The organism is Aliiroseovarius conchicola (assembly GCF_041403445.1).
GTDB classification, from domain to species: Bacteria; Pseudomonadota; Alphaproteobacteria; order Rhodobacterales; family Rhodobacteraceae; genus Aliiroseovarius; species Aliiroseovarius conchicola.
In genome coordinates this window covers 286,499-343,802 of the sequence record NZ_JBGEHL010000002.1, presented here as the reverse complement: position 1 = coordinate 343,802, position 57,304 = coordinate 286,499, and the positions used below count along the sequence as shown (strand labels likewise).

General features: G+C 56.7%; 53 protein-coding genes and 1 tRNA gene (2 of these 54 cut by a window edge). 31 read left to right on the top strand and 23 right to left on the bottom strand.

Translation table 11 applies throughout. The features are described from left to right. The 3 genes in view from V6N04_RS04585 to V6N04_RS04575 are tightly spaced (at most 59 nt apart) and all read right to left on the bottom strand, a layout consistent with a single transcriptional unit that may run on beyond the window. Positions 1 to 18: the beginning of a glucokinase gene (locus tag V6N04_RS04585; RefSeq protein ID WP_371168953.1), read on the bottom strand. Its footprint begins 942 nt before the window's first position; the window shows 18 of its 960 coding nt (coding positions 1–18); its start codon is at positions 16 to 18; its stop codon lies beyond the left edge, outside the window. After that, positions 15 to 1,358 (bottom strand): GH1 family beta-glucosidase, encoded by a 1,344-nt coding sequence (locus tag V6N04_RS04580; protein WP_371168952.1) that lies wholly within the window; start codon positions 1,356 to 1,358, stop codon positions 15 to 17. The genes V6N04_RS04585 and V6N04_RS04580 overlap by 4 nt, the downstream gene beginning before the upstream one ends. Before the next feature lie 59 nt (positions 1,359 to 1,417). After that, the gene (locus V6N04_RS04575; RefSeq protein WP_371168951.1) at positions 1,418 to 2,452 is read right to left on the bottom strand and encodes a LacI family DNA-binding transcriptional regulator; all 1,035 of its coding nucleotides are present in this window, start codon (positions 2,450 to 2,452) and stop codon (positions 1,418 to 1,420) included. Positions 2,453 to 2,745: 293 nt separating this feature from the next. Here V6N04_RS04575 and V6N04_RS04570 point away from each other — a divergent pair, with 293 nt between their 5' ends. The 7 genes from V6N04_RS04570 (at position 2,746) to V6N04_RS04540 (ending at position 10,930) form a co-directional block, all read left to right on the top strand. After that, entirely contained in the window at positions 2,746 to 4,104 is a 1,359-nt protein-coding gene (locus tag V6N04_RS04570; protein ID WP_371168950.1) for an ABC transporter substrate-binding protein, read from the top strand. Positions 4,105 to 4,197: 93 nt separating this feature from the next. Further along, complete coding sequence (locus tag V6N04_RS04565; RefSeq protein WP_371168949.1) at positions 4,198 to 5,199, top strand: carbohydrate ABC transporter permease; 1,002 nt, start codon at positions 4,198 to 4,200, stop codon at positions 5,197 to 5,199. A gap of 10 nt (positions 5,200 to 5,209) precedes the next feature. Then, positions 5,210 to 6,352 (top strand): carbohydrate ABC transporter permease, encoded by a 1,143-nt coding sequence (locus V6N04_RS04560; RefSeq protein WP_371168948.1) that lies wholly within the window; start codon positions 5,210 to 5,212, stop codon positions 6,350 to 6,352. 86 nt (positions 6,353 to 6,438) lie between these two features. Further along, positions 6,439 to 8,109 carry an alpha-amylase family glycosyl hydrolase gene (locus V6N04_RS04555; RefSeq protein WP_371168947.1) on the top strand — a complete coding sequence of 557 codons (1,671 nt, stop codon included), beginning with the start codon at positions 6,439 to 6,441 and terminating at the stop codon, positions 8,107 to 8,109. A gap of 1 nt (position 8,110) precedes the next feature. Continuing rightward, the gene (locus tag V6N04_RS04550; RefSeq protein ID WP_371168946.1) at positions 8,111 to 9,220 is read left to right on the top strand and encodes an ABC transporter ATP-binding protein; all 1,110 of its coding nucleotides are present in this window, start codon (positions 8,111 to 8,113) and stop codon (positions 9,218 to 9,220) included. Between the two features lie 89 nt (positions 9,221 to 9,309). Further along, positions 9,310 to 10,437, top strand: a complete 1,128-nt coding sequence (prfB, locus tag V6N04_RS04545; protein ID WP_371168945.1) for a peptide chain release factor 2 — start codon at positions 9,310 to 9,312, stop codon at positions 10,435 to 10,437. Next, positions 10,394 to 10,930, top strand: coding sequence for a GNAT family N-acetyltransferase (locus V6N04_RS04540; RefSeq protein WP_371168944.1), 537 nt, complete (start codon positions 10,394 to 10,396; stop codon positions 10,928 to 10,930). Before prfB ends, V6N04_RS04540 begins: the two co-directional genes overlap by 44 nt. Here V6N04_RS04540 and V6N04_RS04535 read toward each other — a convergent pair. After that, a complete protein-coding gene (locus tag V6N04_RS04535) occupies positions 10,927 to 11,730 on the bottom strand; it encodes a lytic murein transglycosylase (RefSeq protein WP_371168943.1) in 804 nt (267 codons plus the stop codon). The two genes, V6N04_RS04540 and V6N04_RS04535, sit on opposite strands and share 4 nt — an antisense overlap. A 242-nt stretch (positions 11,731 to 11,972) precedes the next feature. Here V6N04_RS04535 and V6N04_RS04530 point away from each other — a divergent pair, with 242 nt between their 5' ends. After that, a complete protein-coding gene (locus tag V6N04_RS04530) occupies positions 11,973 to 12,761 on the top strand; it encodes a DUF2189 domain-containing protein (protein ID WP_371168942.1) in 789 nt (262 codons plus the stop codon). A gap of 73 nt (positions 12,762 to 12,834) precedes the next feature. Here V6N04_RS04530 and V6N04_RS04525 read toward each other — a convergent pair whose 3' ends face one another. The 4 genes from V6N04_RS04525 to bcp all read right to left on the bottom strand — a co-directional run bounded on the left by V6N04_RS04525 (position 12,835) and on the right by bcp (position 16,219). Then, complete coding sequence (locus V6N04_RS04525) at positions 12,835 to 13,356, bottom strand: bactofilin family protein (RefSeq protein WP_371168941.1); 522 nt, start codon at positions 13,354 to 13,356, stop codon at positions 12,835 to 12,837. Beyond that, on the bottom strand, positions 13,346 to 14,665 hold the full coding sequence (locus tag V6N04_RS04520) for a DUF5930 domain-containing protein (RefSeq protein WP_371168940.1): 1,320 nt from the start codon (positions 14,663 to 14,665) through the stop codon (positions 13,346 to 13,348). Before V6N04_RS04520 ends, V6N04_RS04525 begins: the two co-directional genes overlap by 11 nt. A gap of 199 nt (positions 14,666 to 14,864) precedes the next feature. Beyond that, positions 14,865 to 15,740, bottom strand: coding sequence for a ferritin-like domain-containing protein (locus tag V6N04_RS04515; RefSeq protein ID WP_371168939.1), 876 nt, complete (start codon positions 15,738 to 15,740; stop codon positions 14,865 to 14,867). After that, positions 15,737 to 16,219, bottom strand: coding sequence for a thioredoxin-dependent thiol peroxidase (gene bcp / locus V6N04_RS04510; protein ID WP_371168938.1), 483 nt, complete (start codon positions 16,217 to 16,219; stop codon positions 15,737 to 15,739). The genes V6N04_RS04515 and bcp overlap by 4 nt, the downstream gene beginning before the upstream one ends. 114 nt (positions 16,220 to 16,333) lie before the next feature. On the opposite strand from bcp, the gene V6N04_RS04505 reads away from it, so the two are divergent. The 5 genes from V6N04_RS04505 (at position 16,334) to lpdA (ending at position 24,441) form a co-directional block, all read left to right on the top strand. Then, the gene (locus V6N04_RS04505; RefSeq protein ID WP_371168937.1) at positions 16,334 to 19,792 is read left to right on the top strand and encodes an AsmA-like C-terminal region-containing protein; all 3,459 of its coding nucleotides are present in this window, start codon (positions 16,334 to 16,336) and stop codon (positions 19,790 to 19,792) included. A 47-nt stretch (positions 19,793 to 19,839) separates the two neighbouring features. Beyond that, positions 19,840 to 20,901, top strand: coding sequence for a tRNA preQ1(34) S-adenosylmethionine ribosyltransferase-isomerase QueA (queA, locus tag V6N04_RS04500; RefSeq protein ID WP_371168936.1), 1,062 nt, complete (start codon positions 19,840 to 19,842; stop codon positions 20,899 to 20,901). A gap of 97 nt (positions 20,902 to 20,998) precedes the next feature. Then, positions 20,999 to 22,249, top strand: coding sequence for an MFS transporter (locus tag V6N04_RS04495; protein WP_371168935.1), 1,251 nt, complete (start codon positions 20,999 to 21,001; stop codon positions 22,247 to 22,249). Positions 22,250 to 22,302: 53 nt separating this feature from the next. Next, complete coding sequence (locus tag V6N04_RS04490; protein ID WP_371168934.1) at positions 22,303 to 22,899, top strand: DUF924 family protein; 597 nt, start codon at positions 22,303 to 22,305, stop codon at positions 22,897 to 22,899. A gap of 147 nt (positions 22,900 to 23,046) precedes the next feature. Continuing rightward, positions 23,047 to 24,441 (top strand): dihydrolipoyl dehydrogenase, encoded by a 1,395-nt coding sequence (gene lpdA / locus V6N04_RS04485; protein WP_371168933.1) that lies wholly within the window; start codon positions 23,047 to 23,049, stop codon positions 24,439 to 24,441. A gap of 50 nt (positions 24,442 to 24,491) precedes the next feature. Here lpdA and V6N04_RS04480 read toward each other — a convergent pair whose 3' ends face one another. Genes V6N04_RS04480 through V6N04_RS04470 form a run of 3 tightly spaced genes read right to left on the bottom strand, consistent with a single transcriptional unit; the run spans position 24,492 to position 25,637 of the window. Further along, positions 24,492 to 24,863 (bottom strand): DUF1761 family protein, encoded by a 372-nt coding sequence (locus V6N04_RS04480; RefSeq protein WP_371168932.1) that lies wholly within the window; start codon positions 24,861 to 24,863, stop codon positions 24,492 to 24,494. Further along, complete coding sequence (locus V6N04_RS04475) at positions 24,860 to 25,288, bottom strand: SRPBCC family protein (protein ID WP_371168931.1); 429 nt, start codon at positions 25,286 to 25,288, stop codon at positions 24,860 to 24,862. The genes V6N04_RS04480 and V6N04_RS04475 overlap by 4 nt, the downstream gene beginning before the upstream one ends. Continuing rightward, a complete protein-coding gene (locus V6N04_RS04470; RefSeq protein ID WP_371168930.1) occupies positions 25,281 to 25,637 on the bottom strand; it encodes an ArsR/SmtB family transcription factor in 357 nt (118 codons plus the stop codon). Before V6N04_RS04470 ends, V6N04_RS04475 begins: the two co-directional genes overlap by 8 nt. Before the next feature lie 270 nt (positions 25,638 to 25,907). Between V6N04_RS04470 and uvrA the strand changes: the two genes are divergently transcribed. Beyond that, positions 25,908 to 28,763, top strand: a complete 2,856-nt coding sequence (gene uvrA, locus V6N04_RS04465) for an excinuclease ABC subunit UvrA (RefSeq protein ID WP_371168929.1) — start codon at positions 25,908 to 25,910, stop codon at positions 28,761 to 28,763. After that, positions 28,763 to 29,203 carry an NUDIX hydrolase gene (locus V6N04_RS04460; RefSeq protein ID WP_371168928.1) on the top strand — a complete coding sequence of 147 codons (441 nt, stop codon included), beginning with the start codon at positions 28,763 to 28,765 and terminating at the stop codon, positions 29,201 to 29,203. The genes uvrA and V6N04_RS04460 overlap by 1 nt, the downstream gene beginning before the upstream one ends. A 58-nt stretch (positions 29,204 to 29,261) precedes the next feature. Here the strand turns inward: V6N04_RS04460 and V6N04_RS04455 are convergent, their stop codons facing one another. Continuing rightward, on the bottom strand, positions 29,262 to 30,278 hold the full coding sequence (locus V6N04_RS04455; RefSeq protein WP_371169166.1) for a Fe(3+) ABC transporter substrate-binding protein: 1,017 nt from the start codon (positions 30,276 to 30,278) through the stop codon (positions 29,262 to 29,264). Between the two features lie 80 nt (positions 30,279 to 30,358). After that, complete coding sequence (mazG, locus tag V6N04_RS04450) at positions 30,359 to 31,213, bottom strand: nucleoside triphosphate pyrophosphohydrolase (RefSeq protein ID WP_371168927.1); 855 nt, start codon at positions 31,211 to 31,213, stop codon at positions 30,359 to 30,361. 54 nt (positions 31,214 to 31,267) lie between these two features. Here mazG and V6N04_RS04445 point away from each other — a divergent pair, with 54 nt between their 5' ends. From V6N04_RS04445 to V6N04_RS04415, 7 genes are all read left to right on the top strand, one after another. Then, positions 31,268 to 32,431 (top strand): M20 aminoacylase family protein, encoded by a 1,164-nt coding sequence (locus tag V6N04_RS04445; protein WP_371168926.1) that lies wholly within the window; start codon positions 31,268 to 31,270, stop codon positions 32,429 to 32,431. 89 nt (positions 32,432 to 32,520) lie between these two features. Next, positions 32,521 to 33,483, top strand: coding sequence for an agmatinase (gene speB, locus V6N04_RS04440; protein WP_371168925.1), 963 nt, complete (start codon positions 32,521 to 32,523; stop codon positions 33,481 to 33,483). A gap of 204 nt (positions 33,484 to 33,687) precedes the next feature. After that, complete coding sequence (locus tag V6N04_RS04435) at positions 33,688 to 34,137, top strand: DUF1499 domain-containing protein (protein WP_371168924.1); 450 nt, start codon at positions 33,688 to 33,690, stop codon at positions 34,135 to 34,137. Between the two features lie 58 nt (positions 34,138 to 34,195). Continuing rightward, complete coding sequence (locus V6N04_RS04430) at positions 34,196 to 34,459, top strand: hypothetical protein (RefSeq protein WP_371168923.1); 264 nt, start codon at positions 34,196 to 34,198, stop codon at positions 34,457 to 34,459. A 49-nt stretch (positions 34,460 to 34,508) separates the two neighbouring features. Beyond that, positions 34,509 to 35,564 carry a peptide chain release factor 1 gene (gene prfA / locus V6N04_RS04425; protein WP_371168922.1) on the top strand — a complete coding sequence of 352 codons (1,056 nt, stop codon included), beginning with the start codon at positions 34,509 to 34,511 and terminating at the stop codon, positions 35,562 to 35,564. After that, positions 35,561 to 36,409, top strand: a complete 849-nt coding sequence (gene prmC, locus V6N04_RS04420; RefSeq protein ID WP_371168921.1) for a peptide chain release factor N(5)-glutamine methyltransferase — start codon at positions 35,561 to 35,563, stop codon at positions 36,407 to 36,409. The genes prfA and prmC overlap by 4 nt, the downstream gene beginning before the upstream one ends. A 277-nt stretch (positions 36,410 to 36,686) precedes the next feature. Further along, the gene (locus V6N04_RS04415; protein ID WP_371168920.1) at positions 36,687 to 37,247 is read left to right on the top strand and encodes a DUF4167 domain-containing protein; all 561 of its coding nucleotides are present in this window, start codon (positions 36,687 to 36,689) and stop codon (positions 37,245 to 37,247) included. Positions 37,248 to 37,276: 29 nt separating this feature from the next. On the opposite strand, the gene V6N04_RS04410 is transcribed toward V6N04_RS04415, so the two are convergent. The 4 genes from V6N04_RS04410 to fabI form a co-directional block, all read right to left on the bottom strand. Continuing rightward, a complete protein-coding gene (locus tag V6N04_RS04410) occupies positions 37,277 to 38,956 on the bottom strand; it encodes a saccharopine dehydrogenase family protein (protein WP_371168919.1) in 1,680 nt (559 codons plus the stop codon). Further along, positions 38,949 to 39,350, bottom strand: coding sequence for a thiol-disulfide oxidoreductase DCC family protein (locus V6N04_RS04405; RefSeq protein WP_371168918.1), 402 nt, complete (start codon positions 39,348 to 39,350; stop codon positions 38,949 to 38,951). Before V6N04_RS04405 ends, V6N04_RS04410 begins: the two co-directional genes overlap by 8 nt. Positions 39,351 to 39,455: 105 nt before the next feature. After that, positions 39,456 to 39,959, bottom strand: coding sequence for a xanthine phosphoribosyltransferase (gene gpt / locus V6N04_RS04400; RefSeq protein ID WP_371168917.1), 504 nt, complete (start codon positions 39,957 to 39,959; stop codon positions 39,456 to 39,458). Positions 39,960 to 39,970: 11 nt separating this feature from the next. Beyond that, positions 39,971 to 40,789 (bottom strand): enoyl-ACP reductase FabI, encoded by an 819-nt coding sequence (gene fabI / locus V6N04_RS04395; RefSeq protein ID WP_371168916.1) that lies wholly within the window; start codon positions 40,787 to 40,789, stop codon positions 39,971 to 39,973. Positions 40,790 to 40,957: 168 nt separating this feature from the next. On the opposite strand from fabI, the gene pdxH reads away from it, so the two are divergent. The 6 genes from pdxH to V6N04_RS04365 all read left to right on the top strand — a co-directional run bounded on the left by pdxH (position 40,958) and on the right by V6N04_RS04365 (position 48,006). Continuing rightward, positions 40,958 to 41,563 (top strand): pyridoxamine 5'-phosphate oxidase, encoded by a 606-nt coding sequence (gene pdxH, locus V6N04_RS04390; RefSeq protein ID WP_371168915.1) that lies wholly within the window; start codon positions 40,958 to 40,960, stop codon positions 41,561 to 41,563. Positions 41,564 to 41,677: 114 nt separating this feature from the next. After that, entirely contained in the window at positions 41,678 to 42,217 is a 540-nt protein-coding gene (locus V6N04_RS04385; protein ID WP_371168914.1) for a cold-shock protein, read from the top strand. A 50-nt stretch (positions 42,218 to 42,267) separates the two neighbouring features. Beyond that, positions 42,268 to 42,726, top strand: coding sequence for a DUF192 domain-containing protein (locus tag V6N04_RS04380; protein WP_371168913.1), 459 nt, complete (start codon positions 42,268 to 42,270; stop codon positions 42,724 to 42,726). A gap of 80 nt (positions 42,727 to 42,806) precedes the next feature. After that, positions 42,807 to 42,883 (top strand) — tRNA-Pro (locus V6N04_RS04375). Between the two features lie 720 nt (positions 42,884 to 43,603). After that, positions 43,604 to 47,305, top strand: coding sequence for a vitamin B12-dependent ribonucleotide reductase (locus tag V6N04_RS04370; protein WP_371168912.1), 3,702 nt, complete (start codon positions 43,604 to 43,606; stop codon positions 47,303 to 47,305). A gap of 413 nt (positions 47,306 to 47,718) precedes the next feature. After that, positions 47,719 to 48,006 carry a hypothetical protein gene (locus tag V6N04_RS04365; RefSeq protein ID WP_371168911.1) on the top strand — a complete coding sequence of 96 codons (288 nt, stop codon included), beginning with the start codon at positions 47,719 to 47,721 and terminating at the stop codon, positions 48,004 to 48,006. Positions 48,007 to 48,116: 110 nt separating this feature from the next. Here V6N04_RS04365 and ilvN read toward each other — a convergent pair whose 3' ends face one another. The 6 genes from ilvN to V6N04_RS04335 form a co-directional block, all read right to left on the bottom strand. After that, the gene (gene ilvN / locus V6N04_RS04360; RefSeq protein ID WP_371168910.1) at positions 48,117 to 48,683 is read right to left on the bottom strand and encodes an acetolactate synthase small subunit; all 567 of its coding nucleotides are present in this window, start codon (positions 48,681 to 48,683) and stop codon (positions 48,117 to 48,119) included. Positions 48,684 to 48,696: 13 nt separating this feature from the next. Next, positions 48,697 to 50,451 carry an acetolactate synthase 3 large subunit gene (locus V6N04_RS04355; protein WP_371168909.1) on the bottom strand — a complete coding sequence of 585 codons (1,755 nt, stop codon included), beginning with the start codon at positions 50,449 to 50,451 and terminating at the stop codon, positions 48,697 to 48,699. A 391-nt stretch (positions 50,452 to 50,842) separates the two neighbouring features. Further along, on the bottom strand, positions 50,843 to 51,682 hold the full coding sequence (locus tag V6N04_RS04350) for an arginyltransferase (protein ID WP_371168908.1): 840 nt from the start codon (positions 51,680 to 51,682) through the stop codon (positions 50,843 to 50,845). A gap of 145 nt (positions 51,683 to 51,827) precedes the next feature. Then, positions 51,828 to 52,316, bottom strand: a complete 489-nt coding sequence (locus tag V6N04_RS04345) for an RDD family protein (protein ID WP_371168907.1) — start codon at positions 52,314 to 52,316, stop codon at positions 51,828 to 51,830. 90 nt (positions 52,317 to 52,406) lie between these two features. Continuing rightward, complete coding sequence (locus tag V6N04_RS04340; protein WP_371168906.1) at positions 52,407 to 52,934, bottom strand: DUF2852 domain-containing protein; 528 nt, start codon at positions 52,932 to 52,934, stop codon at positions 52,407 to 52,409. 290 nt (positions 52,935 to 53,224) lie between these two features. After that, entirely contained in the window at positions 53,225 to 53,698 is a 474-nt protein-coding gene (locus V6N04_RS04335; RefSeq protein ID WP_371168905.1) for a YbaK/EbsC family protein, read from the bottom strand. Positions 53,699 to 53,828: 130 nt separating this feature from the next. Between V6N04_RS04335 and V6N04_RS04330 the strand changes: the two genes are divergently transcribed. From V6N04_RS04330 to V6N04_RS04320, 3 genes are all read left to right on the top strand, one after another. Continuing rightward, on the top strand, positions 53,829 to 56,630 hold the full coding sequence (locus V6N04_RS04330; protein WP_371168904.1) for a [protein-PII] uridylyltransferase family protein: 2,802 nt from the start codon (positions 53,829 to 53,831) through the stop codon (positions 56,628 to 56,630). 29 nt (positions 56,631 to 56,659) lie between these two features. Next, positions 56,660 to 56,932, top strand: a complete 273-nt coding sequence (locus V6N04_RS04325; RefSeq protein ID WP_371168903.1) for a hypothetical protein — start codon at positions 56,660 to 56,662, stop codon at positions 56,930 to 56,932. A 283-nt stretch (positions 56,933 to 57,215) separates the two neighbouring features. Next, positions 57,216 to 57,304 carry the 5' portion of a hypothetical protein gene (locus tag V6N04_RS04320; protein ID WP_371168902.1) on the top strand. The gene runs 787 nt beyond the window's last position, so only the first 89 of its 876 coding nucleotides appear in the window; the start codon lies at positions 57,216 to 57,218; its stop codon lies off the right edge, out of view.

Here is a 57,304-nt window from a genome sequence, read left to right as displayed (position 1 = left end):
GAGTGAATAAAGGGTCATGGGCGTTGCAGGGCCTTTTTGAGCGCGAGGTATGACGCTTTCGGAGTGCGTTTTAAAGTGTCGAAATCCACATGGACCAGACCAAATCGGGGGGCATACCCCTCGGCCCACTCATAATTGTCCATGAGCGACCAGGTAAAGTAGCCTTTAACAGGCAATCCGTCGCGGATGGTGTTGCGGATCACCTGCATATGCGCGGCCAGATATGCCTCGCGGTCGGGATCAAGATAAGGCTTACCGTCAAGTTCGGTCAGACCGGCCATGCCGTTTTCGGTGATATAGATGGGCAGATCGCCGGTATACTCCTTGGCGACCATGTGCAGAAAATGCTCCAGCCCCTCGGGATAGATTTCCCAGCCCAATGCAGTCTTTGGCAAATCACCGCGATGCCCCGTGGTGCCGGGCCAAGGGGCAGGGGTGCCGTCTGCTGTGATTTCGGGGCCGTACAGCATGCGTGTGTAGTAGTTCACGCCGATCCAATCGATGGGCGCGGTGATCGTCTTGAAATCATCCTGCCAGCCTTGGGGAAGATGTGGTTCCAACCCTTCAAGCACTTCGGCCGGGTATTTCCCTTTCGTAATGCCCGAGATGAAGAACCGGTTGTAGATCGCGTCCTGTACAGCGGCAGCACGCGCGGCCTCGGGCGTGTCATCAACGGGGGCCGCATACTCCATGTTGCACACGGCACCCAGATTGCTCATCCCAAGACCCCGCATCACCTCGGTTGCGCGACCATGCGCCAACAAAACGTGGTGCATGGCGCGCGCGGCGGCGCGAATGTCGCGCAGCCCAGGTGCATGTGCACCCAAGAAATGGCTAAGCCACGCCACGCACCACGGCTCGTTAATTGGCGCTGCAGACCAGACCCGATCGCCGATCCGGCCCATGATGATTTCGGTGTAATCTGCAAACCAATTGGCGATGTCCCGATTTCGCCAACCACCCTGATCCGCCAGTGCGGAGGGCAATTCCCAGTGATACAGCGTTGCAGCAGGTTTGATCCCACGCTCCAGCATTCCATCCACCAACCGGTCATAGAAATCCAACCCCGCTGCATTGGGCGTGCCGCGTCCGTCGGGCAGTACGCGCGCCCACGAGGTCGAGAACCGGTAGACGTCAAAGCCACCATCGCGGATCAGGTCCAGATCCTGTTCCCACCGATCCAGATGACCGCAGGCGATGGCACCATCTTCGGCGCCTGCCACATTGCCCGGCGTTGCGGCAAAATCATCCCAATGGGTGCGCCCTGCGCCACCTTTGGCATGTCCTTCGATCTGATAAGAGGACGTTGCGGTTCCAAACAGGAAGTCTTTAGGAAAGTCAGTGCGGTGTGGCAGCATATGGATCTCGATTTGGTGGTTCTGTTGGGCCATCTGGGCAGAGTTTGACGGGCAGTGCCTTAGGTGACGCGATCGGTGTTGACCGGTCCTGTTGACAGTCCGACAGTCAAGTCGGTCTCCAACAGCACTTCGCGTGGCGCATCGCGGTTTTGAACGATATCGATCAACATTTGCGCAGCGATCTGTCCGGCCTCGCGCACCGATGACCGGGTCGCGGTATAAACGGGAATATCGGTGCCGTTCCGAAAATAGCTGAGTTCATCGTCATGAGTGATCAGCGAGACGTCGCGGCCCAACGTCAGGCCGATCTCTTCTATTCCGCGGCGGACACCGATTGCGCTGATCATCGAACTGACCAGTATGGCGCTTGGCGGGTCGGGTCGGGCCATCAGCGCGCGGGCGACATCGTGGCCTTGTGCCTCGGTCATTTCGCCTGCGAACATCAGATTTGGGTCAGGGGCGACGCCACGCGCCAGAAGGGCAGCCTCATAGCCCTCACGGCGGCGGCGGGCGAAATCCATATGCTCCAGCCCGTTGACCAGTGCGATGCGCGTGTGCCCAAGGTCCAGAAGAAAATCCGTGGCCCGCTGAAAGGATCGCTTGTTGTTGACATCAACCCACGCATAGGGGGCGGTCGCCTCGGAGCTGCGACCATGAACGACATAGGGCAAGCCAAGCGAATTGAGCAGCGGAATGCGGGTATCGCGATGGCGCGGCGCGTGCAGGATGATCCCATCGACATTTTGTTTGGTCAGAAAACTGCGATAGGCGTCTTCTTCCTCGTCGTCAGGCACCACTGACAAGAGCATATCGTAACCGTTGCGCGAATAGGTCTCGCCAGCGCCGGCGATAAAGTCGCCGAAGATCGGGTTTACCATCTCGTGATTGGCGCTGATTGGGATCACATGGCCGATGGCCATCGAACGGCCTGTCGCCAGGGATCGCGCGCGGGTGTTTGGGGCGTATCCGTGCTCTCGCGCCGCTGCGGACACTTTGCGTCGCGTGCTTTCTGCGACCTCGGGGTATCCGTTCAGCGCCCGGCTGACGGTGGTTGGTGATAGGCCAAGCAAATCCGAGAGTTCTTTCAACGTCATGACTATCTTTCAAACCGGTTTGGGTGCAAGCGGACAAGCAGAGGGATGTCCTGATGCCCTATCATTACCTGCACTCTATACGGAAAACCTCAGAAACAGCAAGAAAACTGTTGGCGCTAACGGAATCGTTGACAGGGGGCGGATTATGAGCAAGTTTAGATTATTCAAAGCGCTTTGGAAGCTTGCGATTCTGCAAGCGCAAGCGTTTTGGCACATATAATGGCGCCAAGGCGCCGGGATCGGATAGCCGATTTTGAACCTGGGAGGCCCGACAGGGTCATTGGGAGGAAGACATGAAGAACGTATTTTATGCCAGCGTGGCCACTCTTGCGCTTACCGCAGGCATGGCGCAAGCGGATGGCCATCTGGAATTTGCGCCCGGCGAGGGCCCGTTTAGCTGGGACAGCTACAAAGCGTGGGCAGATAATGCACCCGACCTAAGTGGCCAGACCGTGACCGTGTTCGGCCCTTGGTTGAATCCGGAAGATGGGTTCTTCAACAACATGCTGGCCTATTTTGAAGAAGCAACGGGTGCGGACGCGATCTATACCGGGTCTGACAGCTTTGAACAGCAGATCGTTATTGATGCTGAGGCAGGCGCCGCCCCAAACATCGCGGTGTTCCCGCAACCGGGACTGGCATCCGTGATGGCGTCCAAAGGACAGTTGTCCCCATTGGGTGACGACATGGCGAAATGGGTTGCAGACAACTATGCCGCTGGTCAGTCATGGGTCGACTTGGGCACCTATGCCGATGCTGACGGCAACGATCAGATGTATGGCTTTTTCTATAACGTAAACGTCAAGTCTTTGGTGTGGTACAGCCCTGAAAACTTCGAGGATGCGGGCTATGAAGTCCCGACCACGATGGAAGAGTTGAAAGCGCTGACCGAGCAAATTGTTGCAGATGGCGAAGTGCCGTGGTGCATCGGTCTGGGCTCAGGTGCTGCGACCGGCTGGCCTGCGACCGACTGGGTTGAAGACATGATGCTGCGTACGCAATCACCTGATGTCTACGACCAATGGACCAAGAACGAAATTCCGTTCGATGATCCCCGCGTCGTCGCCGCGATCGAAGAGTTTGGTTGGTTCGCCCGCGATGACGCCAAAGTGTCAGGCGGGGCAGGGGCCGTGGCCTCAACCGACTTCCGCGACAGTCCGAAAGGTCTCTTCACGTCGCCTCCACAGTGCTACATGCACCGTCAGGCGTCCTTCGTGCCCGCATTCTTCCCGGAAGGAACAGAATTCGGCGTGGATACCGACTTCTTCTATCTGCCTGCCTATGCAGATAAGGATCTGGGCAACCCGGTTCTGGGCGGTGGTACGCTGATGGCGATCACGAACCCCTCTCAGGGTGCGACGGCTCTGATGGATTTCCTGAAGCTGCCGCTGGCACACGAGGTCATGATGGCTCAAACCGGCTTCCTGACACCGCATGAACAGGTGAACCTTGACGCCTATAAGGATGACACCTTGCGTGGTTTGGGTGAAATCCTATTGGGTGCAACCACCTTCCGCTTTGATGGCTCTGACCTGATGCCAGGGGGTGTCGGCGCAGGTACCTTCTGGACGGGTATGGTCGACTACACTGGCGGCAAGGATGCGGGGGCTGTTGCCTCGGACATCCAAGCGTCATGGGACGCTCTGAAGTAAGACGACAATCTCACCCCCCGCGTTGCGATATGCGGGGGGTGTCACCGGATCGACAATTGCGATCCATCTTTGCCAAAATAGGGAGAGGTTACCATGCATCCAGCCATCCTGGGGGTTGTCACGATTGCCATCGGCGTCGGCGCGTGCCTGTCCTATTTTTACTTTTCAAATCAGCTTCTTGATAAGGTTCTGTTCCCAGCGAAAGGGCCGAATGCAGGACGGAATATCAACCGGGCAAACATGATCCGCCCTTGGCTTTTTTTGTTTCCGGCACTGTTTGCCCTTTGCCTTTACCTTGCCTATCCGGTGTTCGAGACGATGCGACTTTCGCTGTCAGACACGCGTGGTGACGGTTCCTTTATTGGGTTGAGAAACTACACAAACATGGTGGCAGAGCCCAAGTTCTGGGAGGCCATGCGCAACAACTTCCTTTGGCTTCTTGTTGTGCCTGCGGCCTCGACTGGATTCGGGCTTTTGGTGGCGCAACTGACGGACCGGATCAAGTGGGGTGGCATCGCGAAGTCCCTGATTTTCATGCCGATGGCGATTTCCTTTGTTGGTGCTTCGGTGATCTGGAAACTGATCTATGACGCCCGCCCCGAAGGGTCCGAGCAGATCGGTATTCTGAACGCCGTTTACATGTGGTTCGGAGGCGTTGAATCGCAGACGTGGCTGACGCTCCCATTTTGGAACAACTTCTTCTTGATGATCGTATTGGTGTGGATCCAAACCGGATTTGCCATGGTGATCCTGTCGGCCGCCCTACGCGGTATTCCCGAAGAAACGGTGGAGGCCGCCATCGTTGATGGAGCAGGCCCCTTCAAGATATTCTTCAAGATCAAAGTACCCCAGATCATGGGCACGATTGTGGTGGTCTGGACGACGATCACCATCGCAACCCTGAAGGTCTTTGACATCGTGTTTGCGATGACCAATGGCCAGTGGGAAACGCAGGTATTGGCGAACTATATGTACGACAAAATGCTCCGCGGCTTGGATTGGGGTATGGCTTCGGCTGCGGCAATGATCATCATGCTTATGGTGACGCCGATCCTTGTCTGGAATGTCTATAACGCGCGCAAAGAAATGCGCTGAGGGGACGGTCATGGATAATATTGCTGGCAAAAAATCATCACTGACCTGGGCCGTTCATATCTCGGTTGCTGTCCTTGTCGTTCTGTGGCTTCTGCCGACGATCGGCCTGTTTGTGTCCTCGTTCAGAACCGGGGACCAGATCGCCGCAACCGGTTGGTGGAAATCCCTGACCACGCAGGAGCGTCAGAACCCAGCCATCCGTGTCTCGGGGGCCGAAGCCGAAACTGATGGGCTTTTCGTGATCCAGGGGCAGCTTTTTGATAGCACCAGCGCCGAGGTTCAACGCTGGGGTACCTCGTCACGCCAACCTGACGCCTTTGCGCCGGGCGATGTGGCCGAGCTTAGCAAAGATCGCACCATCACCGTGGACAGCGCCGGAAATTTCCGCTTCACCGCCAAGGAAAGCCAAGAAGGAAAGCGATTGCCGCGTGTCTTCACAACGGCGGTTTCTCCGCCCGAGTTCACAACAGACAACTACCATTCGATGCTGCTGGATGACAGCAACTCCGAAGGCATGGCACGGGCGTTTTTCAACACGCTGACTGTGACGATCCCGGCAACGATCATTCCGATCCTGATCGCGGCCTTTGCGGCTTATGCGCTGGCATGGATGGAGTTTCCGGGCCGCGCGCTGCTGATCGCCTTCGTGGTCGCGCTTCTGGTCGTGCCGCTTCAACTGGCGTTGATCCCGCTGCTAAAACTGCATCTGGCGATTGGCATCGGCAAAGGCTATCTGGGCGTCTGGCTGGCCCATACTGGGTTTGGTCTGCCGCTGGCGATCTATCTGCTGCGCAACTACATGGTCGGGTTGCCGCATGATATTATCGAGAACGCTCGTGTGGACGGCGCGACCGAGTTTCAGATCTTCACCAAGATTATTCTGCCCTTGTCCTTCCCCGCCCTGGCCAGTTTCGCGATCTTCCAGTTCTTGTGGACGTGGAATGATCTGCTTGTGGCGAAAGTGTTCCTGATTGATGCAACCGGGCAAACCACGGTCATGACCAATCAGATCGTCGAACTTCTGGGGACACGAGGTGGTAACTGGGAAATCCTAGCCACGGCGGCCTTCGTTTCGATTGCAGTGCCTCTGGCGGTGTTCTTCGCGATGCAAAAATACCTCGTGCGCGGCCTTCTGGCCGGCTCGGTCAAGTAACATTGCCCGCAAGGGCGGGTCCGAACAATACCGGATCAATATCAGATCACGACCGGGGCGCGACCCCGCGTCTGGAAGGAGAGCAGATGAACATGCAAACCAATGTTTCCAAGGCAAAACAATTGGGCGCTGATGCTGATTGGTGGCGTGGGGCCGTCATTTATCAGGTTTATCCGCGCAGCTTTCAGGACGATAGCGGTGACGGTATCGGGGATTTGCGTGGGATCACCCGACGTCTGCCCCATATCGCGTCGATGGGTGTGGATGCGGTCTGGATTTCGCCGTTCTTCACCTCTCCGATGAAGGATTTCGGTTATGACGTTTCCGACTATTGCGATGTCGATCCAATGTTCGGCACGCTTGCGGATTTCGACGCGTTGGTTGATGCCGCCCATGCACAGGGTCTTCGGGTGATGATTGACCTTGTGCTGAGCCATACATCGGATCAACACCCGTGGTTTGGCGACAGCCGTATTGCCCGCGATGGTGAGAAGTCTGACTGGTATGTCTGGGCGGACCCTAAGCCCGATGGCACCCCACCCAACAATTGGCTGTCGATCTTTGGTGGACCGGCATGGCAATGGGATGGGCAACGCCAGCAATACTATCTGCATAACTTCCTGGCGTCACAGCCTGACCTGAATTTCCATTGCGAGGCTGTGCAAGACGCGCTTTTGGATGTCGCGCGGTTTTGGCTGGAACGTGGCGTTGACGGGTTCCGGCTTGATACAATCAACTTCTATGTCCACGATAAGGAACTGCGCGACAACCCACCTTTGGCGCAGGATCAGCGCAACTCGACCATCGCGCCGCAGGTGAACCCGTATAACCACCAAGAGCATCTATACGACAAGAACCAACCCGAGAACCTCGCGTTTCTGCGCAAACTGCGGACGGTTATGGACCCCTACAATGCGGCGGCCGTTGGTGAAGTGGGCGATGCCCAACGGGGCCTTGAAATTTTGGGCGAGTACACGCAGGGCGATGACCTGATGCAGATGTGCTATGCGTTCGAGTTTCTGGCCAACAACCGACCAACAGCAGGCGAGGTTGCTGGCGTGATGGATCGCGTGGCCGCGGTTGCGGCCGACGGTTGGCCGTGCTGGGCGTTTTCAAACCACGATGTGCTGCGTCATGCCTCGCGCTGGGACTTATCCCGCGACGGGCTGAAAATGGTTGCGACGCTCATGATGTGTTTGCGCGGATCAGCGTGCATCTATCAAGGTGAAGAACTGGGCCTGCGCGAAGCAGATGTCGCATTTGAAGACCTGCAAGACCCCTATGGCATCGAGTTTTGGCCCGAGTTTAAAGGTCGCGATGGCTGCCGCACGCCGATGGTGTGGGAGGCAGACGCCTCACAAGGCGGGTTTTCATCTGCCAACCGGACATGGTTGCCGGTCGAAGAAGAACATCTGGGGACGGCCGTCGACCGCTCTGAGAACGATCCAGACGCTTTGATCCACCACTACCGGCACGTCATCGCGCTGCGCCATGCCCATCCGGCGTTGCAAAAGGGGTCGATGGACGCGCTGGTGGCTGATGGTTCTGGTCTGAGCTTTCACCGGAAGTTGGACGACGAACATCTGTTCTGCGCCTTTAACCTGGGTGATGACGCGGTTTCTATTGCCATACCTGACGGCCGCTGGACCTGCATCGATAGCTCAGCCTCGGGGGTGCCCGCCGAGATAACAGGCGGCGCGTCGTTGGAACTTCAAGCATGGCAATCAGTGATCCTGACCGCCAAGGAGGACGTGTAAAATGGCCGACGTAAAACTGACAGATGTGGTGAAAAGCTACGGCAATGTGAATGTGCTGAATGACATCAATCTAGACATCAAAACCGGTGAACTGGTCGTCTTCGTCGGCCCTTCTGGCTGTGGTAAGTCGACACTTCTGCGCATGATCGCAGGGTTGGAAAAGATCACCGACGGCCAGCTGGAGATCGAGGGGACCGTGGTGAACGACGTGCCCCCCAGTCAGCGCGGCATTGCGATGGTGTTCCAATCTTACGCGCTTTACCCGCATATGACCGTGCGCGACAACATGGCGTTTGCCCTGAACATCGCCAAAAAATCGAAGGCCGAGATTGAGGCCGCAATTGATCGCGCGGCCAAGGCGCTGCAACTGGAGCCCTATCTGGACCGCCTTCCCAAGGCACTGTCGGGCGGGCAACGTCAGCGGGTGGCCATCGGGCGCGCGATTGTGCGTGACCCAAAGGTCTATCTGTTTGACGAGCCGCTCTCAAACCTTGACGCCGCATTGCGGGTGGCCACACGGATCGAGATTGCCCAACTGAAAGAGGCGATGCCAGAAAGCACCATGGTCTATGTGACCCATGATCAGGTCGAGGCGATGACACTGGCCGACCGGATCGTGGTTCTTGCCAACAAAGGCATCGCGCAAGTGGGCAGCCCGCTTGAGCTTTACGAGCGTCCACGCACGGAATTTGTCGCGCAGTTCATCGGTTCGCCCGCGATGAACCTGCTGCCCGGCAAGATCACCGGCACCGGTGCACAGACCGAGGTCACATTGGATGCAGGCGGTAAGGCCATTGCAGCGATCCCAACGACGGACGCCGACATGGGCAAAACCGTTAACCTCGGCGTCCGCCCCGAGGATTTCACCATTGCCGATGGTGATGCGATTTTTGAAGGCAGTGTGGAAATTCTGGAAGCTTTGGGCGAGGTCTCATTGCTCTATATCCCCGCCAACATGTCGGTGGGCGAGGGCGCAGACAGCGCTAACCAGACCCACCTGATCGCGAAATTGCCGGGAATTCATGAAGGACTAAAGGGCCAGACGGTACGCCTGACGGCGGACCCGTCGAAGCTTCAGATATTCCATGACGGTTTGACGATGCAAAGCTAAATTGCACGACGGTCGCTGCGCCTGCGTCTTGCCCATCCGCGCCCCGGTTGTTATTGCGGGGGGCAAGGTTTCGGACAGGGGAATGACCCATGCGGGCAGAGGCTCAGAACAGTGTTGAGGCAATCGGTAAATCTCTGGCGCTATTGCGTCAACGGATCGGTTGGGACACGGCAGAACATCGGTTGGAGGAATTCAACGCGATGACCGAGGACCCTGACCTTTGGAACGACCCCGAACGCGCGCAGAAATTGATGCGCGACCGGCAGGGGCTTTTGGATTCCGTGAACAGTTACAAGTCCATGGCGCAAGATCTTCAGGACAATATTGACCTGATCGAACTTGGCGAAATGGAAGAGGACGAAGAGGTTGTTTCGGACGCCGAGGCGGCGCTGGCCAAGCTTGTCAAGAAGGCGGCGGCGGCTGAGTTGGAGGCGCTTCTGGACGGCGAAGCCGATGGCAATGACACGTTTCTTGAGATCAACTCAGGTGCCGGTGGGACCGAAAGCTGCGATTGGGCGTCGATGCTGGCGCGGATGTATGTTCGTTGGGCCGAAAAGCAGGGCTATAAGGTCGAGCTTCAATCTGAGAGCGCGGGGGAAGAGGCGGGGATCAAGTCGGCCGCCTATAAGATTTCCGGCCACAATGCCTATGGCTGGCTGAAATCTGAATCTGGTGTTCACCGGCTGGTTCGGATTTCACCTTTTGACTCCGCCGCGAAACGCCACACGTCCTTCAGCTCGGTTTGGGTGTATCCTGTGGTCGATGACAATATCGAGATCGAGGTGAACCCCTCAGACATTCGCATCGACACCTACCGGTCGTCAGGGGCAGGTGGTCAGCACGTGAACACGACGGACTCGGCGGTGCGGATCACCCACATCCCGACCGGGATTGTCACGACCAGTTCTGTGAAATCACAACACCAAAACCGAGATATCGCCATGAAGGCCCTGAAGTCGCGTCTTTATCAGATGGAACTTGATCGCCGGAACGAAGCCATCAACGCCGCCCATGAAAACAAGGGCGATGCGGGGTGGGGCAACCAAATCCGGTCTTACGTCTTGCAGCCCTATCAGATGGTCAAAGACCTTCGGACCGGGCACGAGACATCGGACACCAAGGGCGTACTTGACGGTGATTTGGACGCGTTTATGGCCGCGGTGCTGGCGCAGGATGTGGCCGGTAAATCACGGGCCGAGGCCAACGCTGAGGACTGAGCCTTTTGATATCCGTCTGGTTCGCCAGACAACGGCACATGCCGAGGGGTTGTTTGCGGCGCTGTCGGACCCTCGGATTTATCAATATCTGGATGAGTACCCGCCCGCCTCGGTGCAAGCGGTTGAGGACCGTATCAAGCGCTTGATGGTCGGCGGTCCACCTGACAGGTCCGAGGTTTGGCTGAACTGGTCCGTGTTCCTTGGTCCGACGATTATCGGATACACCCAAGCGACCATCGAACATGATCATGAGGCAAGTATCGCCTATGTTTTGTCCCCAGAGGTTTGGGGCACCGGGATCGCCCAGCGGGCCACTGAGCTAATGATCGAGGAACTGCAATCACAGCATAGCATTGCGCAGCTTACGGCCGACACGGATCAAGACAATTTTGCATCACAAGGGCTTCTACTGCGCTTAGCGTTCGCTGAGACGCATCGGGAAGGGCGCGATGTATTTTATCGGCGTGATGTAACGGGTGCAGAGCGCGGCTAGCCATCAATTCGCGCAGCCATAAGGGCGATGGCTTGCTGATAGACCGTTGCGGCGTTCCATTGTTCAATTACTTTGAAGTTGCGTTGACCTTGCTGGTATCCTTTGCCCGGTTTCCATCCCTTCTTACGCAAAAAATTCGCGGTGGAGGCCAGTGCATCAGCCAGATTGTAGAGATCGACGCGCCCATCACCTGATGCATCCACACCGTACTTAAACGCATTGCCGGGTAGGAATTGGGTGTGGCCTAGCTCTCCGTGTTTGGCACCGCGAGTGTTTCCAGAGATGGTGCCACGATCCACAAGTTTTAGCGCGCCAATGGCGTGCGGTTTGAAGAAATTGGACCGCCGGCAATCATATGTCAGCGTGGTAATTGCAGAGACGACCGAGGTGTTGCCCATGAAGCCGCCAAAGCCGGTTTCCATTCCGTGGATTGCAAGCAACACACCCGCAGGAACGCCAAATCGCTTTTCCAGCGCCGTATAGAATTTCGGGTTTTTGGCTTTGCGTTTGCGTCCTTGGGCGATGATGGTTTCAGCTCCCCGGATCTGCATAAACTTCGAGAGGGAATATTTGAATGACTTCTGATTGCGGTCGGCGCTGATCGTTGCGGCTGAATATTTGGCCGACGCCAGCGCCTGCAAGCCGCGTTTACCTACACCTGCCGCCTTTGCCTCTTTCGCGAAACTGGCTTTCCAGGCGTCAAACCCCGCCGCTGAGTTGCCACAACTTGCACCCGCTGCGACCCCGGTACTGAGACTAAGGGCGATACTGGCGGCCAGTAGAGTTTTTGATACGGGCATGGGATGGGTCCTGTTCTGTGGCAAATCGCTTGGTGCGAAGAAATGAGTTTCGCAGTTGGTATTCGGTCAGTTTAGCGTCAGGGCCGTAAAATGCGAAATGATTTGATACTCTGTATGTGGTCCGGGGTTTTGCTCACATGTGTAGCGCATGAGAATTTCCCGCTGTCATGAGGTTGACGGCGCACGCGTCAGTCGCGACACTCCCCATGCGCGCGAATGTTTGCAAGGTGTTGGGAGGACACATGACAGACACAGTACATTTGGAGGCTTCAGCCCCTCCAAATATCGAACCGATTTCGATCGGTGACATATTCGACGCGCTTAAGGCTGGCTTTCGGGATTTCAAACATGCTCCTGCATTTGGTTTGTTCTTTGCGCTTTTCTTTGTGATTGGTGGCATCGTCATCTATCTGGAATTTGGTGTGTTAGAGCAAAGCTACTGGATCATTCCAGTTGGCCTTGGCTTTCCAATCCTGGCGCCATTTCTGGCCGTGGGACTGTACGAGGTCAGTCGCCGGATTGAGCGTGGTGAACCCTTGGACTGGCCAGCGATTTTAGGTGTGGTGGTCAATCAGAAGGACCGACAATTCCCATCAATCGCAATGGTTCTGATTATGGGTTTCATGTTTTGGGTCTTTGTGGCGCACCTGATCTTCACCTTGTTCATGGGGTTGGAGCCGCTAACGAACATCACATCGAACTGGCAAGATGCGCTGATCAATCGAAACGGGTTAACTATGCTGGCGGTGGGGACGGCCGTGGGCGGTGCGATGGCGTTTGTCGCGTTTTCGATCACTGTCTGTAGTTTGCCACTACTTCTCGACCGCGAACTCGATTTTATCACCGCGATGATCTATTCGTTCCAGTCCGTCATACAAAACCTGGTCCCCATGCTGGTCTGGGCGGCGCTGATCACTGTGCTGACATTTCTGGCGATGATCCCGTTTTTCCTGGGCCTTTTCATCGTCCTGCCTGTGCTGGGCCATGGAACTTGGCACCTCTATCGCAAGGTTATGAGCTTTGACGAGTAGTGCAGATCGGCAATGATCACACGCAAAAGGCCGCCCGGTGGGCGGCCTTGTTGTTTCGATCTTTAGATAGGGATTAACCCTTGTCAGCCTTTGCCGGCGCTGCTGTTGCAGCAGCCGTGGCCTGCGGAGAGGACTTGCCGCTAAGCGGATCGTCCTGACGCTGCACGGAGCCTTCGAAATGCGCACCGCTTTCGATGGCGATCGTTTTGTGGATGATGTCACCTTCAACACGCGCCGAGGAGGTCAGGCGAACTTTCAGACCACGCAGACGACCGATGATGCGGCCATTGATGACAACGTCATCTCCAACCACTTCACCGCGTACGGTGGCGCCTTCGCCGATGGTCAGCTGATGGGCGCGGATATCGCCTTCGATCGTGCCTTCGACGATGATGTCGCCGGTTGATTTCACGTCACCTTTGATAACGATGTCGGACGACAAGGTAGATGCGGGCGGCTTCACCTTAGGAGCAGCCGACGAGGGCGCGGGGGGAACAGCCGGAGCCGAGGCGGGCTTATCAGCGGCGGCCTCTGGGTTTGTTTCCTTGTCACCGGCCTTGGGTCCGGGTTCGTTGATCCTGCTTTTAGAGAACATCTTTTGCTGCCTTGATATAGATCATCGGGTTGATGGGCTTGCCGCCGACGCGCACTTCATAATGAAGATGCGGTCCGGTCGACCGCCCGGAGTTTCCAATATCACCAATTCTCTCGCCACGCGAGACCCTTTGTCCCTTTCGTACATTTATGCGCGAAAGATGGGCGTAACGCGTTTCGATACCGAATTCGTGCTGGATCTTGATCAGCCGCCCATAACCCGAGCTCCAGCCCGCGCTGACCACCACGCCATCGGCGGGGGCATAGACGGGGGTGCCAATCGGGGCGGCGAAATCGGTGCCATTGTGCATGCGGCCCCAGCGATAGCCAAAGCCTGACGTATAGCGGAAGCCGGACTTTACAGGCATACCAAAGGGCATTTTCTGAGCTGCAATGCGGTAAAGGTTCATCTTATCCAGCTGGCTCAGAATGTCATTGGCACGCTCGGCGTCTGGATCAGGGCCTTGGCCTCGGGTCGACAGAATCATTGGTGTCAGCGGACCGCCTTGGCCTGAATAGCCGCGGCGCACTTGATCCAAAATGCGGTCAACGGACATGCCGGATTTGGCAAACATTTTATCGAGCGGTTCCAGCGAGATCGATACGGCGTCCTCAAGCTGTCGGAAAATCTGGTCATTGCGTTCGTCACGCAGCCGCGCCTCATACAGCATGTCTTGGGCAAACCGCTCTGCTTCGGCTGCGTTGTTGGCGATCAAGTCACGTTCGGCGGCGGTGCGCGCAAGCTCTTTGGTCATGACATCCAACGTCGCATTCGCCTGAACAGGGGCGGGGGCGGTTGGTCCATTCTCGCTTTCGGACTTGGCTTCGGCCAGCATGCTTTCCAAGCTGTCCTGTGCATCATCCCGTTCGCCAAGGGTGCGACGCAAATTGGATTGAATCACACCAATCCCGGTTTCCAGCTCTTTGCGGCGTTCTTCCGACGCCAACAACTCGCTTTGCATTTCCGAGATTTCGGCCAAAGCCAGATTGAACCGTTCCTGTGCGGCGAAGGCCTCGTTGGTACGGGTATCACGTTCCTCGGACAGGGCTTGCAGTCTGTTCTCATAGAGAATCTTCTCGCGTTGCGCCTGATCGCGCAAATTTCCCGAACCGATCGAATCCATGAGCAACACGGCGGTGGCAATGATTGACCAGGCCAAGAAGGCCGCAGAACCGGTCCAACCCAACGCTTGTGTTAATGGTGTCAGTCGGATGAAGCGGGTGCCGTCTTCGGAACGCAGAAAAAGACGCTGTTCGGGAAACACGCGTTCAAGTCCGTTATTAACCTTGTTGATCAAGCGGTTATGCAAGTCCCAAGCCCCGAATTCTTCCCTTTTGTCCCTGTGCCGCTCGGTGTTTCAGCTTCTCAAGGCGATACCGGCAGACCCGAGGTGATTAACGTGGCGTTGACACTCACGCAAGGAATTTTGAAATTTCCTAACGTTCAGTGTGGTTTCAAGCGAGAAATTGCCGACATGAAGTGCGCACTATTTGCGCCCTGCGCACCTGCTATTTCGGCGTCCCGCGTGCCTGTTTCGGTGTCTCGTCGGCCAATGGCCAATAGAAATCTGGCGGCAGCCCGGCTTCGGCGCGTTTTTCTTCGTTGAACGGGGGTTTCAGCGCGCCGTGGAAATACGTGCGCACAAGGTTGTGGAACGTCTCTTTCGGATCAAGTTCGTGGCGGCCGCACAGGAAATGGAACCATTTCGAGCCATAAGCCACATGCCCCACTTCTTCGGCATAAATGACTTCAAGCGCCGCGACCGTATCGTCCAAGCCTGCCTTACGGAAGACTTCGATCATACCGGGGGTGACATCCAAACCGCGTGCCTCAAGCACCATGGGGACCACGGCAAGACGCCCAAGAAAATCACCTGCTGTATCCTCAGCCGCGCGCCACATACCGGCATGGGCGGGCAGGGCACCATAAAAGCTATCGAGTTGTTCCAGGCAATCGCTGACTAGGTTGAAGTGCTTGGCTTCCTCATCCGCGGCCTTGACCCAGTCGTCATAAAAACCAAGCGGCATCGGTGTGCCAGTAAAGCGCGCGATAATATCCCAGTGCAGATCGACGGCATTAAGCTCGATATGCGCGACTGCGTGCAATAACGCGATCTGACCTTCGCGACTGCCGGGGCGACGACGTGGAACGTCCCGAGGGTTCTTTAACTCGGGCTTATCGGGGCGGGCTGGAAAATCCGGTGGGGTAGCCGTGCCAATCAGTGCGTCGCGGTCTTCAAGCGGGCTGGTGATCGCGCCCGCCGCGCGCGCGGCAAACCACTCCGCCGCAAAATCACGCGCCATGGTCGTTTTTTCACGTCCATCCGCGTGGCGCAGCACCGCGTCCGCCATTTGGGCAAGGGGTCGAGATAGTTGGCCGCTCATCTGTCCGCCAATGCCTTTGTGGCTGCCAGAACCTCTTCTGCGTGGCCTTTAACTTTCACTTTGTTCCAGACTTGCGCGATCTTGCCATTTGATCCGATCAGAAAGGTGGTTCGGGTGATGCCCATATAGGTGCGACCGTAGTTCTTTTTTTCGCCCCAAGTACCGTAATCTTCACAGACTGTTCCGTCAGCATCCGACAACAATGCTACACTCAGATTTTGCTTGGCCCGGAAATTCTCGTGACGTTTCAGGCTATCTTTCGAAATTCCGAAAACGCGCGCACCAAGGGCGTCAAATTCGGGCAGTAGGGCGGTAAAATCCAAGGCTTCTGTGGTGCAACCTGGCGTGCTGTCTTTTGGGTAGAAGTACAAGATTACCGGAGCGGGCGCGAGCTTGGACAATGTCACGGGATCACAGCCATCCTGCGGTAGGGTGAAATCCGGCGCAATATCGCCTGCCTTCAGCATGTTATCGGTCATTGTATTGGCGCGCTCCGTTGCGATGATCTAAGGTATTGCAAGCTTTCCTTCTAGGCCGTTTCACGTCAGGATGAAAGACAAGAGGCGACGTGACGCCGCCGAATAGGGCCACCGATGGACGACAAAGACAGTTCGATTGAAGGGGACGGTGCAGCGGCGCCAGAATCGGCTGCAGACGATGCGCCCGGGGATCCCAAGCCGTCGAAATCTAGATCATTGAAACGCGCCCAAGCGGACGCGCCACCGTCCGAGATACGCGCGCGCCGACGTCGACGTCTAAAATGGCATTTCGGGATTTGGTCGATCGTGATGGTGTTGGCCGCAGCGGTGTTTCTGGCTTTGGTGTCGATGTCGGTCTCGGGGCATCTGTTTGCCCTGCCAGAATGGGCCACCCAGCGGATCGAAACCCGGATTAACGCACAAACCAATCGGGTAAAACTATCCTTATCGCGGGTCGAGTTGGGCGTAACGCGGCTGGGGCTGCCACGGTTACGGCTGGTCGATTTGGGTATTCGTGACGAAAGCGGGCTGGAAATTGGACGCGTGAATGCGCTTGAGGGGGCGTTGTTGGTCGGTCCCATGCTGTCGGGCCGGCTAGAGCCGGATAACCTTGCCCTGACAGGCGCGCAGATCACAATTCGCAGGCAGCGGGACGGGGCATTTGATCTAAGCCTCGGTCAAGGGGTCGGCGCGAGCGGCGATCTGGCGTCGGTCCTTGATCGCATCGACGGGGTGTTCACCACTGGGCTATTGTCGCAAACCGATGCCATTACAGCGCGCAATCTGACGTTGACGCTTGAAGACGCCCGCTCGGGGCGTTTGTGGCAGGTGACGGATGGGGGGCTAAAAATCAGCCAAACGCCTGATGCCGTGGACATGACCGTGTCCTTTGACGTGTTTAACCAGACCGAGGAACTGGCCGAGACCGTGCTGGGATTTCGTTCGTTCAAAGACGGATCCGCCGCGCGTCTAACGGCGACGTTCAGAAATGCGCGTGCCCGTGACATCGCGGCGCAATCGCCCCTTTTGACCTTTCTAGGGTTGGTCGATGCGCCGATTTCGGGTGCGCTCAGGACCGAGATCGATGATACCGGCGCGATTTCGGATTTGGCCGGGACTCTGGAGTTCGGGGCAGGAAGCTTGTCGCCAGATCCAGCCGCGAAACCTGTGATGTTTACCGGCGGAAAAGTATATCTGGACTATGATCCCGAGCGCGAGCGGATGGACCTTGCCCAGATGACGCTTCAATCAGATTGGGGCGAGATACAGGCGGATGGTCACACCTATTTGCGCGGTTGGTCCGGTGGCTGGCCGACCGAGCTTTTGGGGCAGCTTCAGGTAACCCAAGCGCGTATCAGCCCACCCGATATGTTCGAAGATGATCTAGTGCTGGATCATGGTGCCGTCGATTTCCGTCTGCGGCTGGATCCGTTCGCGGTCGATATTGGCCAGTTCAATGTCTCGCAAGACGGTACGATGGCAAAAGGATCGGCGCGTGTCGGGATTGACGATGCGGGGTGGACCGTTGCTATTGACGCCGCCGCCGATCAGGTAACGCCCGAGCAGGTCATTCGGTTTTGGCCTGTTAACAGCAGTCAACGCACCCGTCTTTGGGCGCGTGATAACGTGACAAAGGGTGTGTTCACTGATGTCTCGATGGCCTGGCGTAAGGCGGGTGGGACGCCCGCCCGGTTGGCGCTGACGTCGCAGTTTGAACGAATGAATGTACGCGCGGTGAAGACCATGGTGCCCATCGAAAACAGCGCGGGCCTGTTCTCGATTGAGGGGCGCCGCTTGGTGGTGGATGCCGATCAGGGCGTCTTACGCCCGAAAGACCGAGATGATCGTGTGGCCGGGGTTCTGGATGCGACGGGAACTCAGTTCATTATTCCAAAGATGGCAGGCAAGCCGAAGAACCCGGACGCGCCGCGCCCGCCAGTGCCTGCTATTGTGAATTTGTCTGTTTCAGGCCCGATGCAGGCCGCGCTTCACTTACTGGACGATAAGCCGTTTCGGATTTTCCGCAGCAATCCGGATGGGGCTATCGGACCAGACATGGCAACGGGCCGTGTGTCTGTTGAAGGGCGGATCGACATCGCGATGCAACCCAAAGTCCCGCGAGAGGCCATCCAGTACGACCTAACTGGTGAAATGACAGGCGTTAAGAGTGATGTGATCGTGGCCGGGCGTGCACTTGAGATACCCAAGGCCGCGCTGTCCGTCACGCAAGAGCGTGTTGTCGTGGATGCGCGCGGGACATTATCGGGCGTGCCGGTATCGGGCATGTGGAAACAGAGCCTTCAGGGAGGTGCCGACGCGCGTGTTTCGACTGTTTCAGGGCAAGTGCGCGTCGATCAGGCGTTTCTTGATGCATTTTCAATTGGGCTGCCGCCTAACAGTGTGTCAGGCGCAACAAATGCCACGTATGACATCAATCTAGCGCGTGGAGAAACGCCCCGACTTTCGCTTGATGCGCCGCTTAAGGGGGTTGGCATGCGCATTGCTCCACTTGGTTGGTCGAAGCCAAAAGCTGCGTCCGGATCATTGTCTGTACGCGGCAAGCTGGGCAAAACACCTGTGATTGATGCGATCACCATCAAAGCGCCCGGGCTTGATGCCGACGGCAGCATCATTCTGGCCGAAGGCGGTGGACTGGTGGCCGCACAGTTTGACCGGGTGCGGTTGGGTGGATGGCTTGACGCGCCGGTCACATTGACCGGGCGGGGTCCGGGTAAGCCGGTGGCAGTGACGGTCAAGGGCGGCACATTGGACATGCGGCGCGCGACGCTTGGGGGCGGTGCTTCCGGTGGATCGAACAAGGGAAACGTGCCGATATCGCTGCTTTTGGATAAACTCATCATCTCAAAGGGGATCACCGTCAGCGGGTTTGAGGGCAATTTTAACAGCACGGGAAATGGATTGGACGGCACGTTTCAGGGCCGCATTGGTGGCGGGCCTCGGATCAAGGGCACGGCAGCCCCGCAACCAAAAGGTACCGCATTTCGTCTAACCTCGGGTGATGCGGGGGGCGTTATGTGGGCCGCTGGCGTCTTCAAATCGGCCAGGGGTGGTGATCTGGAGCTGGTGCTGGCTCCGGGTGGCGGCAAAGGCGTATATGACGGGCAACTGGACATCAAGAATGTCGATATCCACAACGCCCCCGCTATGGCCGAGCTGCTTTCGGCGATCTCGGTGGTTGGACTGTTACAGCAATTGGGGGGCAAGGGTATTCCCTTCAACAAAGTCGACGCGCGCTTCCGCCTCGATCCCGAAAAAGCAACCATTTACGAGGGCGCGGCCACCGGTCATTCGATGGGAATTTCGATGGATGGTTATTATTACCTCGGGTCGGGCCAAATGGATGTGCAGGGCGTTATTTCACCTTTCTACCTTGTGAATTCCGCTGGACGCATATTTGCTCGAAAAGGCGAAGGGTTGGTCGGATTCAACTATGCGCTCAAAGGCACGGCGAGTGATCCCAAAGTGTCTGTTAATCCGCTGTCGCTGTTCACACCGGGTTTCTTTCGCAACATCTTCCGTCGTGATCCACCACCCGTTCCAGAAGGGCAGTGAGGTCAAAGCGATTGACGGAGGCGGTCAGGGACCATAAACGCGCGGCCATGAAACTCAGTGATTTTGATTTCGATCTGCCAGACGAGCTGATCGCCACGCGACCCGTCCGCCCGCGCACCGCCAGCCGTCTTCTGGTGGCCGATGACACGGGTATTACCGATGCGCATGTCAGCGATTTGCCAGCGTGGCTGCGTCCGGGTGATCGCCTGGTGTTGAACGATACCAAAGTCATTCCCGGGCGCTTGTTCGGAACCCGTACGCGTCCCGGGCAGGCCCCTGGAGAAGGCGTCGCCCGGATCGAGGTTACACTTTTGTCGCCAGATACGTCAGGCGCGTGGCATGTGATGGCGAAACCCTTGCGTAAGCTGCGGGATGGCGATGTGATTGCGTTCTCGGACGCGCTGACGGCCGAATACATTGGGCGTAACGATGATCAGGCCGTGATCCGTTTTAACTTGGCCGGGGACGCCTTTGACGCCGCGCTTGAGACTGCAGGCAAGATGCCCTTGCCGCCTTACATTGCAGCCAAGCGCGCGGCGGATGATCAGGACAACGAGGATTATCAGACGGTCTTTGCACGAAACTCCGGTGCCGTCGCGGCCCCGACAGCGTCGCTTCATTTCGACGAGGCGCTGCTCGCTCGGGTCGAAGCGATGGGCGTGGGCCTGACCCATGTAACGCTGCATGTGGGCGCAGGTACATTTTTGCCCGTCAAAGTCGATAATATTTCTGAACACAAGATGCACGCGGAATGGGGCCAGGTCAGCGCCGAGGCCGCACAGGAAATTGCAGCAACCAAAGCCGCAGGCGGTCGCGTGATTCCGGTCGGCACCACTGCGTTGCGTCTGATCGAAAGCGCGGCGCGCAACGGCTGGATCGAACCTTGGGTGGGCGAGACCGATATTTTCATCACCCCGGGCTTTCAGTTCAACGTCGCAGATGGGCTTATGACAAATTTCCACCTGCCCAAATCGACCTTGATGATGCTGGTATCTGCCCTGATGGGGACGGACTGCATGCGTGAGGTCTATTCCCATGCGATCGAGAACAAGTATCGGTTTTTCTCATATGGCGACAGCTCGCTTTTGCTGCCGACTGACAAGAAATAACCTCAGGCCGAAACACGACCATAACGTGTCGTGAATTGTCGATCTTAACCGCCCCAAATCCGGTATTTTGAGACTCTGACGCGAACAGGAGGATCCCATGCTTCAGGTTTTGACAAGCTCGTGGGCACTGCTCTTGGGCATGATGCTTTTGATGGTTGGCAACGGCATGCAAGGCACGCTTTTGGGCATCCGTGGCGGTATCGAAGACATGACGACTTTCCAGTTGTCAGTCGTCATGTCCGGTTATTTCGCGGGGTTCTTGATTGGGTCGCGCCTTGCGCCAACCATGATCCGACGGGTCGGCCATGTGCGGGTCTTTGCGGCCCTTGGGTCGTTTATCTCGGCTGTGCTGATCTTGTTTCCAACAATCGCGGATCCATGGGCGTGGACCGCGTTGCGCATCGTGGTCGGGTTCTGTTTCTCGGGCGTGTATGTCACGGCGGAAAGCTGGCTGAACAATGCGGCAGATAACCAAAACCGGGGCAAGGCGCTGTCGCTTTACATGTTCGTGCAGATGGTCGGGATCATCGCAGGGCAGGGTCTTGTGGTGCTGGGTGATCCCGCTGGGTTTATTTTGTTCATCCTCCCTTCTGTTCTGGTCTCGATTGCGTTTGCGCCCATCTTGCTCTCTGTCAGCCCAACACCTGCGTTCGATACGACCAAGGGGATGAGCCTGAAAGAGCTCTTCCACATCTCGCCGCTTGGATGTGTGGGCTTTGCGCTTTTGGGCGGAGTGTTCGCAGCACAATTCGGCATGGCATCGGTCTTTGGACAGCAGATCGGACTGAGTGTTGGGCAAATCTCGACCTTTGTATCGGCCATCTTTATTGGTGGTTTGCTTTTTCAGTATCCGATTGGCTGGATATCGGATCGGATGGATCGTCGATATCTGATCTTGATGGTCACGGCCATCGCCGCCGTAGGGGCGCTTCTGCCCATGGTTCTGGGCGCGCGATACGAGATTTTGCTTGTCGCGGCATTCCTTGTCGGCGGCATGACCAATCCGCTTTATGCCCTCCTGCTGGCATATGTGAATGATTTTCTGGAGCCCGATGACATGCCCGCCGCATCGGCTGGCCTGATCTTCATCAACGGGATGGGGGCCATCGCAGGGCCGATTGTCACGGGTTGGATTATGGGCTTGATCGGTCCACTTGGGTTCTTTGCCTATATCGCGGTCTTGTTGATCGGTCTGCTGGCCTACGGCATGTGGCGGACGACACAACGCTCAGCACCAGCACCCGCCGAGACCGGCGCTTACGTGAACATGTCACCCGCCGCATCGCCTGTGGCGCTGGACATGGCGCAAGAGGTTTGGGCTGACGAAGCCGCCGAAGAAGAAAACTGATCCCTTGCGCCCCCGGCCAGCAACGCTAGGCTGGAAAGAAACAGGGGGCGCTTATGGCCACAGCAGAAGAGGTTGTCCATTTCTGGATCAACGAAACAGGACCGCAGGGCTGGTACAACGGCAGTGAGGCCCTTGATCAAGAGATATGCGAGCGGTTCGGCGATGATTGGGAGGCCGCGCGCGAAGGCCATCGCGATGATTGGCAGACAAGCCCGATGGGTGCCCTTGGTTTTTTGATCCTCACGGATCAATTCCCCCGCAATATGTTTCGTGGCGATGCGCGATCTTTTGCGACAGACGCGGCTGCACGGGCGTGTTCTGAACAGGCGATTGCTCAAGGCCATGACATGCGGATTGCGGTGCCTGATCGCCAGTTCTTTTACATGCCTTTGATGCACAGCGAAGAGATGGCCGATCAGGACCGCTGCGTCGCATTGATGGCCGAGCGGATGAGCGATCCTTTGGGGCAGGGTGACACCCTTCATGCAAGGATACACCGCGAGATCATCGTGCGCTTTGGTCGGTTTCCGTATCGGAATGATGCTTTGGGACGCGTGACGACTTCCGAAGAACAGGCCTTCATCGACGATGGAGGATACGTCAATTTGCGCGAAGCTTTTCAAGCTGCGGACAAAGCAGCGCAACCTTGAGGCTTGCTTGCGTGTCCCTTGCTTCTGTGGTCCCATACCATCACGGCTAGGGTTTCGCTCAGCGACTAGCGGGTCTTCCGCAGGATCATTGATCCGTTGAACAAATTAGTTTAATGCCAAACTATATTCTGGATGAGGAGAAGCCACATGGCGGGAAAGTCTTTCGATACGATCGTCGTTGGGTCAGGACCAGGCGGATATGTGGCCGCAATTCGTGCCGCACAACTTGGTCAGAACGTCGCGATCGTCGAACGTGAACATCTGGGCGGTATTTGCCTGAACTGGGGCTGTATCCCGACCAAAGCAATGCTGCGCTCTGCCGAAGTTTTTCATCTTATGCACCGGGCGAAAGAGTTTGGTCTGTCTGCAGGTAAAATTGACTATGATCTGCCGGCCATCGTGAAACGTTCGCGCGGCGTGGCCGCTCAGTTGTCGGGTGGCATCGGTCATCTGATGAAAAAGAACAAGGTTACGGTCTTCATGGGCGAAGCCACGATCCCGGCCAAGGGCAAGGTTTCGGTCAAGACCGATAAGGGGTCTGAGGAGCTGACCGCCAAGAACATCATCCTGGCCACCGGCGCCCGTGCGCGCGAGCTGCCGGGGCTTGAAGCAGATGGCGATCTGGTCTGGACCTACAAGCACGCGTTGAACCCGCCACGTATGCCAAAGAAACTTCTGGTCATCGGGTCAGGTGCGATTGGTATCGAATTCGCGAGCTTCTTCAATACGTTGGGCGCTGACACCACGGTGGTCGAGGTTATGGACCGGGTGCTGCCAGTGGAAGATGCTGAGATCTCGGCCTTTGCGAAAAAGTCTTTCGTCAAGCAAGGCATGAACATCATGGAAAAAGCCATGGTGAAGCAGCTTGACCGCGCCAAAGGCAAAGTCACGGCCCATATCGAGGTCGGCGGCAAGGTCGAGAAGCACGACTACGACACCGTGATCTCTGCGGTCGGGATCGTTGGTAACGTCGAAGGCCTTGGGCTGGAAGAGTTGGGCGTAAAAATCGACCGGACTCACGTGGTGACTGACACACATTGCCGCACGGGCGTTGACGGACTTTATGCCATTGGCGACATCGCGGGTGCCCCTTGGCTGGCCCACAAAGCCAGCCATGAAGGCGTCATGGTGGCCGAGCTGATCTCGGGCCTGCATGCGCATCCGGTGAAGCCCGAAAGCATCCCCGGCTGTACCTATTGCCATCCACAGGTCGCGAGCGTTGGTCTGTCGGAAGCCAAAGCGAAGGAGCAGGGATACGAGATTAAAGTTGGCCGTTTCCCCTTCATTGGTAACGGCAAAGCCATCGCAATGGGCGATCCAGAAGGGATGATCAAAACCATCTTTGACGCCAAAACTGGCGAGCTTCTAGGCGCCCATATGGTCGGCCCGGAAGTCACGGAAATGATACAAGGATATGTGGTCGGCAAGACCTTGGAAACCACCGAGGAAGAACTGATGCACACTGTCTTCCCGCATCCGACCATCTCGGAAAGCATGCACGAAGCGGTGCTGGACGCATACGACCGCGTCATCCACATGTAATGACAAAAGGCCGGGCAGAAACGCCCGGCCCTCTACTTAAGTTCGCCTGTTTAAAGAATACCTTGTGCGGCGATCATGACAACACCGCACAGCAGGGCATAGCCCACATCAACAGAAATCGCGAAACCGCTTTTCTGTGCCCAAGCGCCGACCGATCCGGCTTGCGCCGCAAAGGCGAGGATGGCGACCATGGCCGCCCCCAGCGCCCCTGTGGTTTCAGTGATTGCAATCACCAATGCCAGCAAGATCAGGGCGATGAGCTGAGCCAGCATTGCCCCCATCGGCATCTTCTCGGGTGGTTCGGGGCTAATCCGCGTGCCCTCTGCCCAGCGTCGCTGAAGACCTAAGAACGGGCCGTAAACGACGAAACCCAAAACGAATGCGCCGATGACGCCTGCGCCCATGGCAACCCAATTGATCACGACAGCACCTCGTCCAATGTGGCCAGAATGGATGTCCAACCACCATTGTGGTTGTCGCGGCTTTCTTCGGACGGGAAGCGTACGTGGTGCAACCGCAGATCAGTGCCGCCATCTTTTGGAGTAAGATCGAGCGTCACAACCGAGTTTTCGACTGTGCTGGCTGGCGATTCCCAGGTGAATTGCAGCTGCTTCGCCCGGTCGATGACTTTGTATTCGCCTTCATGAGGCAAATCTCCGGCCTCAGGCACGCGCATGATAATGCTGAAACGTCCACCAACTTTTGCATCGGCACTTGCCTCGGGTACAGTAACGCCAGGGCCGGGGATCATGAATTTCGACAGCATTTTGGGGTCAAGCCAAGCGTCGAAAACACGCTCAGGCGGGTAGGGGATGTGGCGGTTAATTTCTAGGGATAGTTCAGTCATTGTCGTCCTCCTTAAGGGCAGCTTCGAGGGCATCCAACCGTAGCGCCCAGATCGAGCGTAAGTCGGTAAACCATTGATCAATTTCAGAAAGGGGCGCCATCTGCACCTCGATCAGGTGCTCACGCCATTCTGTGCGACGGGTCGCGAGACCGGCGTTCTCCAACACTTTGATGTGCTTCGAGACCGAGTTCAGACTCATATCAAAGCGCTGCGCAATATCGGTGACCCGCAGCGGGCCTTCTTGCGCCAACAATGTCAGAATTGTGCGCCGCGTCGGGTCTGACGCGGCTTTCAGAACTGCGCTGAGCAGATGGGGATCCTTTCGTTCAACCATGTGGGTGAATAACATCGCAAAATCCATCAGTCAACCAAAAAGGTGAATGATGTTCTGACAACGGGCGACGAGAAAAGACTGAGGCGACGACGCAGTGAATGGGCTGATCCACAATGCCTTGGGTCGCGTATGGGAAATGCAGGACATTTCCGAACGCCGTTTCGCTTGCGGCAACGAGCTGGGTTGCCAGTGGCTGTCAGGATGTTCACTAAAAGTTCTAATTTTTCGATTGTCCCGAGGCGCGGATTGTCCTAACCGTTAAGCAAGTATGAATTGGGGGTCAGAATGGCCGAGCTGAAAGAAATACAAGTCCGCGGCGCACGCGAGCACAATCTGAAATCCATCGACGTGGATATCCCGCGCGATCAACTGGTGGTGATCACCGGGCTTTCGGGGTCGGGGAAGTCATCACTGGCGTTTGACACGATTTATGCCGAAGGGCAGCGGCGCTATGTTGAAAGCCTGTCGGCCTATGCGCGCCAGTTCCTTGATATGATGGAGAAACCCGATGTGGATCACATCGCGGGGCTGTCGCCAGCGATTTCCATTGAACAAAAAACGACGTCGAAGAACCCGCGCTCGACTGTGGGCACCGTGACCGAGATTTACGACTATATGCGTCTGCTTTTTGCGCGTGCGGGGACACCGTATTCCCCCGCGACGGGTCTGCCGATCGAGGCGCAGCAAGTTCAGGACATGGTGGATCGTGTCATGCAGATGGAGCACGGTACGCGTGCCTATCTTTTGGCCCCGATCGTGCGGGATCGCAAAGGCGAATATCGCAAGGAATTTCAAGAGCTTCAGAAGAAGGGCTTTCAGCGTGTCAAAGTAAATGGTGAGATGTACGAGCTGGACGCGCCGCCAACATTGGACAAGAAATTTCGGCACAATATCGATGTCGTGGTGGACCGTGTTGTTGTGCGCGAGGGGATGGAACAACGTCTGGCTGACAGCTTCCGCACGGCGCTTGATCTGGCCGACGGCATCGCGCTTTTTGAAACGGCCCCAAAAGAGGGCGAGCCAGAGATCCACACCTTCTCGGAAAACTTCGCGTGCCCGGTGTCTGGTTTTACCATCCCTGAAATCGAACCGCGACTGTTTTCGTTCAACGCGCCCTTTGGCGCTTGCCCGGAATGTGATGGCTTGGGGAAAGAGTTGTTCTTTGACGAACGGCTTGTGGTGCCAGACGCAACGCTTCAGATTTACGACGGGGCGCTCGCACCGTGGCGCAAGGGAAAGTCGCCGTATTTCCTACAAACAATTGAATCCATCGCCCGCCACTACGAGTTCGACAAGAGTACGCCGTGGAAAGACCTTCCTGCCCATGTGCAGCAGGTATTTCTGTATGGATCAGGCGAGGAAGAGATCAAGTTCCGCTTTGACGAGGGTGGACGTGTCTATGAAGTGACGCGCCCGTTTGAAGGTGTGATCCCCAATATGGAGCGCCGCTATCGCGAGACAGACTCGAATTGGATTCGCGAGGAGTTTGAGCGGTATCAAAACAACCGACCCTGTGGGGCCTGTGGTGGCTACCGACTGCGTGACGAGGCTTTGGCGGTCAAGATCGGTCCGGCAGATGACAAGGACAAGCTGCTTCATGTTGGCCAGGTGGTCGAGATGTCGATCCGCGAGGCGCTTGCCTGGGTCGAAGAAGCCCCTAACAACCTGACGGCCCAGAAAAACGAGATCGCGCGGGCGATCTTGAAAGAAATCCGCGAACGGCTTGGGTTTTTGAACAATGTCGGGTTGGAGTATCTGACGCTTAGCCGCAACTCCGGCACTTTGTCGGGTGGGGAAAGCCAGCGTATCAGGTTGGCAAGTCAGATCGGGTCGGGCCTGACGGGCGTGCTTTATGTGCTGGATGAACCTTCCATTGGGTTGCACCAGCGTGACAATGGCCGGCTTCTGACGACGCTTAAGAACCTGCGCGATCAAGGCAATACCGTGATCGTCGTTGAGCATGACGAGGAGGCGATCCGCGAGGCGGATTATGTCTTTGATATAGGTCCCGGCGCCGGGGTGCATGGGGGGGAGGTGATTGCCCATGGTACACCTGACGTGGTGGCAAGTTGTGAGGCATCGATTACCGGGCAATACCTGACTGGGAAGCGAGAGATTTCCGTGCCGAGCCAGCGGCGTAAGGGCAACGGAAAGAAGGTCACCGTAAGGAAAGCGACCGGAAACAACTTGCAGAATGTCACGGCGGATTTTCCGCTGGGCAAGTTCATTTGTGTGACCGGCGTGTCGGGGGGTGGCAAGTCCACATTGACGATCGAGACGTTGTTCAAGACGGCATCGATGCGCCTGAATGGTGCGCGGCAGACACCCGCGCCCTGCGAAACGATCAAGGGGCTTGAGCATTTGGACAAGGTGATCGACATCGACCAACGCCCAATTGGTCGCACGCCGCGCTCAAACCCTGCGACCTATACCGGGGCGTTTACCCCGATCCGCGAATGGTTTGCCGGTCTGCCCGAAGCCAAGACACGCGGCTACAAACCCGGTCGGTTTAGCTTCAACGTCAAAGGCGGGCGATGTGAAGCCTGTCAGGGCGATGGCGTCATAAAGATCGAGATGCACTTCCTGCCCGATGTTTACGTGCAATGCGAAACCTGCAAAGGCGCGCGGTATAACCGCGAAACGCTTGAAGTTCAGTTCAAGGGCAAGTCCATCGCGGATGTGCTCGACATGACCGTTGAGGATGCGCAGGAATTCTTCAAGGCGGTGCCGTCCATTCGCGATAAGATGGACGCCCTGATGCGTGTGGGGCTGGGCTATATCAAGGTTGGCCAGCAGGCGACGACGCTGTCAGGCGGCGAAGCGCAGCGGGTGAAGCTGTCCAAAGAGCTGTCGAAGCGGTCGACGGGACGGACGCTCTATATTCTGGATGAACCCACCACAGGTCTGCATTTCGAAGATGTGCGTAAGCTTTTGGAAGTGCTGCATGAACTGGTCGATCAGGGCAATTCGGTTGTTGTGATCGAGCATAATCTGGACGTGGTGAAAACTGCGGACCACCTGATTGATATCGGTCCCGAAGGTGGTGATGGCGGCGGGCGCATTGTGGCAACGGGGACGCCCGAAAAGGTTGCGAAAGTCGCAGAAAGCCACACCGGGCACTATCTGAAAGACATGCTGTGATGGTCACGCAGCCAACCGTCGCGGTCTTGGCCATCGTTTTGCGCGATGGCAAGGCGGCTTTGGTGCAACGCAAGAACGCGCCAGACGCGGGGCTGTGGGGGTTTCCGGGCGGGCGTTTGGAGTATGGCGAGACATTGGGGCAGGGTGCCTGTCGCGAACTGGCAGAGGAAACCGGGATCACGGCGACACCCGGACCTCTGGTTGACGTTCAAGAGGTGTTTCGCCCGCTTGAACGTGCCCCCGGACAAACCCCCGACTTCCACTTCCTATTGATGGGGGTTCTTTGTACCTATGTCGGTGGGGAACCAGTGGCCGCAGACGATGCGCTGGATGCGCAGTTCGTCCCATATGATGATGTGTTCCGATCGCGGCTCGACCTTTGCCCAGATGTGGGGGACATGTTGCGCAAGGCCATCGAGCTTAGTGACTCAAATATCTGATAGTCAATAAAAAACGCCCGGTCTCCGCCGGGCGTTTTCATTTGATTTTGATGCTCGATCAACCGTCGAAATCGGCTTCCTGCATCAGTTTCAGGGCTGTGTCACGCTGACCGGCAACTTCCATCAGGTTCAAACCGTCGGGTGTGAATGTGCCCCAGCTTTGAACGATCTCGTCCGCCTCGGTACCCGGTGCGATTGGGTACTCATAGTTTTGTGAGGCATAGATTTCCTGAGCTTTCGGTGACGACAGGAATTCCATCAGTTTGACCGCGGCTTCCTTATTGGGCGCATTTTTGGCCAGCGCCATGCCCGACACGTTCACATGGGTGCCCGAGTCTTCAAAGACTGGGAAGACCACGTTCACGCTGTCGGCCCATTCTTTTTGCTCGGGATCGGCCAGCATTTTACCCATGTAGTAAGTGTTGCCGATCGAGATGTCGCATTCGCCCGCCCAGATCGCCTTGACCTGTGCGCGGTCGTTGCCCTGCGGTTTGCGCGCGAGGTTGGCTTTCAGACCTTCGATCCACGCTTTGGTTTCTTCTTCACCGTGGTGGGTCAGATAGGCCGATACCAGCGCCAGAGTGTAGGCGTGGGTGCCGGAGCGTGTGCAGATGCGGCCTTTCCACTTGGGATCAGAAAGGTCTTCGTAGGTTGTGACTTCACCGTCAGCGACGCGATCTTTCGACGCGTAAACGATACGTGCACGGCTGGTTAGCCCGAACCATTCATCGTTGGGGTCGCGGTATTCAGCGGGGATATTTTCGTCCAGAACGGCCGAGTCAACAGGCTGTGTCAGACCTGCATTCACCACACCAGCAAGGCGCGAGATGTCGACGGTGAAGATCAGATCCGCCGGGCTGCGTTTGCCTTCGGCTTCCAGACGCTCGATCATGCCTTTCTTCAGGAAAGCGACGTTTACAGGTACGCCGCTTTCTTCGGTGAAAGCATCCATCAGCGGCTGGATCAGCTCGGGTTGACGGTATGAATAGACGTTGACCTCGTCTGCGCTAGCGGCGGCAGGGGTCAGAGCTGTGGCCAGGATAGAGGCCGTGGCGAGGGTGCGAGCAGTGTTCATCACGCGTATCTCCTTGTTTGATGCGCCGCTTAAACCTGAGTCTTTTGCTAGGGTCAATACCCGATTAATTTAATCGGAAATTATGTCGCACGTATCTTTTGCGCCCGCTCGTCCGCCTTCTCTTGCTCCCAAAGTGCGTCCATTTCTTCCAGTGTTGCCTCACGTGGTTCACGCCCTTCCGACGCCAACCGGCGTTCGATGCCTTGGAAGCGCCGCTCGAATTTTGCGTTGGCGTGGCGAAGCGCCTCTTCTGGTTCGACATCCAAGTGGCGCGCCAGATTGGCCACAACGAACAGCAGATCGCCCATTTCCTCGCGCACTTCCGTCTGTGAAAGCGTGTCGCGGGCTTCTGCCAGTTCTTGTGCTTCTTCGTTAATCTTATCAAGCACCGGGCCAATATTGGGCCAATCAAACCCCACACGCGCGGCGCGTTTTTGCAGTTTAACAGCGCGCAGCAGGGCCGGTAGTCCGATGGCCACGCCGTCCAAAACCCCTTGCTGCGCTTTGTTGGCGCGTTCAGCCGCCTTGATTGTTTCCCAATCGTGGGTTTGCTGTTCGGCGGACTTGTCTCGCGTTTCGTCCCCAAACACATGCGGGTGGCGGGCGACCATCTTGTTAGACATGGTGTCGGCGACGTCGTCAAAGGTGAACAGCCCGGCTTCCTCTGCCATTTGGGCGTGAAACACGGATTGAAACAGCAAATCGCCCAATTCGCCTTTCAGTTCGTCCCAAGCTTCACGTTCAATCGCGTCGGCCACTTCATACGCTTCTTCGATCGTGTAGGGCGCTATGGTCGCGAAGCTTTGCTCGATATCCCATGGACAACCGGTCTGGGGGTCGCGCAACCTACGCATGATCTCTCGCAGTCGCTCCATCCCGCCATGCGGGTTGTTAACCAACGCATCAGACGGGGAAATATCATCGCTTTTGCTCATTGCATTCGGCCCTTAAACAGGATTGTTTCAATCTACCCTTGATAGGAGAAAGTGATGCCGATCATCAACCGGATTGGTGAATTCGCCGATGACATGAGAACGTGGCGCCGCTGGCTGCACGCGCATCCCGAGCTTGGGTTGGAGTGTCATAACACCGCTAAATATGTCGTCGATAAGCTGCGCGCGTTCGGTGTGGATGAAATACACGAGAAAATCGGTGTCTCCGGTGTTGTTGCTATTATCAACGGGCAGGGTGCGGGGCCGACGATTGGCCTACGCGCCGATATGGATGCACTGCCGATGGAAGAGATGACGGGGCTTGACCATGCCTCGACGGTGCCGGGGCGCATGCATGCGTGTGGGCATGACGGACATACAACGATGCTTTTGGGCGCCGCGCGTTATCTGGCTGAGACGCGGAACTTCACTGGCAGGGTGGCGTTGATCTTCCAACCCGCAGAAGAAAACGAAGGCGGCGCGAAATACATGTGCGATGAGGGCATGATGGATCGCTTTGATATCAAAGAGGTTTATGCGCTTCACAATATGCCCGGCCACGAACTTGGGGTGTTTTACACAACACCCGGACCGATCATGGCGGCGGTCGATACGCTGACGGTGAAGGTCACCGGGCGCGGCGGGCACGCGGCCTATCCGCATGATGCAGTGGATCCGATTATCGCAACCGTCACGATGGTCCAGGCTTTGCAGTCCATTGTCAGCCGTAACCTTCCCCCGATGGAGAATCTGGTGATTTCGGTGACGCAGATCAACGGCGGTACGGCCGATAACATCATCCCTGCCGATGCATGGTTTTGTGCATCCATTCGTTCATTTTCACCTGAGGTGCGCGAGATGGCCGAGAAGCGCATCCGCGAGGTGATCGAGGGGCAGGCGGTAAGCTTTGGCGTCAGTGCCGAGATTGACTATGAGCTGGGCTACCCGCCAACGGTGAATGATCCATCATCTGTCGAAAAGGCGGTTGGGGCGGCTGAGGAAATCAGCGGCAAGAACCGTGTTCACCCCGATCAGGGTCGCGAAATGGGGGCAGAGGACTTCGCCTATATGCTGGAAGAGCGGCCGGGTGCCTATTTGTTCCTCGGCGTCGGGGAAGATCGGGCAGGGGTCCACCACCCGGCCTATGATTTCAACGACGAAGCCGCGCCTTACGGGGCAAGTTTCTTTGCCCGCTTGATTGAGCGTTTGAACCCGACATAACGTCTTTCATCTCTTGATGTAATTTGATCAAATTATCTGGCCAGGATGATTTCCCTGTGATAGATCGAGGCAGATCTAGGGAGGCAGACATGGCATTGGAAGACGCGAAAACTCAAGTGGACACGGCGCTGACCCGCGACGGGCTGAAGGGACTTTCTTTCGAAAACACCTTTGGCGGTATGCTGTCTTTTCTGCGCCGAAGATACACCAAAGACCTGACGGGCGTTGATATTGCCGTCACAGGCGTTCCTTTTGATCAAGCTGTCACCAATCGGCCCGGAACCCGGTTGGGACCACGCGCGATTCGCGAGGCTTCAAGCCTGCAATCACCCGATCCGGCCTATGGTTGGGATTTCGATGTGATGAGCGAGTTTGCCATCGTTGACTACGGCGATCTGGCCTTCGATTACGCCCATATCGATCAGTTTCCCGCGACGCTTGAAGCACATATCACCAGCATTCTGGATCAAGGTGCGGCCTGTCTGACGCTGGGTGGGGATCACTACATCACCTTCCCAATACTGCGCGCGCATGTGAAGAAACATGGGCCGCTCAGCCTGTTGCAATTCGACGCTCACACCGACACATGGCCTGACGACGACATGACCCGCGTGGATCATGGCACCATGTTCTACAAGGCCGTGAAAGAGGGGCTGATTGACCCGGCACGCTCGGTTCAAGTTGGCATTCGCACCCATAACGCGGATACGTTGGGCGTGAACATTATCGACGCGCGTGAAGTTCATGAAACCGGACCTGCTGCGGTGGTCAAGAAGATCAAATCCATTCTGGGCGACAACAAAACCTATCTGACCTTCGACATTGATGGGCTTGACCCGGCCTATGCGCCAGGTACGGGAACGCCGGTTTGGGGCGGGCTGACATCGGCGCAGGCGTCCATTATCTTGCGTGATCTGGCTGGGATCAATATTGTTGGCGGCGACGTCGTTGAAGTGTCGCCTCCGTTCGATACGACCGGAGCCACTGCAATTGCGGGCGCACATTTGGCGATGGAAATCCTTAATCTATGGGCTGTTACGCGGCGAAGTTAATGTGATGCTCAGTTAACCAGATTGCGTTCGACCCAGCGCATTTATCTGGTCGCCTGCCACACGATACTCTTTGCCGTATTACATCACCTAAGACGCCTTTGTGACATTGGGTCGATAAAGGTTGCAGGGCATCCTCGGCTTCTTTATCGCTACCAAGAGTTGATTATCCCAATCCGCTGGGGGGCGGAGGGTTAGGGGGTGTGTGTGGATTACCTTGTTGCAGCGATTTTGGTTGCTCTGTTTCTTGCCGTACTTGGGCTGGGCTGGGTGCGGCTTGCTCCGTTGCCGATCGGGCGGTTTACCGAAAGACCCGGTCCGCGAGACTATGGCACTCATGAGCTGACTGGTGGCGTCAAATATGTGATCCCATTAACGAACCTGCCGGACGGGGCGTTGGATCATTTGGCGTGGATCGCGCTTGAGGCGCCGCGCACCCATCTGAAGCACCAAGAAGAGGATCTGTTTGCAGTTGTAACGCGGTCCCGCCGCATCGGTTTTCCCGATATTACAGTGGCTTGGGCGACAGATCGAGCGCTGCACATTTATGCGCATCTGGTTTACGGGAAAAGCGACTTGGGGGCCAATAAGGCACGCGTTGATGGTTGGCTGGCGCAGCTCGACAATCTGGATGATGACTCGGACGACGCGTTGTAGCGGATCAGAGTTGCGGCAGTGGAGCGGTGGCAATGCTTGAAGGGAGCGGTGAGCTTCCTTGAAGCTTAGCAGATACACAGCCATCGCCGGTATCGCGCCACATTGGGACGTTCAAACTCATCTCGCATCGCGCCATAAAAGCCCGCCCGTCTACGAACAGGCAGATACTTTGGCCAAGCTCTACCCGGCTGCCTGTTTTGTCAGTGCAGAAGCAATCGATCACTTTACCGCCCGGTGCGGTAACATCAGCCAGCCCGACAGAGGCGGTAAGCCCGCCCGCAACGATCAAAAGGGGCAAAATCCTGTGCATGGCCTAGCTTAGCACGGATGCGGCCCTTGACCAAACTCTTCGGATGGGGGACACCGCCAAGATGGTTCCTTTGGAAAAACTCACAGCGATCACGGAACGGTTCGAGTTTCTGGAAGCACGCATGGCTCAGGGCCTGTCGGGCGATGAAATTGCACAAGCCGGTCGCGAATATGCCGAATTGAAGCCTGTGGTGGACGAAATTGCGGGCTATCGGCGCCTGTTGGATGACATCGCTGAAGCCCAGGCGATGATGGACGATCCCGACATGCGCGAACTGGCCGAAGAAGAGCTACCGGCTTTGAAAGAGCGTCTGCCTGTGGTGGAACAGGCGATGCGCCTGGTTCTGTTGCCCAAAGACGCCGCTGACGCCCGCCCCGCGATGATCGAAATTCGCCCCGGAACAGGTGGTGATGAGGCATCTCTTTTTGCCGGGGATTTGCTTCGGATGTACCAGCGCTATGCCGAGGGGCAGGGTTGGAAATTCGAGATTATGGAGCAATCCCTGACCGAACTTGGTGGTGTCAAAGAAGTTGTCGCCCATGTCAAAGGCGACGGCGTATTTGCACGACTGAAATACGAAAGTGGCGTGCACCGGGTGCAACGTGTACCCGAAACCGAAAGCGGGGGGCGCATCCATACCTCGGCCGCGACTGTCGCGGTGCTGCCAGAGGCCGAAGACGTTGATATTCAAATCGATCCGGGTGATATCCGTATCGACACGATGCGTGCATCAGGATCAGGTGGACAGCACGTGAACACGACCGACAGTGCCGTGCGGATCACCCACTTGCCCACGGGCATCATGGTGACCAGTTCAGAGAAAAGTCAGCACCGAAATCGAGAGATCGCGATGCAGGTCCTTAAGACGCGACTGTTTGATCTTGAACGACAGCGAGTGGACGACGAACGCGCCGCTGACCGCAAGGCGCAAGTCGGGTCGGGTGACCGGTCCGAACGCATTCGCACCTATAATTTTCCGCAAGGACGCATGACGGATCACCGGATCAATCTGACGCTTTACAAACTTGATCAGATCATCGCGGGCGATTTGGACGAAGTTGTCGACGCCCTGACCGCCGAGGATCAGGCCGCCAAACTGGCCGAGCTGGATGGATGACCACCGGGTCTGCGCTTCTGGTTGGGGCCGTGCGCCGGTTGAAAGCCGCAGGTGTCGACGATCCCGCGCGTGACGCGCGCATCCTGCTGGCCTATGCCATCGGCATTGAACGAAGTCGCCTGACACTTGTTTTGCCCGATGATGTCCCGGAAGTTGCCGAAGCGGCGTTCGAACGGGCCATCGAGGCCCGCACCGCTCGCCAGCCCGTCGCACAGATCACCGGGTCACGCGCGTTCTATGGCCGCGATTTCATTGTCACCAGCGACGTGCTGGACCCGCGTCCAGATACTGAACTTTTGGTTGACTTGGCGCTGGGGCAACCGTTCGAAACGGTGCTGGATCTAGGTGCGGGTTCAGGTTGTATCCTGCTGACATTGCTTGCAGAAAATGAAAAAGCAAGCGGGCAGGGGGGGGATATTTCACCGGCAGCTCTGGACGTTGCTCGGCGCAACGCAGCCCTCTTGTCTGTTGAAGATCGCGCGGAGTTCCGGCTTGGATCATGGTTTGATTCGTTAGAGGTTGGACAGCGGTTTGACCTTATCGTTTCGAACCCGCCCTATATCACTTCGGTCGAGATGAACGACCTTTCCCCCGAGGTGCGAAACTGGGAGCCGCATCTGGCGCTGACACCCGGCGGTGATGGTCTTGCGGCATACCGGGAGATCACGCAAAAGGCGGCGGATCATCTGGAGCCGAACGGCTGGCTGATGGTCGAAATCGGATCGACACAAGGCTCCGCTGTTCAAGCGCTCTTTCAACAGGCGGGGTTTGGCAAGGTCAGTGTCCAGAAAGACCTAGCAGGCCATGATCGCGTCGTCACCGGCCGCATTGTCGATCCAGCGTAGAGAATCACTTCGTTAACGCATCGACACGGACCAATTTCGGTGCGCAAACCTACCAAAACCCGGCAAAAAACCCCGCTCGCGCCGGTTTTGCGCAGATAAGTCTTGTGTTTCGCGCATCCACATGACAATCAGGATACAGTAGCGTTGCAGTCCTTGCGACAGCCGCCGCTGGTAAGCCCTACAATTCGAACGCTAAGACGCAGATTAGTGTCATGTTCGAAATCACAGCGCGTCTTTAACGTCGCGCGTTGAAAGCTAAAGCTGGAAGCACAAGCTTATGAGATCGTCCAAATCACGTTCGCGCAACAAGTCGAACCGTAACCGGAACAATCCGGGAAATGTAATCAACCGCGTCTATGACAGCTCGGGTCCCGAAGGCAAAGTTCGCGGTACGCCCCAGCAGATTATCGACAAGTATACCCAACTTGCACGCGACGCTTTTTTGTCGAACGACCGGGTGGCAGCCGAGAATTTCCAACAGCACGCCGAGCACTATACGCGGTTGCTGAGCGAAGCTCAGAAAGAGATGGAAGCGCGCCGCCTGCAGTCTGATCAGCAGAACCGTGAACGTCAGCAACGCGAGCGAGAAGAGCGCGAGGCGCGTGCCGAACGCAAAGCGTCGCAAGAAGTTGCCGGCGAAGGCGAACAACCCGATATCTCAACCCAGCCCGAACCGGTTGCAGACGATGCGGATAGTGGCTTGGTCGAGACGCCCGAAAGCAAACCCAAAAAGCCGCCAGCGCGCGCCCGTAAGCCCCGCAAGCCAAAGGCCGAAGCGCCAAGCGAAGACGCCGCGCCAGACGCAGGAACGCCAGACGCACCGGAAGCGGCTGAGTAACCTCAAAACGCTTAAAATGCCCGCTTAGATCATTTGGTCTGGCGGGCTTTTTCGTGCGGTTGTAGATGTCCTTTGTAATGCACCAGCAGCCCGACAAGTGGTAGGCCGATCGCGACATCAAATTGAAATCTGCCATCTGCTTGCGTTTCTTGAGTTTGGCTTTTGGGAAGCATCCATTTTGGCAGCGGAATGCCAAAGGCCCAGCCTTTGGTAATAGGATATTCAAGATTTGCGTCCGACGCTTGCAAGTCGATAACAAAGCGAAACGGGCCAAACCGTTCTGTGACCGTTCCCGATTTTGGCGAGCCCCAAAGTTTCAGAATCGAATGAAAAACCTGATCGCCAAACCGTCGCGTCCAAATTTCGCGGTCTCCGGATCGTTTCATATGAACTGTCACTGGTACAGACGACCCTTTTGAGGGAAAGCCGATCAGTTTGCGCACGATCGCCGACAGGCGAGAGGGTCCAACCCCAACACTGGACGTCCCTGACCACACACTGACATCCAGATTGTCGTGCAGGGCGCGGACCTGTTCGGGCAGGACGTCATAGAGATCGCCAAGCGCGTGTTTGAAAAGCGGTGCCGCGGGTTCTGTTGCTCGTCCCGCTGCGAGGTTCAAGTGCTTCCCACTATCCATGACCTCTTGCGTTGAAAAGAGCGACAGGCAAGGCCGCGCGCCTGCCGACAGCATGCCAGACAGAATTTTGTCACACAGGATACGTGCGGGAAGTGTGGGGATATGTGGGCCGTCACCTGCTTCGGCCAACAGCGTCCACTTACGTATCTCTGCTTGCCCGCTCGGCGTTTCACCCAGAACGCGTACAATCATGCCGCCCTGATCCGAGCCAAAGGGCTCAAATCGCTTGGCAATCCACAGAAGCGGTGCGGCAAGCGATCGTAAACTGCGAACGAGTTTCCACCGGGTCAGAAAGCTTAGCATCCACAAACCGAATTGAAGCGTCTTCAACTCCAGCCCGGCCCGGAAATGGACGGTTTCGGCCCCAAAGTGATCAGGAAACAAACGTAGGTCGGGCGCGCCGATGAACGTCGACCAGCGTGCATTCAGCGACCGGCCATCGGGCAGTGCAAGGCGCTCTAGTCTGGGCGCAGACCAGCCAAAAACAACGGCCTTCTGTCCTGCCTCTTGGATCTCAATCGGTTTCCCGACCTGAGACAGTATCGCCTGCATCACCGAACGGCCTCGTGGTGCGCGATTGCCGGGTAAAATGGTGCTTTCGATGCGGATAATGCGCTCAAGACCTTGGCTAAGGTCGTTCACTGCAGCAGACGACATGCCGGGAACGCTGGAAGCACCCGACACAATGATCAGTCCCTTTTCCTTGGCGACGGTGTCAAACTGGGCAATTCCCGCGGTGAATTCCGCGTCGTCTGACAGATCAACGTAGTGAGCACCGCATTCCAGCGCGGCGTGAACAACAGAATACTCTGGTGAACTGTCGGGTGATTGGAATGGACCGGCTGCATCAATGACTATGTCAGGTGCGATGTCGCGTATCCGATCGGTCAAATTAAGTGACGTTCGATCAATCGAAACGGGGGTCCCACCGTGCTTACGACAGTACTCCTCCGCTTTTTCTAATGATCGTCCTGCGACAAAAACTTGGGCCTCGGATTGCTGTAGCAAAGCGGTGCTCAAGTACCCTCCGAATACGCCGTACCCGCCGATAATAAGGATGCGATTAGTCAATCACTCGACCCTTCAACTCTGCGCTGGGAAGGGGGCAGCTGCGACGGCCAAATACATATCGATTGCGGGCGATGCGGTCGTACATCCAATCAGCAATCGGTTTTGGGATCGCCTTCAGAACAAGCAGTGCGCGCCAAGGCCACCCTAACGCGCCCATCGCGGCGCAAAAAGCTGCGAGTTTTACAAAGGAGGTGCCGTCGACCCGGACGATGTTCGTGCTCCAGTCATCAGGATCAAGCCCGTGCTGAATATACAGGGCGCGTCCGGCCTCGGATTGCGCGGTGACAAAATGAAAACGCATCCCTTTGTCGTGTTTGGCGATAAACCTCGCAAAGCCCGAGCAAAATATGTACTCGGCATCAAACACAATTAAATCACCACTCGTATTGGACATCGCCCTTACCGCCTTAATGCTACCATGAAGGTAGCAGGCGTTACTGTGTATTCAACAACTTACGCTTTGAGCGTGACGATTTAACTCAGAGAACGTCGCGCGGTGTTAATCGGTTCCGCGATAGGGCTCGACATACTGCAGCGCCATGTCCCAGGGGAAGAAAATCCACGTGTCCTGGCTGACTTCGGTGATGAAGGTATTCACCATCGGGCGGCCTTTTGGTTTGGCATAGACCGTTGCGAAATGCGCCTTTGGATACAGGGCTTTGACCAGTTCCAGCGTCTTACCACTGTCGACCAGATCGTCGATGATCAGAATACCTTCACCGTCGCCCATCATCTTGGCATCCGGGGCTTTCAGCACCTCTGCCTCGCCTTGTTCCTGATGGTGGTAGGACTTCACCGAAACGGTATCAACCTTGCGGATGTCCAGCTCGCGGCTGACGATCATCGCAGGGGCCATGCCGCCACGGGTGATGGCTACAACTGCGCGCCATGCACCATCGTCGGGGCCTTGCCCGTCAAGGCGCCAAGCCAACGCTCGGCTGTCGCGGTGGATTTGATCCCAGCTGATGTGGAAACCTTTTTCGTGGGGCAGGCGGTCGCTCATCAAATGGTTCCTTACTTACGGCCAGTGGTCACGTCGATATCAGGCGCATCAACCGCTTTCATGCCGACGACATGATAGCCGCTGTCCACATGATGGGTTTCGCCGGTCACGCCACCGCCAAGGTCTGACAATAGATAGAGGGCCGAGTTGCCCACGTCCTGAATGGACACGTTACGACGGAGCGGCGAATTAAGCTCGTTCCATTTCAAAATGTAACGAAAATCACCAATGCCAGAGGCGGCGAGTGTCTTGATTGGCCCCGCCGAAATCGAGTTAACGCGGATACCGTCCTTGCCAAGATCCTCGGCCATATAACGAACCGAGGCTTCCAGCGCGGCTTTGGCGACGCCCATGACGTTATAGTGTGGCATGACCTGCTCGGCCCCGTAATAAGTAAGGGTCAGAAGCGAACCGCCATCGGGCATCATGTCGGCCGCGCGACGGGCAACTGCCGTGAAGCTGTAGACAGAAATATCCATTGTCATGCGGAAGTTTTCCGGGCTGGTGTCGACATACCGACCCCGAAGCTCGTTTTTATCAGAAAAACCAATAGCATGGACGACAAAGTCCAGCTTGCCCCACTTTTCTTCCAAAGTGTTGAAAAGCGTGTCGATCGATGCTTGATCAGATACGTCGCATTCCACAACAATGTCCGATCCAAGCTGAGAGGCCAGCGGGTCAACGCGCTTTTTCAGCGCCTCGCCCTGATAAGAAAATGCAAGCTCGGCACCGGCGTCGGCACAGGCCTTGGCGATGCCCCACGCGATGGACTTATCATTGGCCAGCCCCATAATCAGGCCGCGTTTGCCCTTCATCAATTCCGTCGACATTGTGGTTCCCCGTCCCGAGATACTGCGTTAAGTCCGTTTAGGCGATTGGCCGTGTATCTTCAAGTGTGCCCGCTAACACCTGCAACAGGATTGTAACAGAGTTGGCACGGAACCGCGCAGGCCATATGTTCAGCTAAGCGCGGGTAATGCGACGAAAAGGAGCGTCTGATGACCGAACGGGGTGGAATTTTTGCAGGTGATGATCCGTTCGTGATCGCGCGTTCCTGGTTGGGGGAGGCATCCAAGTCGGAACCCAACGACGCAAATGCGATCGCCTTGTCGACAGTAGATGCGGATGGCATGCCCAATGCGCGAATGGTGCTTTTGAAAGACATCGAAGACGACGCGTTTGTTTTCTACACAAACTATGGGTCGGCTAAGGCGCAAGAGCTTGATCACGCCGGTAAAGCCGCTTTTGTGATGCACTGGAAAAGCCTTCGAAGACAGGTGCGTGTGCGTGGTACGATTGAGAAGGAAGAGGGGGATCAAGCAGATGCCTACTATGCCTCACGTTCGCTAAAAAGTCGTTTGGGCGCATGGGCTTCGCAGCAAAGCCAGCCTCTGGCATCGCGCGCTGCATTGATGGCCGAGGTCGCGAAGGTGACCGCGGCGCAGGGCACCAACCCGGCACGTCCACCGTTCTGGGGCGGCTATCGGATCCGGCCAACAGAAATCGAGTTCTGGGCCGATGGCGCGTTTCGTCTGCATGATAGGTTTAAGTGGACACGCTATGGGTGTAATTCACCCTGGTCGATTGTGCGACTAAACCCTTAGTTCATTGGTGTTTCCGTGCTATACCTGCCTAAAAGTATAGGTGTTTAAGGCTTGCACCCCGATTTCAAACACACCAATAGTGTGGCGGGGATGTGAATATTTTAGAGGAAGACGATGGCGCAAGATACAGACGCGCATGAGCCAATTGTGTTGCGTGGCCAGGTCAAATGGTTTGATCCAAGCAAGGGTTTTGGGTTTGTGATCGCAGACGAGGGTGGAGCAGATATTCTGCTTCACGCCAATGTGCTGCGGAATTATGGACAAAGTTCGGTCGCGGATGGCTCGCGGATCGAAATCACTGTGCAGTCAACGGACCGCGGTCGTCAGGCCGTGACAGTGGTGTCGATTGAGCCGCCTGAAGCCGATGGTACACATGACCTGGAGGAGTTCAGCGAAGGTTTGGTGGATCCCGACAGTGTCGGCCCATTGGAGCCAGCTCGGGTCAAGTGGTTTGACAAGGCCAAGGGATTTGGATTCGCGAACGTCTTTGGCCGGTCTGAAGATGTGTTTATCCATGTTGAGGTTTTGCGCCGCTCGGGTCTTGCAGATTTGCAACCGGGTGAGGCCATAGGGTTGCGCTCGGCCGACGGAAAGCGCGGATGTATGGCGGTCAGTGTCTCGTCTTGGGATGCCGCCGTCGATCACGAAGACTAGGCGCTGTGGCGATCCGCGGGATATCAATCAAGACAATATGGGCGCCCTTTGTGGGCGCTCTTTTTCTGTCAGGTCAGTTGGCAAGCGCTGCAGATTGTGACCCGGCCTATGCTGACCTGAAAGGCGATTGGGGGCAGGCGCGTTTCAGCGTCGAGGTCGTGGACACGCCCCGCAGCCGCGCACTTGGACTAATGGGCCGCGAAACCATGGCGCAAAGCCATGGCATGCTGTTTTTGTTCGAAGCGCCGCAAGAGGTCAGTTTCTGGATGAAGGACACACTGATTCCTTTGGACATGTTGTTTCTTCACAGTGATGGCACCGTCGCCCGCGTGCATGAAAATGCCGTTCCCCATGACCTGACCCTGATCCCCGGTGGGCAGGATATTCTGGCAGTGCTGGAGGTCAACGGCGGTATTGCTGACCGGTTTGGTATCAACGAGGGCACGGTTCTGCGCCATCCCATGCTGGACCAAGACGCGGCCGCATGGGCCTGCGATAGCGCCAAGTGAAACGATTGATGCGGCGAAGTGGCGAAAGGGCGATTTTTGCTCTTTTCTTCCCGTCGAACCCTCGTTAAGGAGAGGGCGTTCGGGGCGTAGCGCAGCCTGGTAGCGCGACGGTTTTGGGTACCGTAGGTCGCAAGTTCGAATCTTGCCGTCCCGACCACTTCATCCACCATCTATACCGACCGGCAAGCCGCGTGTGTGTCGTAAGCCCAGCGGCGGACCTAAGGCGTCATATCCGGTTGCCAGATATGTCGCAGATGATTCTCCCTCTGACAGGTGCTGGGCATGTGATTGACCGATTGATTCGAGTGCGCAAAAGACACAGTCTTGGGCCAAACCCGTTATTTTCCACGCTCACGAAATAATCTTGCGAAACTCGCGGGAAACCCTTTCGAAAAAGATGACGCCGGGACAGGTTTGGCAGATGACGGTTGCTCTGCCTGTGGACAACAATTCAGGTGATACTTTTCGTAATGCGCGTAAGTCCGCCGTTTTTTTGACTAATTCACCAAGCAGGCAAAGGCGGGGTGGCGTCCGGAATCAATTTGTTAATTTTGGACGGCCCAATCTTGGTCATGCGTCAACGCAAAAGAGTTGTGGAAAACTCACAAGTTTTTGTTGACCCGATAGGGTATCCTACGCCAACTTGTGGGCGCTGGTCATCAAGCCACAACATATAGTGGCGGCAGGTTAAAGCGGGACAGTGAAACAAATTTGACAGAGCCTTTCGTTGGGCACCTTACTCCGGGGCAGATTTAACCGCCTCCGGCGCTGGAAACTGTTGTCTTGGATCCGTCCTTCGGGATCAGCAAAGAGTATTAATAAGGTGAAGGCGCGCCAAGACGCGCACCGCCACAGCGCACGAAGGACCAGGGGCACCATGAAGATTGAACGCAAATTCACCAAAGCCGGAACAGATGCTTATTCCGAGCTGGATTTCATCACGACATCGTCGGAAATCCGAAACCCCGATGGGACGGTGGTGTTCAAGCTGGACGAATGTGAAGTGCCTTCTGCCTGGAGCCAGGTTGCGTCGGATGTGATTGCGCAGAAATATTTTCGTAAGGCGGGGGTGCCGGCTGCGCTGAAGCGTGTGAAAGAGAAGGGCGTTCCTGAATTTCTGTGGCGCTCGGTTCCTGACGACAAGGCGATGGCGGACTTGCCGAAACAGGATCGTTTCGGTGGCGAGACTTCTGCCAAACAAGTCTTCGACCGTCTTGCTGGCGCATGGACATATTGGGGCTGGAAAGGCGGTTACTTCACGACGGAGGAAGACGCCAAGGCCTATTTCGACGAGATGCGCCACATGTTGGCCAGCCAGCGCGCCGCGCCGAACTCGCCTCAGTGGTTCAACACGGGCCTGCACTGGGCTTACGGTATCGATGGTCCAGCGCAGGGCCACTACTATGTTGATCACAAGACCCGTAAGCTGACCAAGTCAAAGTCCAGCTACGAGCATCCACAGCCGCACGCCTGCTTTATCCAGTCAATCGACGATGATCTGGTGGGTGACGGGGGTATTATGGACTTGTGGGTGCGCGAGGCGCGCCTGTTCAAATACGGTTCCGGTACCGGCACCAACTTCTCGTCCCTACGTGCCGCGAACGAGCCGCTGTCGGGCGGCGGGAAGTCGTCGGGTCTTATGGGGTTCCTAAAGATTGGTGACCGCGCAGCGGGTGCGATCAAATCGGGTGGCACAACGCGCCGTGCAGCCAAGATGGTGATTGTCGACAGCGACCACCCGGATATCGAGGAATACATCAATTGGAAGGTCAAAGAAGAGCAGAAAGTGGCGTCGCTCGTCGCTGGCTCGAAGATGCACGAAGAGCATCTGAATCACATCTTCGCAGCCATTCGCGCTTGGGATGGTAAAGAAGAAGATGCCTATGACCCCAAAACCAACGAGAGTTTGAAAAGTGCAATTCGGGCGGCAAAAAAGGTCGCAATTCCTGAAGTTTACGTCAAACGGGTGTTGGATTATGCAAAGCAGGGCTATGGCTCGATTGAGTTCCCGACCTACGATACGGACTGGGATTCGGAAGCCTATGCGACCGTCTCTGGCCAAAATTCAAACAACTCGGTTCGTGTCACCGACGCCTATCTTAAGGCTGTCGAGGCGGATGCAGACTGGGAACTGATCCGTCGCACAGACGGCTCGGTCGCCAAGACCATCAAAGCGCGCGATCTGTGGGACCAAATCGGTCATGCCGCATGGGCTTGTGCCGATCCCGGCATCCAATATCACGACACGGTCAACGCGTGGCACACTTGCCCTGAAGATGGCGCGATCCGCGGGTCCAACCCGTGTTCGGAATACATGTTCCTGGACGACACGGCTTGTAACCTTGCGTCGATGAACCTGCTGACGTTCCTGAAGGACGGCGTGTTCCAAGCAGAAGACTACATGCACGCAACACGCCTGTGGACGATCACTCTGGAAATCTCAGTGATGATGGCACAGTTCCCATCCAAAGAGATCGCAGAGCGCAGCTTTGTATTCCGCACCTTGGGTCTGGGTTACGCCAACATCGGCGGTCTTCTGATGAACATGGGCTTCGGCTATGACAGTGAAGAGGGGCGCGCGCTTTGTGGCGCACTGACCGCGATCCTGTCTGGCGTCTCCTACGCCACCTCTGCCGAAATGGCGGGCGAGCTGGGCGCGTTTGAAGGGTATGAGCGCAACAAAGAGCACATGCTGCGCGTTATTCGCAACCACCGCACTGCCGCGTATGGCGCGACGGAAGGCTACGAAGATTTGGCGATCAAACCGCTGCCGCTCGATCTGAAAAACTGCCCCGATAGCAAACTGGTCGATCTGGCCATGGGTGCCTGGGACGAGGCACTGGCGCTGGGAGAAAAGCACGGCTATCGCAACGCGCAGGTCTCGGTGATCGCGCCGACCGGCACCATCGGTCTGGTGATGGATTGCGATACCACTGGGATCGAGCCTGACTTCGCCTTGGTGAAGTTCAAAAAGCTTGCTGGTGGTGGGTATTTCAAGATCATCAATCGTTCGGTGCCCGCTGCGCTTGAGAAATTGGGCTATGCCTCGTCTGAGATCGAAGAGATCATCAGCTACGCGGTCGGCCACGGCACGCTTGGCAATGCGCCAGGGATCAACCATACAACGCTGATCGGCCACGGCTTTGGCCAAAACGAGATCGACAAGATCGAGGCGGCGCTTCCATCGGCCTTTGACATCCGCTTTGTGTTCAACCAATGGACGCTGGGTGAAGAGTTCTGCACCAACGTGTTGGGCATTCCGGCTGAAAAGTTGAACAACCCCGATTTCAGCTTGCTGAGCCACCTTGGTTTCACCCGCAAGGATATCGAAACCGCCAACGACCATGTCTGCGGCACGATGACCCTGGAAGATGCACCGCACCTGAAGGAAGAGCACTACAACGTCTTTGATTGCGCCAACCCATGCGGCAAAAAGGGCAAGCGTTTCCTGAATGTTGACAGCCATATCTACATGATGGCAGCGGCGCAGAGCTTTATTTCTGGTGCGATCTCGAAAACGATCAACATGCCGAATGATGCAAGCATCGAAGACTGTCAAAAAGCCTATGAACTGTCGTGGTCGCTGGGCATCAAAGCGAATGCGCTTTATCGCGATGGATCGAAGCTGAGCCAGCCTTTGGCCGCCGCTCTGGTGGAAGATGACGAAGAGGCGGAGGAAATCCTCGCCTCTGGCTCCCCTCACGAGAAAGCGGTGACATTGGCGGAGAAGATCATTGAAAAGATCGTCGTCAAAGAAGTCGCCCGCGGACGTGAAAAACTGCCCGAGCGCCGTAAAGGCTACACCCAGAAAGCTATCGTTGGCGGACACAAAGTGTATCTGCGGACTGGTGAATATGAAGACGGCAATCTGGGCGAGATCTTCATCGACATGCACAAAGAAGGTGCTGGCTTCCGGGCAATGATGAACAACTTCGCGATCGCGGTGTCGGTTGGCCTGCAATATGGTGTACCGCTTGAAGAATTCGTCGACGCATTCACTTTCACCAAGTTCGAACCCGCGGGCATGGTGCAGGGCAATGACTCGATCAAAAACGCCACGTCGATCCTAGACTACATCTTCCGCGAATTGGCCGTGTCCTATCTGGATCGCACCGATCTGGCGCATGTCAAACCAGAGGGCGCGAGCTTTGATGATCTGGGACGTGGCGAGGAAGAAGGCGTCTCGAACGTACAAGAGATGACCGAAACTGCAGCGACTAAGTCTTTGGAAGTGTTGAAACAAATCAGCTCGACCGGGTATTTGCGCAAGCGGATGCCACAAGAGCTGATGGTGCTTCAAGGTGGCGCCGAGGCTGGCGCAACGGTCCTGACGGGTACGGATCCAGTGGGCGCTCTGAACACATTGGTTCCGGAAACTGCAACCGCGACATCAACTGAAACCATCGTCAGCGAAGCCTCGGTTTCGACCGGAACGATTAACAAGGTGGACGCCAGGACCAAGGCTAAAATGCAAGGCTACGAGGGCGACCCTTGTGGCGAATGCGGTAATTACACACTGGTGCGCAATGGCACCTGCATGAAATGCAACACCTGCGGATCAACCACAGGATGTAGCTAGGTTTCCGCTGATCCGGCTCGCGTCCCAGGGGGCGGGGTCAGCAGGAATAGGGTGGGGCGGTTGTTCGCCCTCCCACTCTGACACGGGGCGGGTGCGCTCGCCCCCTGACGCGGATAGGGCCGCAGGCAAATAACCCGGGCGGTACGAAACACGAGCCCTATCAGCGAAAACTAAGGGGTGCCTTCGGGCGCCCCCTTTTCTTTGCGCGCGGTCCTATTGTGTTTGTCGTTCAGTGTGATTCCGTGCTGCGTCGATTCATTAATTTCGACCAGAATCCGAGACAATTCCCCAGACACGGGGGCATTGTCCAGAAAAGGCCACAGACATGACGCAATAAAGTGTCGCATCAGGTGATTTTGCCCTGTTCCTGCCAAACCCTGTGGATAAGATATCTACTAGAAGTGGAGAAGGTAATGTTAGGCATAATCCTATGGTACAACGCCGAAAAGAGCGTTGGCTTGGTGTGGTGCGAAGATCAGGGGCCGCTGGCATATGTTGGCCCTGAGGTTAAAACACCAAAGGGGGTCGGCGAATTGGTGCGCGGCTCTCAGGTCAGATTTGACTACGACGAGGTCAGCGGTTTTCGGACCGTGCGACGCATCGAGGGGGTGGCGGTTGTGATGGGCGCCATGGATCCCGCGCTGTTGCTGGCAGGCTACGATCATCTGGCCGCGCGACCGGCTTTGCGGGTCGTCGCATAAGATAGGTGAGCGGGCCAGCTGCACGGCGGGTGGTCTGACAAGGAACCTCGGCCCTATGGTGCGTTGAGCACCCGCACTGATGCGGGTGCATTTACTGTGAGACTTTCGGTTTACGCGGGCGCGCCGCGCGATAAGGCAGCAACACCTGTGCGCGCAACCTCGATCAGCCCCAGCGGCCGCATCAAATCGGCGAAGGCGTCGATTTTCTCGGTCGTGCCGGTGATTTCGAACACGAAGCTGTCCAACGTGGAATCGACCACATTGGCGCGGAAAATATCGGCAAGACGCAACGCCTCGACGCGCTTTTCGCCTGATCCCTCGACCTTTAGCAACGCAAGTTCACGCTCGACAGATCTGCCTTCGACCGTCAAGTCATGGACCTCATGCACTGGTACGATGCGGCCCAGCTGCGCTTTTATTTGCTCAATCACGGCAGGCGTGCCGGTCGTGACAATCGTGATCCGCGACAGGTGGCCAAGATGGTCGACTTCCGCGACGGTCAGGCTTTCGATATTGTAGCCCCGCCCGGCGAACAGCCCGATCACGCGGGCCAGAACACCAGCTTCGTTGTCAACAACACAGGCTAGCGTGTGACTTTCGATGACATCCGAGTTTGGATCGCGCAGGTCATATGCGGACTTCTTGGACGAGCCTTTTTTGATCTTGAGTGCAGACATTTCTTGACCCTCCTTAAACCAACGTCGCGCCCGAGGACCCGATGACGCCCTGCGTCTCGGCTTCACCCAGAAGCATTTTGTTATGCGGCTCGCCTGATGGGATCATCGGGAAGCAGTTTGCGTGTTTCTCGACCAGCACGTCCAGAATGAACGGACCATCATAGTCGAGCATCTCTTGAATGGCGTCATCCAGCTCGGCCGGATCCGAGACCTGACGGCCCTTACAACCAAAGGCTTCGGCCAGTTTTACGAAGTCGGGTAGGCTTTCGGACCAGCTATGGCTATAGCGTTCGCCATGCAGCAGTTCTTGCCACTGGCGCACCATGCCCAATCGTTCGTTGTTCAGGATGAACTGCTTGATCGGTGCACGGAACTGAACGGCCGTGCCCATTTCCTGCATGTTCATCAGCCACGAGGCATCTCCCGCGACGTTGATCACCAGCGCTTCGGGATGCGCGATTTGCGCACCAAGCGAGGCGGGCAGGCCGTAGCCCATCGTACCCAGACCACCTGAAGTCAACCAACGGTTCGGGTCATTGAAGCCCAGAAACTGTGCCGCCCACATCTGGTGCTGGCCAACTTCGGTCGCGACATAGCGATCCTTGTCCTTGGTCAGCGCTTCAAGCCGTTCCATGGCGTATTGCGGTTGGATAACCTTGTCATCCTCTTGATAGGCAAGACAATCGCGACCCTTCCACTCATCGATCTTGGCGGTCCATTTGGACAGGCCTTCAGAGTTGGTCTTTCGGCCACGTGCCTTCCAGATTTTCAGCATATCTTCAAGGACATGGCCGACATCCCCAATGATTGGAATCTCGACATGAATGACCTTGTTGATCGAGCTTGGATCGATATCGATATGTGCCTTCTTCGAGCCCGGACTGAACGCATCCAGACGTCCAGTGATCCGGTCATCAAAGCGCGCGCCGACGCAGATCATCAGGTCGCAATCATGCATAGCCATGTTGGCTTCATAAAGCCCGTGCATGCCCAACATCCCAATCCAATGCTCACCATTGGCCGGGTAGGCGCCCAACCCCATCAAGGTCGAGGTGATGGGAAATCCGGTCGCGTCCACCAATTCGCGCAACAATTGACAAGCTTCAGGGCCAGAGTTGATCACGCCGCCGCCTGTATAAAATACTGGGCGTTTGGCGGTCTCCATCGCGGTCACCAATTCGGTGATCGCATCCTTGTCGCCTCGCAATTGCGGTGTGTAATGGCCGGTCTCGGCCTTGGCTGGTGGCGTGTATGTGCCAGTCGCGAACTGAACGTCTTTCGGGATGTCGACCAGCGTCGGTCCGGGGCGACCCGAGGTTGCCACATGGAACGCCTGATGCAGCGTTTCCGCGAGCTTATCCGTTTCCTTCACCAGCCAGTTGTGCTTGGTGCAGGGGCGGGTGATCCCAACGGTGTCGGCTTCCTGAAACCCGTCTGTACCGATCATGAAGGTGGGAACCTGTCCGGTCAGGACAACGATCGGGATCGAATCCAACAGTGCATCCGTCAGACCGGTCACAGCGTTGGTGGCACCGGGGCCCGAGGTCACCAGAACCACGCCGGGCTTGCCTGTCGAACGGGCATAGCCTTCGGCGGCGTGAACTGCACCTTGTTCGTGACGCACCAAAATATGGCGAATATCGTTTTGCTGAAACACTTCGTCATAGATCGGTAGGACCGCGCCCCCGGGATATCCGAATACTGTGTCGACACCCTGATCCTTCAGGGCTTGAACCACCATTTTCGCTCCGGTCATTTGACGTGTCATTACTCTCTCCGTTCCACGTGCGTTTCACACAAAAAAGCCCCCGATCATCGGGGGCGCATGGGGTACCTATATGGTGTCCGTTACCGGCCCATGCGCCAATTTCTCACAAGTACGAGGACGCTGCCCATTGCAGGTATTCCTTTGTCTTGCCCGCCAATAGATGCGCGGGGCTTTTCAGTTCCGTGGGCGAGACATTATGAGTGGGCGGGAGGGGCGTCAACAGGGAAAAGCGCGAATAATCTGTCGTGGAGGCGAAAAAATTGTAATTTTTAGTCGGTATGGCTGCCGTATTGCGCAATTAATGCAATTTTAGGTCGGCTTGTGCGCTGATTTCGGCCTGTTTCGATGTGATGTGGCAGAAGCGCGTGGTCCAGTGAAGCTGTGCCGGTTGCTAACGAACCGTGTCGGGCAAAGTTATTCCGGCCACTTGCTCGGCAATCGGATCAGTCGACAGGGGATGCAGTTCGGCGGAATAATCCTCGTCCCCTTTTAGCGCGGTCCATTGACCATTCCGATAAATCTCAAGCGCCGAGAAACTTGCCTTGTAGTCCATCTTGGGACTGCCGGGCACCCAATAGCCAAGGTAGACATAGGGCAATCCCGCTTCACGCGCGATTTCGATGTGATCGAGGATCATATATGTGCCAAGCGAGGTCTTGGTGCGATCGGGATCGAAGAAAGAATAGACCATGGACAGCCCATCATCGAGCACGTCGGTCAGGCAAACCGCCCGCAGAGGTCCAATCGCCTCATCGCCCGGATTTTGATGCGCGCCGCGTTCTGAATACTCGATTACTCGACTTTTGATCGGCGTCTCTTCGATCATCGCGGCGAATTCGAACACATCCATATCGGCCATGCCACCATCCGCGTGGCGTGTGTCCAGATAGTGCCGGAAAAGTTCGTACTGGTCTTCACTGGCCCAAGGTGCGCGGGCGCGGCGTTCCAGATCGTTGTTGCGCCGGATCGTGCGTTTTTGACCCTTAGTAGCGACAAAGTCGGCGACACGTATTCGGGCAGACAAGCAGGCAGAGCACTCAGCACATGAGGGGCGGTAAAGCACGTTTTGCGAGCGGCGAAATCCCTGCTTGGATAATGTGTCGTTCAAAGTGCTTGCGTGTTCGCCCTGCAAGGCTGTGAACAACTTCCGCTCCATCCGCCCGTCAAGGTAGGGACACTCTTGCGGGGCGGTGACATAGAATTGTGGTGCAAGCGGTAGTGTATGACGCATGACACTTTCGAAATTGTGTAAGTATACAGACGTTAGCCCGGACAGTCTGATGGGGCAAGACCCCAGTAATCACAAGGTAAATCACAAGATAAATGCGACACCCCTTAGGGTGCCGCATTCGTGAAACATTGATCGGATTTTGGTATTACCGACCGGCTTTCCGATTAAGGGCGGCTGTTCCAAAAAGCATGTCTCCCAACCCTTGACCGCGCGCCGTCGTGAACATCATCACGATCGAGATCAACTGCAGCACAAAAGTCGACATTGACACGAAATAGGCCAGGGTGTGCAGCGCGGCTGTCGAGCGGTCAAATTTCTCGCCCTTATGGGTGCGTAGCTCAATCGCGGTTAGACGCATACCGATGGTGGCGGATTTGTTGGTCAGCGTGGTCACGCGGTAGATAAAGCCGACTGCCAGATAGATCAGCCCCCATAGGAAAAAACCGATACCAAAGGTCAGAAGGCCAACAAGGATACACATGGCCACGATCAGCGCCACATCAATCAGCCAGGCGACGAGGCGCTTCATGGTGACGTCTTGATAAAACTCGGCCTGAGTCTCGGGATCAGGCAGGCCCCAATAAGGAGCGCGGCCGTCTTGATTGTCCTGAAACATGTGCGGGAAGTCTGACATTGTTGGTCCTGTGTGGTGTTTGGTAATCTGAAAGCCCGGCCCAAATCTGGGCCGGGCAAGTCGGTGCACGGTGACGTGCCTGTCGTCAGCTTACGACTTTTTCTTCTTTTTGTCGCGAGCGGGTTCGTCAAGAACCTCGATGTCTTCAACATCATCTTCAGCCATGTCTTCCGCATAGGCTTCATCGCGGGCGGTCCGGGCAGCTGTCACACGTTCGTCCATGAATTGGTCGAACTCGGACTTGTCCTTCGCTGCACGCAGGCGCTCAAGGAAGGCTTCAAAGGCTTCCTGCTCGCTCATCAAGCGGCGCAGGGTTTCGGCCTTATAGGCGTCAAACGCTGTGTTGCCGGAAGTCGAGAAACCATGGCGGCGCGCATAGCGAGCATCTTTCCAAGCTGTGGTTTCAGTTGACCGGTGACGGTTGCAGGATTTCGAAAACATGCGTTTGCTCCAGATCATGTAGGCAAGAAGGGCCAGCCCGACGGGCCAGAAGAAGATGAAACTGATAACCATGGCAGCGATCCAGGCGCCTTTACCGCGCTCGTCCAGCCATGCTTCGCTTCTCGCAAACCAGCCACGCGAGGCAGCAGGGAAGTCGGTTTGAGCGGCGGTGTTCATGGTAAGTCTCCGTTGTTTGTGTTGATGTGAATGTCTTTCACATGACTAGGATGTGGGTATTTTCCCCGTACCATCAAGAGTTAATGTGAAACTTTTTTACATTAATCTTGTAAGGATTTGAGTATTAAAGATAAAAGGGTTAAATAATTTATGAGCGCGCCGCTGTATATGAGCGCGGGCCACCGCGCTCCATCCCAATTTAGGCTGGAAAATGTCGCCAATGAACTGAGTTCCCGCGCCATAGTGGGGTGATCTTCGTTAGGATCGAGCTGTAGGCCGGAGAAGGTCTTTCAGCCTACTATAAAGTCTCCGGGCAATGCGCTTGCGGCCCTGATCAATTCGCTCGGCGAGGCGGGGAATACATGCCGTGGCGTACCAGCAGCAGCCCAAACGGTATCGAACGCAAGAAGCCGATCATCATAGAACGCGCGTACAGGGGCGATCAATCCAACGGGGGACACGCCGCCAATGGCAAACCCGGTTTCTGTACGGATCAGTTTTGCGTCTGCTTTGCCCAAAGGTTCATCTGCCAGAGCTGACGCTTTGCCGGTATCCACCTGATTACCGCCAGCGGTCAGGAACAGAATGACGTGGCCTGATTGCACACCCTTAAAGATGATCGACTTGGCGATCTGGTCGATCTCACACCCCACGGCGTTTGCCGCATCAGTAGCGGTGCGCGTCCCGTCCGACATTTCGCGAATGTCTGTATCGATTCCTAGATCAAGCAGAGCTCGCTTTACCCGGTTCAAGCTTTTGGACATGATGCGCCCCCAGTGATTATGGTCGCGGCACGTTACCTGATTGCAACGTCAGTGCAACTGGTTAACCCACAAGCAGGGTGCGTCCGTAAGGAAGGTTGACCGTCCTTTCTGTGCAGCGCAATTTGCCCCTATGAGTTCTGATCCGTTTTCCCGCCGTATTTGTCGATGTCCCATACCCTACGAGGCGGACCCAGCTTCTGAGATTGAGACGTTGTTTGCCGATCTGCCGCCAGATATGCGCGCGGTTCTAGCGGGGGCGGCAGGATGTTCGCCCTATCTGAAAGGGCTGCTTGAAAGACAAGCCGACTGGGTACGCAAGGCGCTTGACGAAGCGCCAGAGCGTGCGATTGCCAACTGCCTTCTAGACATCTCATACCATGCGGACAGTGAAGATGCCTTGCGTTCCACGCTTCGCATCGCCAAGCAACGCATCGCGCTGTTGACCGGTCTGGCCGATCTAGCGGGTGTGTTCACATTGGAACAGGTGACCGGCGCTCTGACCGATTTGGCAGACCGGGCCACCGACGCCGCGATAAAATTTCAGGTTGGTCGCGAGATCAAACGCGGAAAGTTGCCGGGCATGGGTGAAGACGACATCACCACGGCGGGCGGCATGGTCGCGATGGCAATGGGCAAGATGGGCGCGCATGAGCTGAACTATAGCTCGGATATCGACCTGATTGTGCTATTCGATGACAGCCGCTTTGAAGGGGATGATTTCCACGACGCCCGCGCGAGCCATATCCGCGCGACCCGAAAGATGAGCGCGATGTTGTCCGAGCTGACTGCGGACGGCTATGTGTTCCGCACAGACCTGCGCCTGCGGCCCGATCCGGCAGTAACGCCGGTCTGTGTCTCGATGGAGGCGGCAGAGCGCTATTATGAAAGTCTTGGGCGTACATGGGAGCGTGCCGCGCATATAAAGGCACGGCCCTGTGCCGGTGATCTCGATGCAGGCGATGCCTACCTTATGCGCCTTCGACCGTTCATCTGGCGCAAGCATCTGGACTTCGCCGCTATTCAGGACGCCCATGACATGCGCCTGCGTATCCGTGAACACAAAGGGTTGCATGGGGACATCACGCTGGATGGTCACGACATGAAGCTCGGGCGGGGCGGCATTCGCGAGATCGAGTTTTTCACCCAGACCCGCCAGATCATTGCCGGCGGTCGGGACGAGGGGTTGAGGCAACGTGGCACGGTACCGGGTCTGGCCGCGTTGGCCGACAAAGGGTGGATACCGGGCGATGTGGCGCAGGTGCTGACAGGTCACTACCGGTTCCATCGCGAAGTTGAGCACCGCGTTCAGATGATGCGGGACGCGCAGACCCACAAACTGCCGACAAGCGACGGCGAGTTTGATCGCCTCGCACGCATGATGGGCGAGGGGGACACGAAGGCCCTGAAGGCGCGCATACACGCTGCTCTAAGTGAAGTGCATGAGATTACAGAAGGGTTCTTCGCCCCAGATGGAACGGCCGCGGACAGTCGGGAACTGTCCGACACCGAGGCAGAGATCGTAAGCCGGTGGGAAACCTATCCCTGCTTGCGTTCGGCCCGTGCGGTCGAGATTTTCAACCGGTTGAAACCCGATCTACTGGCTCGGCTGGCCGATGCGCCCCGGCCGCACGACGCGTTGATCCAGTTTGACGGGTTTCTCTCTCGTCTACCCGCCGGTGTTCAGCTTTTCTCGCTGTTCGAAGCCAATCCAACACTTGTCGACCTGATCGTTGATATTGCCGCCACGGCGCCGGCGTTGGCGGCATATCTCGGACACAACGCGCAAGTGCTTGATGCCGTGATCGGTGGTGGGTTTTTTGAGGATTGGCCGGGTGTGGATGCGCTCGCAGGTGATCTGGCGACGCTCTTGGCTGCGCAGCCCGATTACGAGGCTCGGTTGGATACCGCACGCCGCTGGATGAAAGAGTGGCACTTCCGCATTGGTGTTCACTTCCTTCGCGGGTTGATCCATGCGCGCGAGGCAGGGCGGCAGTATACCGACCTTGCAGACGCGGTGATCCGGGCGCTTTGGCCTGTTGTTGTTGCGAATTTTGCAGCCAAACATGGCGATCCACCGGGGGCCGGCGCGGCGATCATTGGCATGGGGTCTCTGGGTGCGCGCAGCCTGACGGCGACCTCGGACCTCGATCTGATCATGATCTACGACGCCGAGGGTATCGAGACGTCCGACGGACGACGCCCCCTTGCGACGCGGCCGTACTATGCCCGCTTGACGCAGGCTTTTTTGACTGCGTTGTCGGCCCCGATGGCTGAAGGGCGGCTTTATGAAGTCGACATGCGCCTGCGCCCATCTGGCCGACAGGGGCCGGTGGCTACATCGATTGACAGTTTTCGGGCCTACCAGCGGGACGAGGCTTGGACTTGGGAGCATCTGGCGCTGACCCGCGCCCGCATCGTGACTGGCCCTGAAAGCGTCTGTCACGCTTTTGACGCCGCACGCACCGAAGTCATGGAGTTCTCGCGTGAGCCTTCCCACGTGGTCAACGATGTGATCGACATGCGCAACCGCATTGCCGAGGCGAAATCAGGTGGCGGTGCCTTGGACGCTAAATTGGGTGTCGGACATTTGCAGGATGTGGAATTGGTCGCCCAAGCCGCCACGCTTTTGTCGCCCGAAACGCCGCGCGATCCTGCATCGCAAATTGCGCAAGGCGTCGCAATCGGTTGGTTTACGGACGCTCAAGGGCAGGCGCTGGCAGATAGTCATGATCTGATGTGGCGATTGCAAGCGGCCTCGAAACTCTTGTCGGACGGTCCATTGGACCTTGACGCGCTTGGGAAGGGAGGTCAGGACTTGCTCTTGCGTGAGACCGGTGCCGAAAGTGAGATCGAACTGGTTCAGGATTTGGAGGCCAAGGCTCGGGCTGCAGCCCGTGCCATAGACGAGGTGCTGGCGTCACCCCCGGAATGACCGGGCTGCCGGGCATCAGGAGATACGTCATGAGTGATCTTAACAGCCAAGTCGACCCGCGCGGGTTGATCCGCGAAAGCTACCGGATCGAAGGGATCTCGGATGGCGAATGCCGCTCGATTTTTTTGGATTGGGCGCTGTTTGATGATCACGGGGCGTCGCAGCGTGACAACATCGTCGCGCTACTGGACCACTACGGCCCCAGCAATTCCGATCACCCAATGACAGCGGTTTTGAAAGCCGCGCTGGAAGATCAAGCGACGCCCAAGCGGCGTGGTGGGCGTCGTGGGCGGGTCGAATAGGCGCGACCCGGGATTCTCCTTACCTTGAGCTCTGCGGGCGTGAGGCTGCGCATGTCGCGATGGCTATACCTGTGAAGCGCGGATCTGCCGGACAGGAGGCCTTGACTGTTGATGGCTGCGGCGAGGACGTCTCGCCCCCCAGGGGCTGGAACGGGTGCTTGTAGCTTTAACAACTTTCTAAGGAAAATCGGGCAAAGTGGTGCACATTATGCATTTCGCGTCCCGATATTTATTCTCATACATCCTCTTTGCGCTGCTAATAGCGACGTCCGCCAGACCGCTGATGGCGAATGACGCGCAGCTCTGTGGTTCGATCAGTAAAGTCAGGCTGGATCAGCAGAGACTGGCCTCAGCCGACACTCTTGCTGATCC

What these genes read in the sequence shown, in the direction of transcription:
- V6N04_RS04415 (WP_371168920.1), top strand. Translation starts at nt 36,687, where the DNA reads ATGAGATCGTCCAAATCACGTTCGCGCAACAAGTCGAACCGTAACCGG.
- V6N04_RS04505 (WP_371168937.1), top strand. Translation starts at nt 16,334, where the DNA reads ATGGACGACAAAGACAGTTCGATTGAAGGGGACGGTGCAGCGGCGCCA.
- V6N04_RS04515 (WP_371168939.1), bottom strand. Translation starts at nt 15,740, where the DNA reads ATGAGCGGCCAACTATCTCGACCCCTTGCCCAAATGGCGGACGCGGTG.
- V6N04_RS04460 (WP_371168928.1), top strand. Translation starts at nt 28,763, where the DNA reads ATGGTCACGCAGCCAACCGTCGCGGTCTTGGCCATCGTTTTGCGCGAT.
- V6N04_RS04330 (WP_371168904.1), top strand. Translation starts at nt 53,829, where the DNA reads ATGAGTTCTGATCCGTTTTCCCGCCGTATTTGTCGATGTCCCATACCC.
- V6N04_RS04475 (WP_371168931.1), bottom strand. Translation starts at nt 25,288, where the DNA reads ATGACTGAACTATCCCTAGAAATTAACCGCCACATCCCCTACCCGCCT.
- V6N04_RS04490 (WP_371168934.1), top strand. Translation starts at nt 22,303, where the DNA reads ATGGCCACAGCAGAAGAGGTTGTCCATTTCTGGATCAACGAAACAGGA.
- V6N04_RS04335 (WP_371168905.1), bottom strand. Translation starts at nt 53,698, where the DNA reads ATGTCCAAAAGCTTGAACCGGGTAAAGCGAGCTCTGCTTGATCTAGGA.
- queA (WP_371168936.1), top strand. Translation starts at nt 19,840, where the DNA reads ATGAAACTCAGTGATTTTGATTTCGATCTGCCAGACGAGCTGATCGCC.
- V6N04_RS04560 (WP_371168948.1), top strand. Translation starts at nt 5,210, where the DNA reads ATGGATAATATTGCTGGCAAAAAATCATCACTGACCTGGGCCGTTCAT.
- gpt (WP_371168917.1), bottom strand. Translation starts at nt 39,959, where the DNA reads ATGAGCGACCGCCTGCCCCACGAAAAAGGTTTCCACATCAGCTGGGAT.
- V6N04_RS04370 (WP_371168912.1), top strand. Translation starts at nt 43,604, where the DNA reads ATGAAGATTGAACGCAAATTCACCAAAGCCGGAACAGATGCTTATTCC.
- V6N04_RS04340 (WP_371168906.1), bottom strand. Translation starts at nt 52,934, where the DNA reads ATGAACACCGCCGCTCAAACCGACTTCCCTGCTGCCTCGCGTGGCTGG.
- V6N04_RS04575 (WP_371168951.1), bottom strand. Translation starts at nt 2,452, where the DNA reads ATGACGTTGAAAGAACTCTCGGATTTGCTTGGCCTATCACCAACCACC.
- V6N04_RS04455 (WP_371169166.1), bottom strand. Translation starts at nt 30,278, where the DNA reads ATGAACACTGCTCGCACCCTCGCCACGGCCTCTATCCTGGCCACAGCT.
- fabI (WP_371168916.1), bottom strand. Translation starts at nt 40,789, where the DNA reads ATGTCGACGGAATTGATGAAGGGCAAACGCGGCCTGATTATGGGGCTG.
- V6N04_RS04345 (WP_371168907.1), bottom strand. Translation starts at nt 52,316, where the DNA reads ATGTCAGACTTCCCGCACATGTTTCAGGACAATCAAGACGGCCGCGCT.
- mazG (WP_371168927.1), bottom strand. Translation starts at nt 31,213, where the DNA reads ATGAGCAAAAGCGATGATATTTCCCCGTCTGATGCGTTGGTTAACAAC.
- V6N04_RS04350 (WP_371168908.1), bottom strand. Translation starts at nt 51,682, where the DNA reads ATGCGTCATACACTACCGCTTGCACCACAATTCTATGTCACCGCCCCG.
- V6N04_RS04580 (WP_371168952.1), bottom strand. Translation starts at nt 1,358, where the DNA reads ATGCTGCCACACCGCACTGACTTTCCTAAAGACTTCCTGTTTGGAACC.
- prfB (WP_371168945.1), top strand. Translation starts at nt 9,310, where the DNA reads ATGCGGGCAGAGGCTCAGAACAGTGTTGAGGCAATCGGTAAATCTCTG.
- bcp (WP_371168938.1), bottom strand. Translation starts at nt 16,219, where the DNA reads ATGACCGATAACATGCTGAAGGCAGGCGATATTGCGCCGGATTTCACC.
- V6N04_RS04445 (WP_371168926.1), top strand. Translation starts at nt 31,268, where the DNA reads ATGCCGATCATCAACCGGATTGGTGAATTCGCCGATGACATGAGAACG.
- V6N04_RS04525 (WP_371168941.1), bottom strand. Translation starts at nt 13,356, where the DNA reads ATGTTCTCTAAAAGCAGGATCAACGAACCCGGACCCAAGGCCGGTGAC.
- V6N04_RS04365 (WP_371168911.1), top strand. Translation starts at nt 47,719, where the DNA reads ATGTTAGGCATAATCCTATGGTACAACGCCGAAAAGAGCGTTGGCTTG.
- V6N04_RS04495 (WP_371168935.1), top strand. Translation starts at nt 20,999, where the DNA reads ATGCTTCAGGTTTTGACAAGCTCGTGGGCACTGCTCTTGGGCATGATG.
- ilvN (WP_371168910.1), bottom strand. Translation starts at nt 48,683, where the DNA reads ATGTCTGCACTCAAGATCAAAAAAGGCTCGTCCAAGAAGTCCGCATAT.
- speB (WP_371168925.1), top strand. Translation starts at nt 32,521, where the DNA reads ATGGCATTGGAAGACGCGAAAACTCAAGTGGACACGGCGCTGACCCGC.
- pdxH (WP_371168915.1), top strand. Translation starts at nt 40,958, where the DNA reads ATGACCGAACGGGGTGGAATTTTTGCAGGTGATGATCCGTTCGTGATC.
- V6N04_RS04355 (WP_371168909.1), bottom strand. Translation starts at nt 50,451, where the DNA reads ATGACACGTCAAATGACCGGAGCGAAAATGGTGGTTCAAGCCCTGAAG.
- V6N04_RS04530 (WP_371168942.1), top strand. Translation starts at nt 11,973, where the DNA reads ATGACAGACACAGTACATTTGGAGGCTTCAGCCCCTCCAAATATCGAA.
- V6N04_RS04540 (WP_371168944.1), top strand. Translation starts at nt 10,394, where the DNA reads ATGTGGCCGGTAAATCACGGGCCGAGGCCAACGCTGAGGACTGAGCCT.
- V6N04_RS04325 (WP_371168903.1), top strand. Translation starts at nt 56,660, where the DNA reads ATGAGTGATCTTAACAGCCAAGTCGACCCGCGCGGGTTGATCCGCGAA.
- V6N04_RS04570 (WP_371168950.1), top strand. Translation starts at nt 2,746, where the DNA reads ATGAAGAACGTATTTTATGCCAGCGTGGCCACTCTTGCGCTTACCGCA.
- V6N04_RS04405 (WP_371168918.1), bottom strand. Translation starts at nt 39,350, where the DNA reads ATGTCCAATACGAGTGGTGATTTAATTGTGTTTGATGCCGAGTACATA.
- lpdA (WP_371168933.1), top strand. Translation starts at nt 23,047, where the DNA reads ATGGCGGGAAAGTCTTTCGATACGATCGTCGTTGGGTCAGGACCAGGC.
- V6N04_RS04385 (WP_371168914.1), top strand. Translation starts at nt 41,678, where the DNA reads ATGGCGCAAGATACAGACGCGCATGAGCCAATTGTGTTGCGTGGCCAG.
- V6N04_RS04565 (WP_371168949.1), top strand. Translation starts at nt 4,198, where the DNA reads ATGCATCCAGCCATCCTGGGGGTTGTCACGATTGCCATCGGCGTCGGC.
- V6N04_RS04535 (WP_371168943.1), bottom strand. Translation starts at nt 11,730, where the DNA reads ATGCCCGTATCAAAAACTCTACTGGCCGCCAGTATCGCCCTTAGTCTC.
- V6N04_RS04470 (WP_371168930.1), bottom strand. Translation starts at nt 25,637, where the DNA reads ATGTTATTCACCCACATGGTTGAACGAAAGGATCCCCATCTGCTCAGC.
- V6N04_RS04550 (WP_371168946.1), top strand. Translation starts at nt 8,111, where the DNA reads ATGGCCGACGTAAAACTGACAGATGTGGTGAAAAGCTACGGCAATGTG.
- V6N04_RS04555 (WP_371168947.1), top strand. Translation starts at nt 6,439, where the DNA reads ATGAACATGCAAACCAATGTTTCCAAGGCAAAACAATTGGGCGCTGAT.
- prmC (WP_371168921.1), top strand. Translation starts at nt 35,561, where the DNA reads ATGACCACCGGGTCTGCGCTTCTGGTTGGGGCCGTGCGCCGGTTGAAA.
- prfA (WP_371168922.1), top strand. Translation starts at nt 34,509, where the DNA reads ATGGTTCCTTTGGAAAAACTCACAGCGATCACGGAACGGTTCGAGTTT.
- uvrA (WP_371168929.1), top strand. Translation starts at nt 25,908, where the DNA reads ATGGCCGAGCTGAAAGAAATACAAGTCCGCGGCGCACGCGAGCACAAT.